Raw genomic sequence first — 57,671 nt, 5'->3', positions numbered from 1 at the left:
GCCAGGCGTCCTCTTTTCATAATAGGTTTATTCATTCATTGTTTATTATAATCAATAGCCGTCGTTCTGCTTGCAGGCAGTGTTGGCATCAATTTCGGTTTGGGGAATGGGAAACAATTTGTGTTTATCGGCAGCTGCAGTTATACCTCTTGCTTTGGCCAGTGAAATAAATTTATCGTGGCGCAACAGGTCTTCCCTTCTTTTGCCTTCGCTGTAAAACTCCCAGCCGCGTTCGCGTAAGATAAGATCGCGCAATACCTCTTTGCTGGTAGCAACAGCAAGTGTAAGGTTGGCAATACCCGCTCTTGTTCTAACCTGGTTTATAAGGTCAAGGGCCTGCTGGGCGGGGCCGTTTAATTCATTCAATGCCTCAGCCCTTGTCAGTAAGATATCGGCATAACGCAATACCGGTACATCATTACCGCTATGATTACCTACCGTATTGTTATCCCAATATTTCAAACTGCGTACATTATCGGCCGTTGCCAAAAGATTCACCGTTACGCCGCTTGTATTTACATAACTGCGTATAAGCAATACCGCTCTTTTATCATTGGTAACATCGAAGGTGTTGGTAAATGCAGAACGCATCCTGTACATGGTTGCAAAATTTGCCATGGTTGACGTCCACACATATTCCGGGATCTGCGCAGTTGATTTAAAATTCTGCGGTAATGCCCCGGCAGTATACCAGTTACCAAAGTTCACTTCATTGCGACAGGGTTGTACCAGGATCATTTCTTTATTGCCTTCATTTTCTACCCTGAACATGTTCTGGTACTGCGGATACAACTGGTAATAATTAAAATTCATTACCTGCTGGCAGGCATCGGCCGCCTTTTGCCATTGTTTTGTATTGAGATAATATTTTGCCAGCGTGCTCCACGCCACGCCTTTGTTCACCCTGCTAAATGCTTCTTCTTTTCCGGGATCGGGCAGGTCGGTAATTGAAGCCAGCAATTCCGATTCAATGAACGCCCGCATTTCTTCATCGGTTGCTCTTGCCAGTACAGGTTCCGAAGCACTGGTAGTGCGTAATGGAACGGGGCCAAACCATTTATACAGTAATTCATAGGCGAACGCTCTTAAAAACCTTGCTTCAGCTGCATACATATTCTTCTTTTCATCAGCGGCTTTAACGTTCGAAATATTTTCGAGTACAATATTGGCATCGCGAATGCTGCGATAATTGGGCGCCCATACATCTGCCTGCAGTGTACCCAGGGTGGCATCCCAGGTAAAATTGATCAATTGGGTAAGTGTAAGGAATTCCGTACCGCCGCTATTGAAGCCAATATCTGTGGTTACTTCAGAATTATTAATAAGGAAACGCGAGGGTGTAGGGTTCTGCATAAACGAATAAGACGAGAACAACACCGCCCTGATACCATTTTCAGTGGTCAATACATTACCAGGGGCCAGCTCGCCGGGTGGTGTTACTTCCAATGCCTTTTCACAGGCAGTTTGAAAGAACAACACACTTATAATAGATGCCAGTATAATATTTTTATTCATAAAGCCTTTTTTTAGAATTGAACATTTACACCAATCAAAAATGTGCGGGTCATTGGATAGGAACTGTAATCAATTTTCAGAATATCGTCGCCAATGGCGTTTACAGCAGGATCAACTCCTTTATACTTTGTTATGGTGAACAGGTTGTTACCGGTTACATAAGCTTGTAATGATCTTACCACTTTGGTATTCAGCTTGAAATTATACCCTAACCGAACTGATTGCATCCGTAAATAGGAAGCATCTTCCACTGTTCTTGAATTGATAGATTGCTGCCCCTGTGAAGTAGGATTTACAAACGAAGGATATTTGTTGGTAGGGTTATCGGGCGTCCAACGGTTCAGGTAAGGTTCAGCCAGTCTGTTACGTCTAAAGCTTACCGGAAAATAACTATCTATCATCATGTTGTTGATGATGCCGGCGCCCTGCGAACCTTCAATAAATACCGATAATGATAATTGTTTGTATTCAAAGTTGTTGGTAATACCGTAAGTAAAATCGGGTATTGATTTACCCAGCACAGTACGATCGCTGGCGTTAATGGTTTTATCGGCCGTCACGTCTTTAAACTTCAGATCGCCGGGTTTTACGCCTGCAGGCGCAGCCGAAAAATCATCACCGGTTTGCCATACACCTAACACTTCATAACCATAATATGAGCCTAATGATTCACCGGGTTTAATGATGCTGGCGCCGCTTATATTTCCGGCAGTTCCGGTAATGATCTGTTCAAGCGGCCCCAGGTTGGTCACCTGGTTCTTTATAGTAGAGAACACAACGCCCATATTCCAGTTAAAACCTTTATCGCTGCGGAAGATGTCACCGGCCAGTGTTACATCAATACCGGTGTTTTTCATTCCGCCAATATTCTGTGTTTTTGTACCAAACCCTGTACTTAATGGCACGGGCAGGTCGAGCAACAGATCGGAGGTACGACGATCGTAATATTCAATAGAACCCGTTAACCTTCTGTTGAAAAGCGCGAAGTCAACACCAACATCAGCTTGTTTCGCCGCTTCCCATTTCAGATCGGGATTGGCCACCCGTGAGGGCGCCAGTGAACTGTAACGGCTTCCGCCAAAAACGGCATCGCCACCGCCCGAGAAAGTTGTTATATACAAATAGTTGGCTATATTCTGGTTGCCAATAGCGCCATAGCTTGCACGCAACTTCAACTCGTCAATGAAATCAATATGATGCAGGAATTGTTCTTCCTGTAACTTCCAGGCCACCGCCACTGATGGGAAATATCCAAAGCGGTTATTAGGACCAAACCTCGATGACCCGTCGGCCCTGATACTGGCAGTAAGCAAATAACGATCGAGATAACTATAATTAACGCGGCCCAGGTAAGAGATGATCTTTGTTGAGGCCCGGCCACTTCCAATTTGGTTTAAGGTGCTTGTACCGGTACCAATAGCATTGTACGTAAGATCGGGCAGTGAATAACCACGACCATTACCGCCGAATGAGTTGGAACCAAAATGTTCATACGTGCTACCGGCCACCGCATTCACCCTATGGTTTTTGCCAAACTCTTTATTAAAATTCAACGTGGCCTCGCCCATGTAGTAATTTACATTACCGGTATTGATGGTAGCAATACCATTTACCGAACCACCGGCAATTGTTTTGGGATCTAACCAGGTATTTCGCTGTACGATGTTTACATCCCCGGCGCCTTTTACCTTCACCGACAATTCCGGGATAATAAAATATTCGCCATAGATAGTTCCAAAAGTTCTGAACCCATCGCTGTTAGCGTACTGGCCGTTTATCAATGCCAGCGGATGGTCCATAGTGGTCATGAATGGTGAACGGTAATAATTACCATTGGCATCGTATACCGGGTATGAAGGATCGTAGTTAATAGCGGCATATAAAGCACTTCCGTTCTCATTTATACCAAGACCAACCGAATTGTAATCGTCATGTATATACGAGGTATTTACATTAAAACCGAATGCATATTTTTTAGCCACGCTGTTGTCGAGGTTGAACCGGGCGGTATAGCGTTTAACACCTGAGTTCAACAACACCCCCTGCTGGTTAAAATAACCAAGTGATGCATAATAGCGGGTATTATCACGACCACCAGAGAACGACAGGTCATGGCTTTGTACATTGGCTTTTCTATACAATTCCTTTTGCCAGTTGGTATTTACAGGTTCGTTGGTCACTCGTTCAGTAGCCACGCCGCCACCAGCATCGATGATCGCATTCAACACTTCTTTATATTGTTCCCCATTAAGCAGCTCCAATGAATTGGCCACTTCCTGCGAGCCATAATAGGCATTGTAACCAATCTTCATTCTGCCCGATGTCCCTTTTTTTGTGGTAATGATCACCACACCGTTTGAACCGCGCGAACCATAAATGGCGGTAGCAGACGCATCTTTCAATATTTCTATTGATTCAATATCGGCCGGGTTCAAACTATTTAACGGATTGCGGGGATTGGGCGTGGCCACAAAACCAGCACCACTGCCACTTACAGGCGACAGGTTGTTCACCGGCATTCCATCTATTACATACAGGGGATCGTTACCTGCCGTAATAGAACTGGCGCCCCTGATCTTTACGCTCATGGCGCTGCCCGGTTCACCACTTTTTTGATACACCTGTACACCGGCTGCGCGGCCAATGAGACTTTGTTCAACGTTTACATTGGCGCCGGGGCTCAGGTCTTTTGCTTTTAATGAAACCACCGAACCGGTAACATCGGTTTTCTTTACCGTACCATAACCAACCACCACAACCTCACCCAACGAACCGTCGGCAGGCTCAAGCGTAACGTTTACATTAGCAAAATTTTTTACCGCCACTTCCTGTGTTTTAAAATTTACATAGGAAACCACCAGCACGTCATTATCATTATCTACTTTAATGGAGAACACACCACCGTTGTTGGTTGCAACGGCCGTATTGGTTTGTTTCACCATTACCGTTACATCGGCCAACGGTTCACCAGTTTTAGCTGCAGTAACTTTTCCGGTAACTACCCGGCTTTGTGCATGCGCCGACAGCACAGCAAAAAGCAACAGAATGGACAGCATAATTTTTTTAAAAGCAATCGCTTGCATTTCCTTCATACGAAGTTGTTTTGAGTTTAATTACAAATCAGGGACAAGTTGTATTAGTGGTATTGATATCGGCAAACTGCCCAAGGTATGAGTACCGTGGCTGCGCATCGGCCGATGCGAGCAGTTCTACCGTGCGAGGAGTAAACAGCGAATTCAGGATCCAGGGGTCTGTTGTTGCAGTAAAGTCGGTGTTCAAAGGATAACTTTGGCGCATAGCATAGGTTGCTAGCCAGAATTTGCTACTTGCCTTAAAAAGTTTGAAAGAGTTACACAGGTAGCTCTTCCTGTCTTCGAGAAAGGGCGTGTATTGATTAAATGCATTCCATTCTTCCACCTTGCGTGGATTTTTCAATGCATAGTCAATGTACTGCCATACTTTAGTGATGCCCGCCGGCGGCGGAAAAATATTATCTGTTGTGCTGGCATTACAGGCAGTTAAAAATTGCGATGTAAGATCATTACTCAAATTATCGCGCCACCATTTCATCAGGGAGTATTCAGTAATGATGATCTTTTGATTGTCCCTGATCTTATCATTTACAAAATTGAAAACAGTGGTGATCTCGGGATTATTATTATGATGTATATGCAGATCGATACCCGCCACCCAACTGGTTGCCTTGCACCAGGCCAGCAGGTTATTGATACCTGCATTTGTTTGGCGACCGCTTTGATACATATTATCGAACGAACCTACAAAAATGGGCCGTTGTATGTTGCGCGCGGTTAAATACTGGTTCACCCTGTTGGCCGCTGCTTTGTAAAAAGAGTTCAACGGTTCATCCCAGGTTGATGTTTCTGATTCAATAAAGGGTTCGTTACCTACGACAATTACGTCGGTTTTTGCAATTACGCGGTCGAGTACTTTATCAATAAAACTGATGTAATTATTCCAGGCGGTGCTGTTTACCGCCGGGTAAGCGCGGGCCATAAAATTGAATTTCAGGTTAAGCACCGTTTTATAACCCAGGTCTTTTACCGTAAGGTATTGGTTGATCTTTGCATTGGTGGTGAGGTCCTGATTGTCATAATGCATAAGCACATCTATAAAGCCCCGCACCCATTTGGTTTTGCTTGAGCTTAATTCACCGCGCCTGATCTCCTGAAAACTTTCGTTGTAGTTAACACCAATGTAGGCCTGGTTATCGGTAACCAGCACGCCCCCACCCGCGGCTTCGGGCGAAACAGTTTCATTGGTGGTGCCGTTTTCTGATTTTTTACAACTAATGATCAGGCCGGCTGTAAACAGACAAATTAGCATCAATCGTTTCCCGTAATGGAAACAATTGTAAATACGTTCGTGGCAGTTTTGTAGCATGGTAAGGTAATTTTTGCAATCGTTGGTTTGTCGTTCATCCTAAAATTACCTTTAGCACCTGCCCTTGTCTATAAATATTGTAGATAAAAATGAAAGAATTGTAGTTTTTAAGGCGAAAGACCTGTAAGGTTCGCCATCGGGGCTCGCACATGCACGAGGATGCCGCGATCCTGACAGGTCTTCTACATGGCCGACCTGTCAGATCATTCGATGCCGCGATCCTGTCAGGTCATTCGATGGCCGACCTGCCAGGTCCAATTCAACATAATAATAACGCAAGCTCAAATGATGGACCTTACAGGTCTTGTCTTTTTTCCCCATACTCCTTAGGCCCAACATTAAACTGCTGCTGAAAACATTTGGTAAAATATGAGGGTGAGCTAAAGCCCGACAAATACGCCACTTCGGCAACCGTATGCTGTTTGGTGGTAAGTAATTTGGCGGCGTGTTTTAACCTGATGAGCCTGATGAGTTCATTAGGGCCCATGCCCGAAAGCGATTTAAGTTTTTTGTGCAGGTTCGACCGGCTCATGGCCAGCTCCTTACTTAGTTCTTCTACCGACAATTGCGAATCGGTAATGCGCTGCTCTATAATGGCTATAATGCGCTCCATAAATTCTTTATCGCGGGTATTGGTGGTGAGCACTTCGGCATTCATGGCGGGTTGTTCTGAAAACTTCAGTCGTAACCGCTCCCGGGAATCGAGCAGGTTTTTTATTACCGCCATCACATGTTTCCATTTGAATGGTTTGGTGATGTAGGCATCGGCGCCGCTCTCCAACCCTTCCAGCTCAGCCTCGGCATTACTTTTGGCAGTAAGCAACATGAAAGGAATATGGCTGTAGTTCACATTGTTCTTTATTACCCTGCACAATTCAATACCATTCATTTCTGGCATCATTACATCAGAGACAATGAGGTCGATGGCCTTTTGCTCTATTAACTGTAATGCCTGTTTTCCGTCGGCTGCTTTTTCAACCGCAAAGCCATCGGCACGTAAACTTTTTGAAATGAAGTCAAGCAGCATGTCATCATCCTCAGCAACCAGCACGGTGAGCTTATCTGAAACATCATTGTCCTCAATGGCGACTTCCTCTTCTTTAATTTCCAGTGTTTCATAAGGAAGCTCCAGCGTAAAAATGGTTTTAACGCCTTCCTTACTTTCAACCAGTAATTGTCCGCCATGTTTTTCGGCCAGCGCCGCAGCCAGTGCCAATCCTATACCACTACCGCCGAGATTGTGATATTCATAATTACCAGAAGTAGTGGTAAAAAATTTCTTGAAAATATGTTTACTATCGGCCGATGAAATGCCAATACCATCGTCTTCAACACTTATTGAAAAACGGGTAATGCCATCATCGCCCTGCACCAGATCGTTGATGCTGATAGTAACTTTTGTACGGGTAAACTTAAAAGCGTTTATCAACAGGTTACTTAAGATCTTATTCAGCACTTCAGGATCGGCCTGTACCGACAGGCGGTTTATTCTGGTGCTCATACTAAACTCAACACCCTTTTGATAAGGTAAAGATGAAAAGCGTGAATAAACAGATTGCACCAGCGATACTACCTCTGTTTCTTCTTTTTTAATGGTATAGGCATCACTTTCAATACGGCGAAAATCGAGTAACTGATTTACCAGGCTCATTAACCGGTTGCTGTTCTCATCCATTAACTGCAGCTGTTCCTGTTCTTCGGGTTGCCATTTATTTAGCGACAATAATCTTTCGAGCGGCGCCATAATAAGTGATAACGGCGTTCTTATTTCATGCGCCATCACCGTAAAGAACTCAATTTTGCGGGCGTAAAACTCCTGCTCTTCTTTTACTTTCATTCTGTCGAGCCGCGCTTCGTTCTTTCGCCGGTGGTAGATCTCAAAATAATGATAGCCCCAGTAGCCCAATACACCAAGCAGCAATACATATATAATATACGCTACCATTGTTCGGTAAAACGGCGGACTGATAATAACCTTCACCGAAGCGGGCTCGCTGTTCCAGTTATTTTCATCAACCGTTGCTTTTACCAAAAAAGTATAAGTGCCGGGCGATAAGTTGGTATAGGTTGCTTTGCGTTCATCGCCTACGTAATTCCAGCCATGATCAAAACCTTCCATTTTATATGCATAACGCACCTTTTCGGGCGTATTGAAATTCATGCCGGCAAATTCAAAACTAAACACCGACTGATCGTACGATAATTTGATCTTCTTTGTATAATTCACCGATTGCTGCAGCGGACTTTCGGCTGTCACCGGCACTTCTTTATTAAATAACTGAAAGGCCGTAATGATCACTTTATTGTTAAAGGTTTCTTTGCCCGTTGCCAATGGGTTAAACATATTAAATCCTTTCACCCCACCCATCAACAAAGTACCATCAAGCGCCTTGTAACCGGCTTTGTAATTAAACTGGCGGCTTTGTAAATTGTCTTTATGCGTGTAATGTTGAACCAACCTGCCTGCCATTTGTACACTATAAATACCATCATTGGTACCAACCCATAAACGGCCTTCATCGTCTTCGAGTAAACTATATACTACATTGGCGTTTATTCCCTTTGCCTTATCATACACCGTTACCTGTTTCGTTTGGCGGTTCATTACATGGAGGCCACCGCCATCGGTACCAATCCACATATTGCCATTATTATCATCGTGCAGGCAGGTGAGCTTATTGGTGGTAAGACCGGAATTTTCTGTTGTTATGCTTTGCCATTCTTCGGTACGTTTATTATATGTATGCAGTCCGTTATTATAAGTGGCAAACCACATGTTCTTTGAGGCGTCTTCATAAATATCATATACAATGGTATTGTGAACGCCGGGGCGGGTGTAATTAATGAATTGATCGGAAGTTGCATCATAGCGGCATAGTCCGCGGTCGGTGCCTATCCAAATAGTACCTTCTTTATCTTCATACATGGAGAAAACATTGTCGCTATTGAGCGAATGCGCATTGTTCTCATCATGTTTATATTGTTTTACCCGGCCGCTTGCTCCATCATATACATTTATACCGCCGGCAAACAACCCTATCCACAACATTCCTTTTTTATCGCGCATCAGCACGTGAATGTTATGGTACGAAAGTTTTTGCTGTTTGGGCAGAAAGGGATATTGGCGGAAGGTCTTTTCTTTTGAATCAAAATAATTGAGCCCCCCGTCTTCGGTGCCTATCCAAAATTTACCGGGCGCATCTTCCAAAAAGCAACTTACCGCGCGGCCACTCAGGCTATTGACATTACGGGTGGGGTAATATAATTCAAAGGCAGAATTCTTTTCTTTGAAATAACTAACACCGCCAAAGAAAGTGCCTACCCAAACGGTCCCATTTCTATCGGGGTAAATGCTGTACACCGAATTATCGCTGATGCTTAGGAGATCGGCGGGATCGTTTGTACAGGAAAGCATTTTACCCGTTGTTTCATCCAGCACATTCAACCCTTTCTCTGTGCCTATATAGATCTTTCCCGGTTCGGCCTGACAAATACTTCTTACGATATTATCATTAATGGCGGGCTCACTGCTTTTATTATATGTTTTAAATTTACGGCTTGCCGGGTCCCACACGCAAACACCGCCGTTCATGGTGCCGGCCCATATTTTTCCCTGCTGATCTTTGTATAAAGCGATAATAAGATTACTGCTAACGCCTTCGGCTATACCATGATTGGTTACCTGCATGGTTTTGGGGTCCAGCTCATCGAGGCCATTGCCGTAAGTGCCTATCCACAGGTTGCCATTATTATCCAGCGCCAGTTTGGTTAAATAGTTTGATGATAAAGAATGCGCTTCGTTCTTTTTTTCGTAATGGGTTAGTTTTTTATCAGCAATAGAATACTTAAACAATCCATACAGGCGGGTAGTTATCCAAATGACGCCGGTTCTATCTTTTAAAATATCAAACACCACTTTTCCTTCCAGTGCAGGCAACGGTTCAAAACGTTCTGTTTCCAGATCTAAAATATACACACCATTTTCGGTGCCTACCCATAAATGGGTGCTGTTTACCTTTTCAATGGCATGTATAAAATTATTACCCAGCGAAGCGGGATTATCTTTTTTAAACTGGTACAATTTAAACTGGTAACCATCGAAGCGGCTTACACCGTTCTTGGTACCAAACCACATAAAGCCCTGATCATCCTGTTTGATAGCCCGTACCGTGTTCGACGACAAACCATCGGCCACCGTATAATTGCGGAAAAGAATTTGCTGGCTGTTGGTGCGCAGGCAAAACAGAACACAAAAGATAAAAGCAGTTAACGTTCTACACACGTGCATTCCTACGAGTTAAAAGATTATGATCAAATAATTTTGATCATTGAATCAATAAGCAAATGGGCAAACAGGAAACAGTTACATGTTACAAGATACAAGTTACAGGGGCTTTATTTTCAAACCTCAAAACAAGATTTCAGACCGCTTAAATTAAGGACCAAAAACATGGAACCTGTAACCTGAAACCTGTAACCGTTTTTATTGCGGCCCACTTCCCGGCCGTAAATGAATATACGGTTTCATACTATTATACCAGGCTTCCCAGGCAGTTTTCATTTCATTGAGTTTGGCAGGGTTGGTGGTTGCAAGGTCGGTATGTTCATCGGCATCTTTACTAAGGTCGTACAACTCCCACTCATTGGCATTGTGTTTCATTACAATTTTCCAATTGCCTTTTATATATGCTTTGCCCTTCACATGCTCAAAGAAAATTTCATTGCGGCCCTTTTTTGTTTTGGCCTGTATTACGGGCAATAAACTTTGTCCATCCAATGGAGTCAGGGCATTTCCTTTATAAGCAGCGGGATATTGCGATTTACTTACCGCAAGCAAAGTAGGCAGTATATCTGTTACATGCCCCATTGCCGGGTTAATACTTCCTTTTTTGGTTTTTAAACCAGCCGGCCAGTGAACGATCATGGGAGTATGAATACCGCCTTCAAAACTTTCCATTTTCCAAAAGCGATAAGGTGTGTTGGCCGCATTTGCCCAGTTGGCACCAATACCTGTATAAGAAATCTCAGAACCAATGTTGCCGGTAACAACATTCTTATCATATTGCAAATCGCGACCATCGCGGGTTTGCGAAGGGCGATCGTACCCGGGCACATTTACAATTTCAGGCGAAGCGCCATTATCGGCCAAAAAGATGATCAGCGTGTTTTGCAACGTGTTGGTTTCTTCCAGGGTTTTAATGATCTGCCCAACGCCAATATCAAGCCGTTCTATCATGGCGGCATGCGCGGCCATTTTCATTGACTGTTTTTCTTTTTCGGCAGCGCTTAATTTCGACCAGGCGCCGTTGCCACCCATTACATCCAACAACGGTGTTGTTGCAGAATCAATCAATCCCATTTTTACCATGCGACTATAGCGCTGTTTGCGCAATTCATCCCAACCCATATCGTATTTGCCTTTGTATTTGGCAATGTCCTCCCGTTTTGCATGCACCGGCCAATGCGGCGCGGCATGGGCCACATATAAAAAGTAAGGCTTTTTAGCCGCTGTAAATTCTTTAATGTATTTCACCGAAGTGTCGTTAATGGCGTCGGTGATATAATAATCTTTGGGCACTTGTTTTACGGGCGTTTCACCTTCAACCAGCGAAAAGGGATCGAAGTAGTCTACCACGCCCCAAATAATGCCATAGTGTTTTTGAAACCCGCGGTTGATGGGATAGCTTTCCACCGATGCAAAAGGGGCATCGGCAAAGCCCTGGTGGTTCAGCCATTTTAACTGTTCCTCTTTTGTGGACTGCTGAACATCATCGCTCAAATGCCATTTCCCTACCATTCCGGTTTGGTAACCATTTTCTTTCAACAACTCGGCAATGGTGGCGCCGTTGCGGGTGAGCGCATTACCGTTGGCAGCAAGGCCAACCTTATGGGCGTACTGCCCGGTGAGCAGGCTGGCCCGGGTTGGGCAGCAACGGGCATTGTTGTAAAAACTGCTCATTCGCAAACCGTTCTTTGCGAGGCGGTCGAGATTGGGTGTATTTATTTCGCCGCCATAACAGCCAATGTCGCTGTACCCCAGGTCGTCGGCCATTATTATAATAATATTGGGGCGGCTACCTTTTTCCTGCGCTATCAAACTGCTGTAACAACACCAAAAAATGATAAGTAAAATGTTCCTTTTCATATGTTTACAATCTTCTTACAAGTTGCTATAACTTAAGGGGAAGCACTATCAAATTTGTAGACTTTTATTGTAAAAATGTCTTTTTTACGCTGATAATAAATTTTTGCATGTTTCCAGCTAGCAAAAGGTCACCACTTCGGTGCGAGACCTTTTTAGTTTTTGGGAAATCATTGCTTAAGATCACCTCTTCATCACTTAAGATTGGGTAAAATCAATTCTTATTACCACAACATTGTTTACGATTACGGCAATATTGTTTCCTGCCAGGCTGATATCAATTAAGATTACCCCTGAAATCGAATTCGACCAGGCAAAAATCAATTTCTGTCAGCTGATATTACGTTCAATTTGGCCAATATTAAATGGCTAAACCAAATCTCTGGTTTGTGATGACCATCATCTGAATTTTTACGCGGTGAATCTGTTTGTGCTACCCTGATATTGCTTTTGATGAGGTTAGTATCAATTATTGCCACCCTGATATTGATTTCGATCACCCTGGTATTGCTTTTGGTCAGGGTAATATCGATTAAGATCAGGCTAATATCAATTTTTCTTCAAAATATCGATTAAGATCACGCTGATATCAATGCTTATTTGCCTGATATTAATTTTTAAACCCTGATATTTAATGGCTAAACAAAATATCACTCAATTCAGCGGTTCCGCATGTCAACTAAGAGGTAATATGAATTGATGTTTGCCTAAAAAGCCTTCACGTAAACAAAACACCTGCTTATCCTGTTAAAAATGATTATCTTAAGCTACCTGCGCATGGAAGATATTATAAAAAACATTAAACAGATGTCGGTACTTTCGGCAGAAAGTATAGCCTTCATGCTGCCTTTCTTTACAAAGCTTGAATACAGGAAGGGTGAAGAGATCATAAAGGAAGGCAAACCCTGCCAGTCGTTGTATATGATAGCACAGGGGTTTTGCCGGGCTTATAATGTGCAGAACGGTGAAGAAGTAAACCTCGAATTCTTTTTTGAGCACGAAACCGTTACCAATAAGAACAGTTACCTTTTTAATAAACCATCCGATTTTACGGTGGTGGCCTGCGAACCCATGGTGGTGTATAAAATAGACAAAGCAGATATTTTGTATGTTATTGGCCAACGCCCCGAAATTGAACTGGCCGGTAAAAAGAACCTCGAAATAATAGTCGCCAAACAGGAAAGGCAATTACAGCTTTTCCGTATACTCACCGCCAAAGGCCGTTACGAGTTCCTTGAAAAGAACAACCCCGAAATATTACAGCGCATCTCCATTTCGCAACTGGCCTCCTACCTGGGTGTTAAAAGAGAAACCCTCAGCCGCATCAGGAACAAAAGAATGCGCCCCGCTATTTTGTGATCTTTATCACGGGTGCAGGTAATTTTTACAGGCGTTATTTGTGCTTTAACAATAAGTGCAATATGACACCACATTCCGTTTATTTGATCTTTCTTATTCTTCATTTAACTGCATTCGCCTTATTTACAGGCACACTCATTGCCAATTTGATAAACAACAATCAGCTATGGCAATACAGCGAAAAAGACCTCACCATTACAAAAGCGCTTTTTCAAACAACAGACAGATACAACAAAATTATGGCCGCCTCCCTGGGCATTGCGTTGGTAATGGGTATTTTAATGATGACCCAAATGCATAAAGTATATGGCGCCCAAACGTGGATGCGGGTGAAGATCGCGTTGGTGCTTGTTATTGTGGTTATCAGAGTACTTTACTCCAGAAACGTTAACAAGTTTAAAAAACGGCTTGCAGGCGAAACAAGTATTTCAATGAGTGATGTAAAGAAAAAAGTATCCCTTTACCAATTGGTGCAAATAATTCTTGTGGCAGGAATAATTGTATTAAGCGTATGCAGGTTCAATTAATTATAATGCCAGGACAGATGAATTTTTACATTCATTGCCTGGCATTTTTTTCACGATTAAAACAGGTATCTTTTAGTACTCAGTAGTTGAAGTACTGTTGTTTGGTAATAAGAACTGATCTTTATAAGGCCCATCGGCCCATTTGTTATCGGCCCAGCTATTGCCATTTACTTTGTCTTTATAATTGGGCATACTCCAACTGTTATTACGGTAAACTGCGTTTGTATAATCTTTATCAAAGCCATCTGCCCATTTCCAGCGATTACCGGTAACAACTATATTATTGACCGCAACTCCCAACGGAGCATGTAACGCAATTCCATAGCTGTGTAGTACAAAATAATTGTCTTTTATTGTAATATGATCATAACCCTCATAGCCATTATTATTGGCACCATCTGAATACATGGCCACTAAACCAGAAAAACCGCCGGCCTGCGAGTAGGGCCCATTAAATTCCAAATGGTTTCTTGAGAAGTTAAGGTAGCTCTGTCCGCCCCAGGTTTGAATGGCATCAATATGATCGTCGGAACCTGCAGCTGCGGGATCGGGTGTTATCCAGTTTTCAGTAACGGTGATATTGTCTGAGTAAACATTCTCCAACCCAAAGTGAGGAAAATAACAACGGTAAACAATGCCTGCAGCTGGTTGGCAATTATCTTTATAACCAACTGTATTGAAATGGGTCAGCTCACAATAAAGTGCAGCACCACCACCGCCGTTACCGGTTGGATGGTTTAATAACATACCGCCTTTACAGCCCCGCAGTACCAGCCAGCCTGAGTTCACTGTTAACTGTGATGTTATATTAGCCCCTTGTAACACCACGGTGCCTTCAGGGAATGTAAATCCATCTATAACTTCACCACCTTTTGCCACTGTACGCGCCAGGCTGCCCCAGCCACTTAATGCAGTACCGGTAAATGTACCACCGGGTACGGTAGTAAACGTACTAATACCAATACCTGCGGGCCCTACTATTGAGGTAGTAAGCTGCATCCCATGGGTAATGGTAACAGGGTCAACTATGGCAGAATCTGTTTTTTTACCGGGAGAAGTATTGTCATCGGAACCTTTTTTACAGGCAATATAACCTGTGATAATGGTCATAATAGAAGCTACGGCAAAAGCTTGTGCACCTTTTGTTTTCATAAGTAAGATTTTGTTGAACCCATTAATTCAACAATTGTACCTAATGTAGAACAAAACGCGCCAATGTGAATAAGTAAGGAATATCAATCGATTGCATTACACGTTTCCGTTATATTACATTGAACCTGCAATAGAAGTAACTTCCTTTTCCCGGTGTGGAATCAACGCCAATTTCGCCATGCATAGCCCCGGCAAAATCCTTGCTGATGGCCAGTCCCAAACCGGTTCCTTTTTTCTCATGAATACCAGGCACGCGGTAAAAACGATCGAAGATCTTTTGTTGTAAGGAGCCGTCTATACCTATACCAAAATCCTGTACCCCTATTTCTATTTGACCATCGTTGGTCTGGTGTGCTTTTACAACAATTTGATCGTTCTGGGCTGAGTAACGAATAGCATTGGTGAGAAAGTTATTGATGATCCAGCCGGCTTTTTCGGTATCGGCCTGAAATGGAGGCAGGTCTTCTGTTATCTGTTGTTTTATTTGAATATTCTTTTCCCGCGCTGCATTTTGTACCGCCCCCAGGGCTTTTACCACAATATCTTTCACTGCTACGGCTTGCATATTCAATTGCATTTTACCGCTTTCAACCTGCGACAGATCTAACAACTCGCTTAGTATGCGCAGCAGCCGCTGGTTATCGTCTTTTAAACTTTGCACCAGTTCTTTTTGTTCGCCGGTTAATGTACCTACCCGCTCATCTTCCAACAACCGCAAACTAAAATCAGAAGAAGCCAGGGGCGTTTTCAGTTCGTGCGAAATAGTAGCAATGAAGTTAGTTTTGGCTACGTCCAGTTCTTTAAAAGGTGTAATATTTTTAAGAATGATCACATGGCCTATCAGGTCTTTTTCCTGTTGAATATCTATCTGTTCTTTTGTAAAGTAATTCTCTTTATCGTTCACTACTATTTTGAACGGCATGCCGTTCTCTTCGTTGGTAAGAAAACGGAACAGGTCGTTCCTTTGCTGTATATCGGTTTGCCGGTGCCCTACTACATCTTCCTCTTTTAAATTCAATAACTGCAAAGCCTGCTGGTTGGCAAACAACACAATGCCATTTTTATCAATTCCTATACTGGCGTCTTTCAGGGAGTTGATCACCGTTTCTGCGCGCTTTTTCTCAAACAGAATAGTAGCCAGGTTGCTGTGTTCATAGGCATTCAGTTGCTCGGCCATATTATTGAATGCGCTGGCCAGTTCGCCAAACTCATCATTACGTTGCATATGTATACGTTGGCTGTAATTCTTATTGGCTATTGCCTTTATACCCTCGGTAAACTTCGCAATTGGGTTGGCTATCAATCCGGGAAAGTTAACAATGAATGTAAACCCTATCAGCAAACAAAAGGAAATGATGGTAGTTATGATCATTTTGGCATTATCTACCGCTTTTTGTGAAACGGCGTTCTTTTCGTTTATGGCGTTGAGGTTGATCTGTATAATTCTACTGATGTTCTTTTGCAATGCCAGTTGTAAGGGTAAGGAATCGTCGTGTTGCAAAAAGGCGGTATAATCCTGCTGAAGGGCGGTGGTTACATCGCTTTCGCCTTTTTCAGTTACATTCTTTTGCTGCGCGGCCAGGTTCTCTTCAAAAACTTTGCGGGCTATGGTACGTTCTTTTTCCCAGGTATTCAGTGCATCGAGCATTTTTCGGCCATACTCAACACTTTTATTGTTATCCTTTAATACATCGCGCGATTCAAGACTGATCTTATTAAAATAATAAAAGCCCACGCCACCTACCAGCAGCAACAATGCAAACAGAAATCCAACGCCCAGGGCTACTTTTGTTTTTAGCTTTAATGCCATTACGATAATATAATAATATCAATATCTTTTTCAGACAGGGTTTTCAATAACTGATTGAACAGGTTCGTCTTCAAAATTACCTGAAATAAATTCAAATGCGGTTTACCAATACAAATAGTAGTGATCTTTTTATCGATGGCCACATTTATGATCTCATTGGCGATGCTTTTGCTTTTTACCTGTAAAACCTCGGCCCCCAGTTCGGTAGCCAGCTTTAAATTATTGATAAGGTGCCGTTGTGCTGCCAGGGGAATTTTATCAAGCTCTTCGCTGGGGGTTTGTACATATAGTACAAACCAGTCGGCATTGTAATACGATGCCAACCGGCCGGTTTTACGAATAATACGCTGCGCAGTCTCGTGTCTGCTTGAAATGCAGGCCAAAAAGATCTCGTGTTGCCATGCTTTGTTTTTGGTAACGGTGTAATCAACTTTTCTTTCAACCTGGCCGGCCACTTCTTTCAACGCCAGTTCACGTAACTGTAAGATCTTTTCGGGTTGAAAGAAGTTAGTAAGCGCCTGCTGTACATTATTATGATCGTATATTTTTCCCTCCTGTAAACGGGTGATGAGTTCCTGTGCAGTAAGGTCGATATTCACCACCTCATCGGCCAGTTGCAATAATTTATCGGGCACCCGTTCCTTTACCTCTACCCCGGTTATTTGCTTTACATCTTCGTTAATACTTTCAATGTGCTGAATATTTACGGCTGTGATCACATCTATGCCCGCGTCCAAAATATCTATTACATCCTGCCAGCGTTTCTCATTCTTACTACCGGGAATATTGGTGTGCGCCAGTTCATCAACGACCACTACTTCAGGGTGCAGCAGCAGTATGGCCTGTACATCCAGTTCATCTAACTGTTTGCCTTTATAAAATACCTGCCGCCGTGGTATCAGCGGCAGGCCTGCTATCAGTGCATGCGTTTCTTTACGGTTATGGGTCTCCACATACCCCACCTTTACATTCACGTTCTTGCGCAGCAGTTCATGCGCCTCTTGTAACATGCGGTAAGTTTTACCTACACCGGCGCTCATGCCTATATATATCTTTAGTTTCCCAACCGGCATTTGTGTTTTCTTGTAAATTTTCAGGATATAGTTGAGCGAAGTAGGACCTCCTACTTCTTACTTCAGAAACTAACAGCAGCAGAAAACGTAATTGCCGTGTTATCATCAACACTATTTTCATTCTTTACAAAGATCTTATCCCTACTCCTCAAGGTTCTCCCTTCCAGTCGAAGTACAATGTTAGAAACAGGCAGGTAATCAACGTTGGCAGAGAAGCCACTCGTTTTAAATCCATTTTTGGTACCTGTGTAAATAATAACACCATGTTCATCGCTGTAGTATTCACCGCGTACGGCAAATGCCCATTGCTCAACCGGCGCATAGCGCAGAATAACCACCGGAGTATACCAGGTATTTAGTTTACTTTCTCCTTTTGAAACCTGCTCCTGGCCAATATCAAAACCCAGGGTGGCTTCGAGTTTATCGCTCAGTTGCACCACGCTATATAAGTTATGAAAATATCGCCAAAGACGGGCACTATCGGCTTTATCGGTACCTAAAAAAGTGCTATAGTTCAACAATACTTTATCAGTGGGTTTAAACTGTACCTGTGTACCCCAGCTCATAAGCGAATTACGGCTTACCCGTTGAATACGTTGCCAGCCATTTAACGCCAGTGCGCTTAGTAACCATTTACCATTATCTGTAGTGTATGTAAGTTTAGCTCCGCTTTCGTAATAAGGCGAGTTTTCGGCCATCAAACTTCTGGTAACCGTACGGCAATCTTTGCTAATGGCGCTTTCAAAACCAATATGCGATGGCAAAATGCCTATATCGAACCAGAGATTTTTTTTAGCGTTTACTTTAACGCCAATATTTGCCTCGTATAAGTTTTTAAGTACACCAGGCTCTGCCGCATAATTTGCATTTACATAAGTACCGGCGCCTATTGCCAGGTTGGCCCTTACTCTTTCTGTTGTATAATTAGCTTTAACAAAAGCCAGGTTTACATTAAACTCATTGCTGCGGTTATGGCTGTAAATAAAACCAGGCCGGTTATTATCGGCTGGTTTATTTAGATCGTAGCTGTAATACGCCTCTGCATAGCCGCTGATAGTCACCGGCGACTTTGTTTCTTTTGTTGAATCCTGTCCAAGAACATTTACTGTATATAAAATACCAGTTACTAATAAAACTTTTTTCATCTTGTTGTTTATTTCAATTCATCTAATGCTACATTCAATTTCAATACATTTATCTTAGCAGGACCAAACAATGGTTTTTGAATATGCGCTTCAACCAGTGACTGTACTTTACTTGCAGGTAAATCGCGCACAGCAGCTATTCTTTTTACCTGTATAGCAGCCGATGCCGGTGAAATATCGGGGTCGAGGCCGCTGCCTGAAGCAGTTACCGTTTCAGCAGGAATGTCTTCTTTTTTTACACCAGGGTTATGTACTAAAAAACTATCAATTCTGTCCTGTACTGTTTTCAAATAATCAGGGTTAGATGGGCCTTTGTTAGAACCGGCAGAGCCGGCAGCATTGTAGTCTACCGCCGAAGGGCGGCCCCAGAAATATTTATCTTCCGTGAACTTTTGACCTACATTGGCATACCCCACCACTTTACCATTTACCTGTACGGTTTCACCTTTGCCACCGCCGGGCGCCATTTTACCTGCAAAAGCAATTAACAGCGGATATATACCTGCACAGAGAATAATAAGTACAAGTGTGAGCTTTATTGGGATCAAAAAACTTTTCATTGTTACAATTTTTAAAGAATTACATAAATACACCCAGCAACATATCTATCAACTTAATGCCTATGAAGGGTACAACTACTCCACCTACTCCATATATAAGCAGATTCCTTCTCAACAATGCGCTTGCTCCAATTGGTTTATATGCAACACCTTTCAGCGCCAGGGGTATCAACATAGGAATAATAATGGCATTGAAAATGATGGCCGACAAAATAGCCGACTCGGGACTTTTCAAACCCATAATATTTAAATGCTGCAAAGCAGGAATAGAAGCAATGAACAGCGCCGGCACAATAGCGAAATACTTGGCAACGTCATTGGCAATAGAGAAAGTGGTTAATGTACCCCGGGTGATCAGTAATTGTTTGCCTATCTCTACTACTTCAATCAGTTTGGTGGGGTCGTTGTCAAGGTCAACCATGTTACCCGCTTCTTTGGCAGCCTGGGTACCACTGTTCATGGCCACACCCACATCGGCCTGCGCTAATGCAGGCGCATCGTTTGTTCCATCACCCATCATAGCCACCAGTTTACCCGATGCCTGTTCTTTACGGATGTAGTTCATTTTATCTTCGGGTTTTGCCTCGGCAATAAAATCATCAACACCGGCTTTATTGGCTATGTATTTTGCCGTGAGCAGATTATCGCCCGTAACCATCACCGTTTTTACGCCCATTTTACGCAAACGTTCAAAACGTTCCTGTATACCAGGTTTAATAATATCCTGTAACTCTATCACTCCTTTTATTTGGTTGTTCACAGCCACTACCAGCGGCGTACCGCCATCGTTACTTATCTTCTTTACTCTTTCTTCCACTTCTAACGGCATACCTTTACCACTTTTCATGGCCAGGTTACGTATAGCATCAAATGCGCCTTTACGGATCTTGGTGCCATCGGGCATATCGACACCGCTGCTACGGGTTTCGGCGGTAAACTTTATAAAAGTGAGCGGAGCGGGATGCGCCGCCAGTTTCTGGTGACGGTACTGATCAATAGTAACGTTGGGGCTTGTCTGTTTGGCCGCCAGCTCTACGATCGATTTCCCTTCCGGTGTATCATCGGCCAGCGAACTGTACACCACCATATCTATAAACTCGGCATCACTTACATGTTGAGCGGGGTAAAAATGCGTTGCCTTTCTGTTACCAATAGTAATGGTACCTGTTTTATCGAGCAACAACACATCCACATCACCAGCCGTTTCAACAGCCCGGCCACTTTTTGAGATCACATTGGCACGCAACGCACGGTCCATACCTGCAATACCAATGGCACTTAATAAACCGCCGATTGTAGTAGGAATTAAACATACGAACAGCGAAATAAATGCCGCAATGGTAATAGGCGTATTAGCGTAATCGGCAAATGGTTTCAGCGTTACACACACAATAATAAATATGAGCGTGAATGCCGCCAGCAAAATGGTAAGCGCAATTTCATTGGGCGTTTTTTGCCGGCTGGCGCCTTCTACCAGTGCGATCATTTTATCTAAAAATGTTTCGCCGGGTTGTGTGGTAACCTGTACCACAATTCTATCGCTCAATACTTTGGTGCCACCGGTAACCGACGATTTATCGCCACCGGCCTCTCTGATAACCGGGGCCGATTCACCGGTAATAGCCGATTCGTCGATGGTGGCAATACCTTCAATGATCTCGCCATCCATAGGTATTACATCACCAGCTTCACATACAAACCGGTCGTTTAACCGCAGGTGAGAAGAGGGCACCACTTTTATTTCTTTTACAAAGATGTCGCCGGGTGATATCACTTGCTTTGCCGGTGTTTCTTCTCTTGTTTTGCGCAGGCTTTCGGCCTGGGCTTTACCTCTTGCTTCAGCCAGCGCTTCGGCAAAATTGGCAAACAACACTGTAATGAACAGGATGGCAAATACTACAATGTTATACCACAATGCGCCCTGCGTAGCATCATGTGTTATCATTTGCCAAATAACTACGGCCAGCATTACCACGGTACCGATCTCTACGGTGAACATCACCGGGTTCTTAACCATTAACCGGGGACTGAGTTTTATAAAGGACTGTTTGATGGCCGTATTCACCAATGCCGGATCAAACAATTTTATTTCACGATTTCTTGTTGACATGATCAGTTCTGAATTATTGTAATGAGAAATATTCTGCCAGGGGCCCAAGCGCTAATGCGGGGAAGAATGACAATGCGTTCACGATAACGATAACGGCAAAGGTCATAGCTCCGAACGTAAGTGAATCTGTACGCAAAGTACCCGGCGATTCGGGAATGAATTTTTTATTGGCCAGCAAACCTGCAATGGCAATGGGACCAATAATGGGTATAAACCTGGCCAGTATCAACACAATACCCGAGCTTACATTCCAGAAAATATTGTTATCGCCTAACCCTTCAAAACCACTTCCGTTATTGGCATTGGATGAAGTGAACTCATACAATATTTCTGAAAAGCCATGATAGGAAGGGTTATTCAACCAGGCCGACGGCTTTACCGCCCAGGCCACATCGGGATGATGCGTTACAAAATAGGCAGCCAGTGCGGCGCCGCCTTTTACAAGAACAGCCGACAGCAACCATACCAGCGAAGCGATCTTTATTTCTCTTGCTTCTACCTTATGCCCCATAAATTCGGGCGTACGGCCAACCATTAAGCCAGATATAAACACCGCTATAATTATATAGATGTAATAGTTCAAAATACCCACGCCGCAACCACCATAAAATGCATTGATCATCATGGCCAGTAATTGCATTAGTCCTGACAGGGGCATTGAACTATCGTGCATAGAGTTTACCGAACCGGTTGAAATAATAGTGGTAACAATACTCCAGTAACCCGATAAGGCTGGGCCAAAACGAACTTCCTTACCTTCCATAGCGCCCGTTGCCTGTGCAACGCCCAGCCTGGCAATGGCAGGGTTACCGTTTATTTCTGTAATTATGGTTGGAATAAGCAGGCACAGCATACCCACCGTCATTACCCCAAAAATTACATACGCAAACTTTTTACGGTTTAAGTAAAAGCCCATGGCGAAGATCATAGCAATGGGGATGATCACCTGCAAGACCAGTTGCAGCATAGCGGTAAAGTAGTTGGGGTTCTCCAACGGATGGGCCGAGTTGGCGCCAAACCAACCGCCACCATTAGTACCAAGGTGTTTGATGGCTATCATACCGGCTGCGGGTCCACGTGATACCTGCACGGTATCGCCCTGCAAGGTGGTAATGGTATCCTTGCCATCAAAGCTGGCAGGCGTGCCATTGAATGCAAACACTATAGCGCTCACAATACAAAGAGGCAACAAAATGCGGGTAATGGTTTTTACCAGCAGGTTCCAGAAGTTACCCAGACTACTTGTGGTTTTTTCTTTGAGGCCATTAAATAAGGCCGCCAATACAGCTATGCCGGTGGCAGCGCTTACAAATTGTAAAAACGTAAGCACAAACAACTGCGTGAAATAGGTTACACCCGTTTCGCCCGAATAGTGCTGCAGGTTACAGTTCACTAAAAAACTAATGGCCGTGTTAAACGCCAGGTCGGGTGTTTGGCCAGGGTTACCATCGGGGTTCAGGGGTAATTTGTGCTGGAAGAGCAAAAGAAAAAATGCATACACAAACCACAACAGGTTTATGCCCAGCATGGCTTTCAGGAACTGTTTCCAGTTCATGCTTTCTGTAGGGTTAATGCCACTGATTCGAAAGATCAGCCGTTCCAGCGGATCCATAAAGTCGGTGATGGTGCGTTCACCTTTGAATACTTTGGCAATGTATTTTCCTAAAGGATATGCCAGTAGTACGGTAATTAAAAATGTTACTATTACACCAAGAAGCTCTGTATTCATAATTTAACTATTGTGGATTTAGCAAACTGGTGAGTGGTGAGTGGCGAGTGGTGAGTGGACTCGCTAACTTTTTAAATGCTGAACAATAGCGCAGCTCGCAAATTTTCAGTTTTTTGAAAATTCGGAGACTCACTCACCATTGACCACTCACAATTCACCATCAGAATCTTTCGGGTTTAATCAATACATACAATAAGTATCCAAATACGAGTATTGACAAAAAGAATAATGCGTTGATCATAGGTTTATATTTTTTCAAAGAAGTCGATTGATTTATAAAACACGTAAAAACAAACAAGGCCTAGTAGTAAAAGAATGAGCGTTAGCATAACTGAAATTTTATGTTCCACTTGGAAAAGCCAACGAAGTGCCGGGTTTGGCATAAAATGAAGTAACAACAGCAAGCAATTAATTAACAGGCAGATACAAAAAATAGCGCAATCAGCGTTCATATACCCAAAACCAAAAACCCTTTCATTTTGAAAGGGTGGTTTATCAAATTGAAAGGGTTTTGTAACATTTACAGCCCGGCCAATACTAATTATAAGCCCGAAAAAGATAAATTCGCAGGGCAAGGTTTAAAACAATCAAAATGAGTTCATCAACGTCACCGGCTGTATTTCATAAGAAAATTACTGCTGCCGGTATTTTAATTGCAACCGGTATTGTGTTTGGCGATATCGGTACTTCGCCGCTTTATACTTTAAATGCGGTTTTTCATGACCGCGTAATTACCGAAGATGTGGCTTTAGGTGCTTTATCAGCCATTTTCTGGACCCTCTTCTTTCAAACAACATTGAAATATGTGATCATCACCCTGCAGGCCGACAACAAGGGTGAAGGTGGGATCTTCTCTTTATATGCCCTTATCCGTCGCTTTTGGGGTAAGTGGTTACTTATACCCGCTATGGCCGGCGGCGCTTTCTTAATGGCCGATGGTATTATTACTCCACCCATTTCGGTAGCGTCTGCTATTGAAGGGTTACAAAAAATAAAACCCGATATCAATACGGTGCCCATTGTCATCGTTATTCTTATTATCCTGTTCACCTTTCAACAATTTGGCACCGATAAAATAGGTAAGGTGTTTGGTCCCGTAATGGTGATCTGGTTTACATTTATTGGTGTGCTTGGTATTATGGCATTAAGCCATGCGCCGGGCGTATTCAAAGCGTTGAATCCTTATTATGCTTATGTAATGCTAAAAGATTCGCCGGGCGGTTTCTGGTTGCTGGGTAGCATCTTTTTGTGTACCACGGGTGCCGAAGCATTGTACAGCGATATGGGTCACTGCGGCCGCAACAACATTCGCATAAGCTGGATCTATATTAAGATCATGCTGATATTAAGTTATGCCGGACAAACAGCCTGGTTACTGCAACACGTAGGTCAAACACTGGATGGGGTTAGTCCGTTTTACCATATTGTGCCCGAAGTAATTTATATCCCTTCATTGATCATTGCCACCCTGGCCACCATTATTGCCAGCCAGGCGCTGATCAGCGGATGTTTTACACTGGTGAACGAAGCCATTCGATTGAACATCTGGCCGCGTCATCGGGTAATATTCCCGGGTCATATAAAAGGACAGATCTACATTCCTTTTATAAACTGGTTAATGATGGCCGGTTGTTTGGCCATGGTGTTGCACTTTGAGGAGAGCACCAAAATGGAAGCCGCCTTTGGTTTAAGTGTTACCCTTACCATGCTCATGAGTACTGTATTGATCAATTTCTATCTATACGTGCGAAGGGTTAAAGCGATCTGGGTGGTACTTATAACCGGGTTATTTTTGCTTATTGAGGTATCGTTCCTTACAGCCAATATGCAAAAGATAAAAGAGGGTGGTTGGATAACGCTGATCATTGGTGCCGTTCTATTCTCAATAATGTATGTATGGCGCAGGGGCCGCAACATTACCAACTGGTTGAAGAAGATGGTTTCAATTGAAGATTATATTGATAAATTAAAGCAGCTAAGCATCGACCAGAATATCACTAAATACGCCACCAACCTGGTTTACCTTACCAGCTCGGGTACGCCGCGTAAAGTAGAAAAAACGGCTATCGACTCTATATTGTCGAAATCACCAAAACGGGCCGATATATATTGGTTCGTACACGTGAACGTACTGGATGAACCCTATGCCATGAACTACCACGTTGATACCATCGTAAAAGACGACGTGTATTTCGTTGAGTTCAACCTGGGTTTCCGTATTGAGCCACGTATTGACTATTATTTCAGACAGGTGGCCGATGAGCTGGTAAAATCGGGAGAAGTAGATTTATCGAACCGGCACGAACAGAACTACCAGGATAGCAAGATCGGTGACTACCGGTTCCTGGTTATGGAAAGCTTTTTATCGTACGAGAACGATATGCCTTTCTGGAAGAATATTTTAATGAAAAGCTATTTTAACCTGAAATACCTGGGCGTTAAAGAATCGATCAACTTCGGTCTTGACCCTAGTAATATTACAGTAGAAAAATATCCGGTGGTGGTGAGTTCGTTTGTTCACCCGCCGTTGACGAGACAATAAGCGAAGTAAGAAGTAGGAATTAGGAAGTATGAAGAGTCTCATCTTTGTGCTTCCTAATTTTTTTCGTCCTCGTACTTCTTACCTCCTACTTCTTACTTCGCTTTCTTTCTAACTCACATTCTGCCTATTCAATTAAACAATCTTATATTCTTCCATCTTTCTATACAACGTCGTTAACCCAATACCCAACAACACCGCCGTCTTCGTTTTATTCCCACCAGTATGCCTTAGCACCTTCTGAATATGATCTTTTTCAACGCTGGCCAGTGTAAGGCTTGAAGAACCGGTAGATTGTTTCTGAATGTCAAATGGTAAATGTTCGGGCAGAATAGTATCCCCATCGGCCATAATGGTTGCCCGCTCCAGCACATTACGCAATTCGCGAATATTACCCTTCCAGGCATGTTGTTGTAATAATTGTATAGCGTCTTTATGTATATGTAATACAGGCAGGTTTTCTTTGGCCGCATAATAGGCCAGAAAGTGATTGGCCAATTCGGGTATATCCTCAGCATGTTCACGCAACGGCGGCAATGAAATGGAGAATACATTTAATCGGTAGTACAGGTCTTCGCGAAAGGTTCCATCGGCAATTGATTTCAGCAGATCGCGGTTGGTGGCGGCAATGATGCGTACATTGACCTTGGTTGTTTTTACATCGCCCAGCTTAATAAACTCGCCGTTTTCAATTACGCGTAGCAGTTTTGCCTGCAGGTCGATATTCATTTCGCCGATCTCATCGAGAAAAAGAGTGCCGCCATCGGCCAGTTCTATCAATCCTTTTTTATCTTTTGTAGCCCCGGTAAAAGCACCGGCTTTATGCCCAAACAGTTCTCCTTCGAGCAGGTCGCGCGCAAAGGCGCTACAGTTAATAGCCACTATTGCTTTATCGCTTCGTTTGCTATGGGCATGAATGGCATTGGCAAATACTTCTTTACCCGTACCGGTTTCACCCAACAACAATACATTGGCGCCGGCAGGGGCAATTTTCTGCGCCAGCTGCACCGCCTGTTTTATCAACGGACTTTGGCCAATAATTTCATCGAAGGTATAAGCGCCCTTCTCTTTTATTTTTACTGCCGACTTTTTTTGCGTCAGGGCTTTTTCGGCAGCCTGGTACAGCAATGGAACAATACGATCGTTATCGTTGCCTTTTGTTATATAATCAAAGGCGCCGTTCTTGATGGCCTGTACACCATCGGGTATATTACCAAATGCGGTTAGCAGAATGATCTCAACCAGCGGGTATTTGGCTTTTAATTCTTTTACAAAACTTACCCCGTCACCATCGGGCAGCTTTACATCGCATAAAACAATATCGGGTTCTTTTTGTGCGAGGGATGCCCAGGCTGCTTTTAGTGTTCCCGCCTGTTCAACAGTAAATCCTTCCAGTGAAATAATACGGCTTAACAATTTCCGTAACTGCTCTTCATCATCTATAAGTAAAATATTGCCTGGCATATGGAGGTTTAATACCCAAAGGTAGCTGTATGGCTAAAACGAAAAAAGTCCCCTGTTACCAGAGGACTCTTTCTATACCTATGAAGACTAAATTTCTTTTTTATATATGGCAAGGGTTATACCATGCTCAAAATGCCATAATTGCTCAAAAAATACACATAGTCACAAATTCACTTATAAAATGTTAATTTACAGCCAATTGAAATCAATAACGAGACATGAAAATATGTAAAATTGTGGATAACCGCCAGCGTAGGACTACGCAAATTTTGTTTCAAAACAGGAATTAACACATTTTTTTGGGAAATAAATTCATCATCTAAACCCAGGCCAGCACAGGTTTACCCTTATTCTTTTCTGTTATACCGCGCCTGCATTATACCAACCGCTTATCCTGCTATTTATGTAACGTGTTTGCCATACCACGTTTCTTACTATTTTTGACCATCAATAAATACCGATGACAATAACCCTGATCATTATTATTATTACCGTTCTTACGTCCATTGCAGCTTTCAGGAACGATAAGGTTTATAACGATTTCATTTTCTATCCGCCGGCCGTTACCTATGATAAACAATGGTACCGTTTTTTGACCTGCGGGCTTATTCACGCCGATATTGCCCACCTGGTGTTTAATATGTACGCTTTTTATATGTTTGGCGATAGCGTAGAGGGGAGCTTTGTGCAAATTTTTGAGCAAAAGGGTAAACTGCTTTACCTGCTATTATATATTACCTCGCTGGCGGCCTGTTTATTACCAACCTATGCTAAACACAAAAACGATAGCAATTACCGAAGCCTGGGCGCATCCGGCGCGGTTTCGGCAGTGATCTTTGCGTATATCTTATTTAATCCGTTACAGGGTATAGGTATTATATTCGTTCCGTTCATCAGAGTGCCGGCCTTTGTTTTTGGCTTCCTGTATATTGTTATTTCTTCCTGGCTCGATAAAAGAGGTGGGGGCAATATCAATCACTCGGCGCATATTTTTGGCGGCCTGTATGGTATCGCCTTTTTAATTGTGACCGGTTATTTGTTCTCCGACTATCAGGTATTACAACAATTCATTGAAAGGATAACAGATTATACAAGTCGTTTCTTCTAAATAAAGTAAAAGGTGGGTTAAGCCCACCTTTTACTTTATCAGTTGTATCTTCAAAATCTGTTTGGTAGCATCGGTAATTTTAAAGCGGTCGTCTATACGAAGTGCTACCACCCACACTATTTTTTTATTACTTTCCAGCACCCATACTTTCTCTTTATCGGTAAGCGATAGTTTTTGATCGATAAAGAACCGGGCCAGTTTCTTTTTCTTATTCAAACCCAACGGATAAAAATAATCGCCCTTTTTCCATTTGCGCAATAGCAGTGGGAATTGCAGCGCTTCCTTATCAATAAACGCAACGGCGGCATCATTAACCAGCTGCACATTCTTGTTTTTCAAGTGTTCAAAAACAAGTTCGCCATTTTCAAACACCACTTTATTTTCATCTTCATCGATGACCAGGTTCTGCGCCTGTTCCGATTGTGCAGGAGCTATAATAAGCCAGCGCCTGTTCTTTATAATACGATGGGTGGCTGATTGTACATAACGGCCCGATTCACTATCGAGCAATTTTATTACTTCATCTACCTGCGCCGATGAAAAGCCAAATGCCTTAATGATCTCATACACGATGGCACTTAAAGGTTGTGCTTTTTTCAGCTTAAGTACAGGAATATGCACCTCCTCCCCTTTTTGCTCCAACAGTTTTTTCTTATGCTGTTCCACAGCCTGATCATACAATGCTTCCATATCTGCAAACCGGCGTAAATTGTTCACCAGGTTATTTTCTGCTTCGGGATATATTTTTTGCACCAGTGGTATCAGCTGGTGGCGGAAATAATTTCGGGAATACTTGTCAGATACATTGGAACTATCTTCAACCCACTTAAGATCATTTTCGGCAGCAAACTGCTTTATTTCCTGCCTGCGGGCAAACAGTAATGGTCGTACTATATGTGCCTGTTTTGCCAACATACCCCGCAAACCATGAATACCGGTGCCTCTGAAGAAATGCATCAGCATGGTTTCTATATTGTCGTCTAAATGATGAGCGGTGAGCAAACAGGTTGGTGAGTGGTGAGGGGTGAGTGGTGAGTGGGTCGTCAGCAATTCTGCAAACCAATTATACCTTAACTCACGTGCAGCTTCCTGTATAGATAGCTTCCGTTTCTCTGCATATGCAGCCGTATCAAATTCTTTTATGTGAATAGGTGCATTGCAGGCTGCTGCCAGCTGTTGCACAAACGCGGCATCGCGTTCGCTTTCGGCGCCTCTTAATTTAAAATTACAATGCGCAATGATGAATGAATACCCAGCCTGTTTACATAATTCGCATAACACTACCGAATCAATACCACCACTTACTGCCAGCAACAATGTATCCTTCGATGAAAAAAGATAATTATCTGAAATGTATTGTTGAAATCGTTGAAGAAAATTCATTTATTATATATAAATCACAAATCGCAAGATCCAAAGAATAAATTCCAAATCTCAAGTTCCAAAGAAGAAATTCAAATCGCAAATTTCAAGAACCAAAAAATAAAACTCAACTCACAAATCGCAAATTCCAAGAATTCCTTTTGAAGTTTAGTGCTTGGAATTTTGTATTTTTTATTTGGTTCTTGAATCTTGGTTCTTGGAATTTGTTTTGGAACTTGGCTTTTGGGATTTTTTTAAAAGGTGAGTTCCTCATATGCACTTCTCAGTTCCCCATAAGCATGTTTTTCTCCTGCCTGTTTGGCTGCCTCCATTCCTTTTTCATACCATTCAATAGCCAGTTCTGTGTCGCCGGTACGCTCAAGTAATTTAGCCAAATGATAATAAGAACCAATATAACCAGGATCTTGTGTCAATATTTCCTCAAAAATTGACCGGGCAGTGTTATCGTCGCCCAATTTTATATATTCCAGTGCCAAAGCATGCCTTAAAAAACTATCACCGGGGCTGGCCTTCAAAAATTCCTTCAGTTGTGTAATACGGTCCATATTCCTCAATTAAAATATCCCTAAAATATCGAAATGTATCGCAATGGCATGTATATTTGTATATATGGTTGCATAAACAACCAATGAACTAATTAAATCTATTGCCAATGAAGATATTAGTCTGCATCAGCAAAACGCCGGATACTACGGCAAAAATAGCTTTCACCGATAATAATACGAAATTTGCACAGGACAACGTACAATGGATCATTAATCCATATGACGAGTGGTATGCGTTGGTTCGCGCCATAGAACTGAAAGAAAAAGACCCCGCTACAGTTTTACACCTCATAAATGTAGGTGGCGCCGATGCCGAACCTGTAATTCGCAAAGCCCTGGCCCTGGGTGGCGATGAAGCTATTAGGGTGAACACCACCAGCACCGATAGTTTTTACATTGCGTCGCAAATTGCCGAAGTGGCTAAACAAGGTAATTACGACCTTGTTTTTACCGGTAAAGAAACCATCGACTTTAATGGTTCGTCAATTGGCGGTATGGTCGCCGAACTGCTCGACATGCCTTATGTTTCTCTTGCTGTTAAATTTGAACTGAATGGCACTACTGCTACCATCACCCGCGAAATTGAAGGCGGTGAAGAAGTATGTGAAGTAAATTTACCCGTTGTAGTTAGTTGTCAGAAAGGAATGGCCGAGCAGCGTATTCCTAACATGAAGGGTATTATGGGCGCCCGCACAAAACCATTAAAAGTGTTGGAGCCGGCAGCAGCCGATACCCTTACAACCGTTGCCAGTTTTGAATTACCACCCGCCAAAGCAGGTGTTAAAATGGTGCCGGCCGATAACGCCGCCGAACTGGTGCGTTTACTGCACGAAGAAGCGAAGATAATCTAAGCGTAATGTGCTGATGTGCTAATTAGCTAATGTGCTAATGGCTATGTCGCACTCTTCTTCGAGGTCCCCTATTAACAAAAACTACAATTTACCAATGTGCTAGTTGCATTTTCTCATTAGCAAATTAGCACATTATCAAATTAGCTAATTATGGTTCTAGTTTTTATAGATCAATCAGAAGGTCAAATAAAAAAAGCTTCTTTTGAAGTATTAAGTTATGGCGCCAAAGTAGCAGAACAATTAGGCACAACTGCCGAAGGTGTGGTATTGGGCGCGGTTTCGGACAGCGAATTATCGGCATTGGGAAAATATGGGGTAAAAAAGATACACCATGTAGCCAATGATGCCCTTAACCACTTCGATGCTCAGGTTTTTACAAAAGTAATTGCCCAGGTTGCGCAAGCGGCCGGCTCAAAAGTTATAATATTTTCAAACAACGTTGATGGTAAAGCTATAGCACCCCGCCTGGCGGCCCGCCTAAAAGCAGGTTTTGTTCCCGGCGCCGTTGCATTGCCCGATACCACCAATGGGTTTACGGTAAAGAAAAACGTTTTTTCGGGGAAAGCTTTCGCCAATGTCAGCATTAGTTCCGATATAAAAGTTATTTCTCTTAACCCCAATTCGTACCAGGTTACGGAAGGCAGCGGCTCTGCCGAAGTTGTGCCATTTACTGCTACCGTAGATGCACCTAAGGTAAAGATCAAGTCGGTAAATAAAGCTTCGGGCGAAGTACCGTTAAGCGAAGCCGAAGTTGTGGTAAGCGGTGGCCGTGGTTTAAAAGGGCCCGATAACTGGGGATTAATTGAGAACCTGGCACATGCCCTGGGCGCCGCCACAGCCTGCAGCCGCCCGGTAGCCGACGAGCACTGGCGCCCGCACCACGAACATGTTGGACAAACTGGTCTTACTATTGCACCAAATTTATATATTGCAGTCGGCATCTCGGGCGCCATACAACACCTGGCCGGAGTGAACCGAAGTAAGGTGATTGTGGTTATTAATAAAGACCCCGAGGCCCCCTTCTTTAAAGCAGCCGACTATGGTATTGTGGGTGACGCGTTTGATGTATTGCCCAAAATAACGGAAGCGGTAAAAAAGCTGAAAGGAATGGCATAAATTAACCCGGTATATTCAATGAAATGAGACTAAATGATTAAGGCTCATTTTTTGAATAAAAACCCTTAGTTTCGTGCTTTCGTTATGAAGAAAATAGAGCTGGAAATAGTTGCCTTGTCACACAGTATTACCCAAACTCATTCATATGCTGTTGTGTTGGGAGAAGTAAACGGGTTGCGCAGGCTTCCGATCGTTATTGGTGGCTTTGAGGCGCAGGCTATAGCTGTGGCGCTTGAAAAAATGCACCCCAGCCGGCCGCTTACGCATGACCTGATGAAAAATTTCATGAATGCCTTTAACATTGACTTACAGGAGATCGTGATCTGCGATCTGCAGGAAGGCATTTTCTACTCGAAACTCGTTTGTGTTAGCGAACACGATACTGTTGAAATAGATTCAAGAACATCCGATGCGTTGGCCCTGGCTGTACGCTTCGGATGTCCTATTTATACCTACGATAATATTCTTGAAAGCGCCGGTATTTTGATGGAGGACCCATCGGGCAAGAAAAAACAGCCCCGCGAAGCCGTGGCCGCTGAATCTTCTGCCGGTACCGACGACTTAAAAACCCTGACGCTCGATGAACTGAACACCTTGTTGACTGAGGTGCTGGAATCGGAAGACTACATCAGGGCTATCGCCATTCGCGATGAAATAAATGCCCGCAAAAAAGGCCGGGGATAATTCAAAGCTCCAAGAACCAAGCACCAAGATCCAAATAAAAAATACAAAATGCCAAACTCCAAATTCCAACAGGAATTCCTGGCATTAGAAATTTGGGATTTATTTGGAACTTGAAATTTGCGATTTCTTTTTTGGTTCTTGTGATTTGTAATTTGAGATTTTTCTACAAAATGGTTGTTTTTCCCAACTGTAAAATAAACTTAGGCCTTCATGTTGTACACAAACGGGAGGATGGTTACCACGACCTGGAAACCATTTTCTATCCGTTGCCTTTGCGTGATGCACTGGAAGTGGTGAGGCGTGAAACGGCAGACGTGAAACGTGAAATTTCCGACAATGCAGCAGTCTCGCTGCAATTAAGCGGTTTGACTGTGCAAGGAAAAACGGAAGATAACCTTTGCATTAAAGCATACAACCTGCTTAAAAAAGATCATCCACAACTTGGTGACGTTGACATGTACCTGCACAAAGCCATTCCCATGGGTGCAGGATTGGGTGGCGGTTCGGCCGATGGCGCCTTCGCCTTACAATTATTCAACGATAAGTTTCAATTAAAACTTTCACGCGAACAACTGCTCGACTATTCACTGCAATTGGGCAGCGACTGCCCTTTCTTCATCATCAATAAACCATGCTTTGCAAAAGGCCGTGGCGAACTGTTACAAAGCATTCAACTCGATCTGTCGGCTTATTCATTTCTGGTAGTACATCCGGGCGTTCACATCAATACCGGCTGGGCTTTTTCACAACTCACTCCTGCCCCGGCGCCAAAACCATTGCAACACATCATTCAACAACCTGTTGATACTTGGCGTAATGAACTGAAAAATGATTTTGAAGCGCCTGTTTGCAAACATCATCCCGACATGCAAGCCATTAAAGACAGATTGTATAATGCCGGTGCATTATATGCGTCAATGACGGGCAGTGGGTCGTGCTTCTTTGGCATTTTTGCAAAGGACCAGCTTCCTGCATTGCAATGGCCTGCCGCTTATGCCGTTTTTAATCTGAAATGAGTTGTCTACCAACCAGGTAGTTTATCATTTTTACCCCTCGCGTAAATTGCTTATATTTGCAGCAAAGAGCGTTGTTATCAATTTCATAGCTAACATACCGCAGTTTCTTCACTACAATCTCGATTTTCTAAATCATCGAGGATAATCAGTGACGTCCCGGCTCAGTCGGGAGTTTAAAGGCATGTCCCTTACTTACTGGTCTCTTTCTTCATTTACAATATTTTTATTTCACCTGTTTATGGTTTCCACTTTATCTAACAAAACGAAGTATTATCTCGAGCTCGAAGAACAATTTGGTGCACACAATTATCATCCCCTGCCTGTAGTGTTGAACAAAGGCGAAGGCGTATATGTTTGGGATGTTGATGGCAAACGGTATTACGATTTCCTGAGTGGTTATTCTGCTGTTAACCAGGGGCACTGCCATCCAAAGATCATTGCAGCATTTATGTTGCAGGCGCAACAGCTAACGCTTACTTCTCGTGCATTTTACAACGATGCACTGGGCGAGTACGCGCAATTTATAACACAATATTTCGGGTTCGATAAAGTGTTGCCGATGAACACAGGTGTTGAAGCTGTTGAAACAGCCATCAAATTGTGCCGTCGCTGGGGTTATACCGTTAAAGGCATTCCTGAGAACAAAGCCACCATCGTAGTATGCGGTGAAAATTTTCATGGCCGCACAAGCACCGTGATCTCTTTCAGCACCGACCCTTCTTCACGTAGTAAGTTTGGTCCGTACATGCCGGGCTTTACCGTTATTCCTTATAACGATCTGCCTGCATTGGAAAAAGCATTACAAGACCCTAACGTGGCGGGCTTTCTTGTTGAACCTATACAGGGCGAAGCTGGAGTAGTTGTGCCCGAGGAAGGTTATTTGTCACGCGCAAAGCAATATTGCGAAGCAGCAAATGTGTTGTTCATTGCCGATGAAATTCAAACCGGTTTATGCCGTACCGGCAAAATGCTGGCTTGCGACCACGATAATATTCAACCTGATATTCTTATTTTAGGTAAAGCATTAAGCGGAGGCACATTACCCGTATCGGCAGTATTGGCAAACGATCAGATAATGCTTACCATAAAACCCGGCGAACATGGTTCTACCTATGGCGGCAATCCGCTGGCATGCCGGGTGGCTATTGAATCGCTTAAAGTGCTGCAGGAAGAGAATATGGCCGCCAATGCCAATGCCATGGGCGAGTTATTAAGAAAGGAATTAGCGGCGCTACAATCGCCTTATATCTCTGTTGTACGTGGTAAAGGATTATTGAATGCAATTGTTATTGAGCATGCAGATAAAGACGCGGCCTGGAATTTGTGCCTTACGTTAAAAGACAATGGGTTGCTTGCCAAACCAACACATGGCGATAAGATCAGGTTTGCACCGCCGCTGGTTATTAACCGGGAGCAAGTATTGGAGTGTGTGGAGATAATTAGAAGGAGTTTGGATAGTTTAAGTTAACGAGTTGACAGGCTAACAAGTTGACAAGGAAGTTGAAAAGTTGATATAGGTAATAGAATTGATTGAGGTCGGAAATCCCGAAATTCGAAAACCCTTTCACGTTTGCCGTTTCACGTTTGCCGACCTAAAAACTAACATTCTAATATGGACCATCAAGAGCAGCACCTGACAAGTTCAGACATGCTTACAGATATAGTAATTGGTATGAGCGATGGACTAACCGTTCCCTTTGCGCTGGCAGCCGGCCTAAGCGGCGCAGTTAGCTCAACCGGTATTATTGTAATTGCAGGCATTGCTGAAATTGCCGCCGGCTCCATTGCCATGGGACTGGGTGGTTACCTGGCCGGTAAAACCGAAATAGATCATTACAATAGCGAACTGAAAAGAGAATATGAAGAAGTAGAACTGGTGCCCGAAAAAGAAAAGGAAGAAGTGCGTGAGTTCTTTGGCAACCTGGGGCTTAGCGAAGAAGTACAACAACAAGCGGTAGAAGAAATAGCCAAAGACAAAAAGAAGTGGGTTGACTTTATGATGAAGTACGAACTTGGTCTTGACAAACCCGATCCCAAACGCGCAACCAAATCGGCATTGAATATCGGGCTGTCGTATGTGGTAGGCGGACTGGTTCCTTTAAGCCCATACTTCTTTACCGATACGCCTATAGTAGCATTGAAATACTCTGCAATAGTTACACTCATTTGCCTTTTTATATTCGGTTATTTCAAAAGCCGCATGACGGGTGTTCATCCGCTGAAAGGCGCATTAAAAGTGATGTTGATAGGTGCTGTAGCAGCCAGTGCAGCATATGGTGTGGCGAAAATATTTGAAGGATAGTTAATATGAATTTCCGTACCTTAAGGGTATGGAAAAGAAGGAACCACCAGAGCACGATAACAAAAAACGCTACTATTCCGTTGAGGAATATCTGGAATTTGAGCGTAAATCAAACGTGAAGCATGAATACTATAAAGGTGAAATATTCCCTCTGGGTGCCGGCTTAGAACATAACGTTATAAAAGAGCCAGCTGTGGACTATACCAAACAACGATATACAATTGAGGAATACCTTGAAATGGAACGTGCATCAGACGTGAAGCATGAATACTATCAGGGTGAGATATTTGCTATGGCAGGTGCAGGTCCTGAGCATAATTTAATTTTTTCAAATGTTTTTGGAGAACTATATGCATCATTGAAAGGTAAACCATGCCGCCCATATGGTAGTGACATGAGAATTCATATTCCTGAGAATACTTTATTTTGCTACCCTGATATATCTATCTTTTGTGGTGATCCTATTACTACAGACAAAGAAAAAGATACAGTCCTTCATCCTACTATCATTATTGAAATAATGTCAAAATCCACGAGGAACTATGACCTGGCAGCGAAATTTGATCTCTATCGGGATATACCTACTCTTAAAGAATATATATTGATAGATTCTGAAAGAATTGGCGTTACAACGTTTCGAATTGATGCCCATAACCGATGGGTACTGCAAGACTATAAAACACTTGAGGATATAGTTCTTATTCCCACTGTAGGTGTATCACTTTCCATGAAGGAAATATATAATGACGTTAAGTTTACCTGATCGATTCATTTATGCTTTTTCCTGTTTACTTTCCTCCTTCAACTTCATATCAGGGAACAAAGCCATTAACATCATCACAATCGCCGACAACAGCATAACCCATATACCTATCTTCTTATCGGGACAAGTACCGCGGTAACAGCCAGTGTAAACAATATAGCATCTCAATGCATATGCGAGCACAATAGCGCAGATAAATACATTCCAGCGTTTGGCCCAAATACGTTGAATGGCAAAAAATGTAATGGTTATCACACTCATTACGGCAAACACATTCCCCGGCTTTCCATAAGCCCTGTTCTCTGAAAAGAACCCTGTAAAGCTTTTGTCCAGGTCGGGATGATACGTCCAGGGTAAAAAGCCCGACAGAACAAGAATAATTGCCACCGCAATGCCAATCCATTGAGAGTACTTCATTGAGAAATATTTATTTACACGGCAAAGCGCCGTTTTTGGGACCGCAAACATACTAAATTCAGCTTATAACGTACTTATCATCTCCACATCCTCTTCAGCCACAGCCCTTGCCCGGGCCTGCTGGCAAATTATATTACGCCCTATGATAAAAACCGTAAAGGCGCCAATAGCGCAGCACGACATTACCCCGGCCATGGGCAGGGCCGTTTTATTTTGAAATACACTTACCAGGGCCGACGTACAAGCCCCAATACTCATTTGAATAGCACCCAGCAATGCAGAAGCGCTGCCTGCATTATGGCCAAACCGCGCTAACGAAAGCGCTGAGGCATTGGGAAAAGTAAAACCCTGGCAACATAAGAACAGGAAAATGAGAAAGATGGTAATGAACAGGTCATTCCATCCCAGGAACGTAACAATAAACAATAATAACCCAATAGTACTTTGGCAGGCCAATGCCACTTTAATGATCTGTTCGCTGGTATAGTTCTTCAACAATACACTATTGAGCTGGCTTGCGCCAATAAGCCCCATGGCAATCAAAGCGAAGATCCAGCCATATTGTTTTTCAGAAACATGAAAAACGCCCATAAACACAGAAGGCGAACCACCTATATACGCATACAAACCAGCTGCGGAAATGGCTGCCGTTAATGCATATGTATAAAACTGCGGATGCTTTATAACGCTTGCAAAGTTATTGATGATGGGCACCGGCTTTAATGAAAAGCTGGGATCGGGCTGTTTACTTTCGGGCAACAAAAAATAAATGCCTATAAGAATGATCACATTAATGATCATCAGCATTATAAACACCCAGCGCCAGCCCAGCAACGCAGTAACATAACCACCTGCCGTAGGTGCAATAATGGGCGATACCGCCACCACCAACATCAGCAATGAAAATACTTTGGCATTCTCCCTTACATCGAACATATCGCGCACCATGGCGCGGGCCGCCACCATACCCACACAACCACCCAGCGCCTGCAGCAGGCGAAGCGTTATCAATGCATTTACCGATGCGGCCAAAGCACAACCCAGTGAAGCCAGTAAATAAATGGAAAGACCAACATACAATGGTTTCTTTCTGCCATAACGCTCCAGCAGCGGACCGTATATTAACTGCCCGGCAGAGATCCCAATAAAAAAGCTCGACAACGAAAGCAACACCTTCGATTCGGTGGTGTTTAGCCCCCTGGCAATATCAGGAAATGCCGGCAGGTACATATCGATGGAAAAAGGCCCTATGGCCGACAAAAGGCCAAGAATGAGAATCAGGTAAAAGTTGCTTTTGGGTTTAGTATTATTCATTCGTACGCAAAGGTACCTCATTGCCGGCCAATAAAAAAGGTGAGTACCCCGCCAGTTGGCGGGAACTCACCATGAGCTGTGTGGTTCTGAGAAAACGTTCAATATCTTAATTCATGATCAACACCGATGGATCTGCCCCATTATTAAATGCCACTTTATTGGGGCTATTAGGCACATTGGCATTCTGCACCCTGATGTTCGCATTTTTATCGCCATTGATGCTGAACAACAAACCGGCATTGGGTGAATACCTGAATCCGTTTAAAGTAATATTGGAACCCGATTCAACATATACCACCGGGCTCTCTTTATCGCTTATAAGCGTAACATCTTTCATTCGAATATCATTGGCTTCAATGATCTCGGCCCCTTTATCGGTCTTTAGCACAATGTTGCTCAGCTCAATATCCTTCACCTTCATTTCGGGTAACCCGCGAATAAAAATGCCTCTTTTGGCGCCATTACATACAATATCGGAGATCTGGAAATTGCGGAACCTTGGCGTACCATCTGTAACCGGTGGCACTTCCACGGCCTCACCGGCTTTAGGCGGTTTGGTGAAATAATACATATCCCATAAAATGGCATCCCCTTCAATATCCTTCATGCGAATATTCTTCACAAAAATATTCTCTACTACCCCACCTCGGCCACGGGCTGTTTTAAAACGCAGCCCAATATCGGTACCCATAAAAGAACAATCGTATACAAATATATTGCGGGCGCCACCACTCATTTCGGAACCAATCACAAAACCACCATGGGCTTTGTAAACCACATTATTTCTTATGATCACATTTTCAGTTGGCCTGCCTCTTTTTCTACCTTCTTCATCTTTACCCGATTTTATACAAATACCATCATCACCAACATCGAACGTACAACCTTCTATCAGTACATTCTTACAACTCTCCACATCGAGCCCATCACCGTTTTGCGCATAGTCGGGGTTCTTTGCAAATACATTTCTAATGGTGAGATCTTCACAAAGAACAGGGTGTAAACACCAGGCGGGTGAATTCTGGAATGTCACGCCTTCGAGCAATACCTTTTTACAATTGGTGAACACAAGCAGGTTGGGACGTAAAAAATCCTTTATATCTTCAAAATCTTTTAATGTTTGTCCGGGCAATAAAGCGGTGCCTCTTTTTGTATCAAAAGCCAGTTTGGTTTTGGCAGAGGGGAACCAAATGCGGTCATCGGCGCTTACCAAACCACCCGATGCTTTTTTTGCCTTCCATTCTCTTTCGGTAAGCTTATCTTTACCTACCATACGCCATACATCGCCATTGCCATCGATGATACCGCGGCCGGTGATGGCTATATTTTCCAGGTTATTACCAAAGATGGGCGATTGGTTGCGTGCCGAAGTTCTTCCCTCATACGTTCCTTCCACCAATGGATATTGGTCAAAATCATTGGAGAATAAAAGAATGGCGTCGCGTTCTATATGCAGGTTTACATTGTTCTTCATTTCAACGGGTCCTGTAAGCCAAACGCCACCGGGCACCAGCACTACCCCGCCGCCTTTGGCACTACAGGTAGCTATGGCCTTATTAATGCTGACGGTGTTCAATGTAAGTCCATCAGCAATGGCCCCAAATTTTTCAATACTCATGGTATCGCGCCTGAATTTCGGCTCGGCTATCTTAGGCAGATTCTTCCAGGAATACGGAGACTTAGCGGTTTGCGCCTTTGCCGAATACATGCCTGCCATGGCAGCAAGCACAAAGACAATCAGGTTGTGTTTCTTCATCATTGTTGGAAATACAATTATTAGGTATATGACGTAATTGAACATTGATTGGTTGCAGAGCAATGATCAAACCTAATTGTAAGAAACCGGAAACAGGTTCAAAATTTAACGTGAATGGTTTAAATTTTGGTAAAGGTGGAGCCCTTACAGGGCTGCTCACCTCAAGCCTGATTTAAGGTGAGCCCCTTGCTGCATATTATTTATATACGCGGATAATGCTCAGACCGAACGACATATTTACCGTTTTTTGCAATAATAAATGCATAATTTCTGTGGGCCTGCCAGGCACCCGTATGCCACATGTATGGCTTGATAACGAAAAGAAATTGTCCACGCTTGACCTTATAAACGGTCAATTCCTGTTGATACAACAAAACCATGATCAGTCAAAGGAAACCAGGCTGGCTGGTATATGCAACAGACTTAATATTCCTTTACAGATAGTAACATTAAACAATTATCCCAATGCAATAGCAACTTGGAATAGCTATATGAAATATATTCATGATAAGGAGCTACTATTGGTTCGTCCCGATGGCTTTATAGCATGGCGGGGCGTGGAAAATGATCAAACCGATCTCGAAGCGATCATTAAAAACTGTTACACCTTAAAATAATACAAAGGAGAATTCGTGACAAACGCAATTTCCTATACAGCAAGGTACGCAGTAAATTTATAGTCTCAACTAACCATTAACTATAGTCTTCTATTAAGAAGGCGCCTTATCCGTTAAGGGTCGCTTAACCGCGATCCTTAATTTAGAAATACAGTAAACCCAAACAACCAACATTCTTCCATAAGATCAGGCCTTTTCCTCAATCTGATTTTTATGGCGCTACCAACGACCATTTAGGAGGTACTAACAACAGAAAGGGGGCCGTCAATTGTGCGGTCCCTCTTTCATTATAAGTATTAAATATGCGTAAGAGTTTCCTAAAAATCTTCCAAAAACTGTAGAAAATTTTCCACTAGACTGACCCTTTGGCTCAATGGCTTTATTTTTTTACAACATGTTTTACAGTACTAAATCTCGTTCTACATGTCACGACCAGTAAAAAAAAGCAATACGACCGCCTTGGAAAAAACCCCTACCGGCATCAATGGTTTTGATGAAATAACCAATGGCGGACTGCCCGCCGGCAGACCAACATTAGTATGTGGCGAGGCCGGTGCGGGCAAAACACTTTTCTCTATAGAATTTGTTGTTCGCGGCGCTCTGCAATTTAAAGAACCGGGCATTATTATGGTTTTTGAAGAAAAAGCCGAAGACCTTGAAATGAACGTGGCATCACTTGGTTTTAATTTGAAGAAGTTGCAAAAAGATGGGTTGTTATGGATAGACCATGTGCATGTTAACCGCAGTGAAATTGAGGAAACCGGCATGTATGACCTTGATGGATTGTTTATTCGCCTGGCGCATGCAATTGACAGCATAAATGCCAAACGAGTGATGTTAGATACTATTGAGAACCTGTTTGGCAGTTTTGAAAATGAAGGCATTTTGCGATCAGAATTGAGAAGGCTTTTCAGCTGGCTTAAAGACCGGGGTGTTACGGCCATCATTACAGCCGAAAAAGGCGTTGGTATGCTCACGAGGCATGGGCTGGAAGAATATGTATCAGATTGTGTGGTGCAGCTCGAACATCGTGTAGAAAATCAAATTTCAACCCGTTTGCTTCGGGTGGTTAAATATCGTGGTTCGTTACATGGCACCAATGAATATCCTTTCCTTATTGATGAAGATGGCATTTCGGTACTACCTGTAACTTCACTGCAATTGGAAAGAGAAGTATCATCGCAAAGGATTTCATGCGGTATAGAATCGCTGGATACCATGTTAGGTGGCAAAGGCTTTTTCAGGGGTAGTTCTATTCTTATTTCGGGAACGCCGGGCACCGGCAAAACAAGCATTGCCGCTTATTTTGCAGACGCCTCGTGCCGTCGTAAAGAACGTTGTTTGTATTATGCCTTTGAAGAATCGCCACCACAGATCATCAGGAACATGCAGTCCATTAATGTCGATCTCAAGAAACACATTGAAAGCGGCATGTTGCAATTGATCTCTACCAGGCCTACATTGTATGGGTTAGAATCGCACCTGGTAGCTATTCATAAAAAGGTTAAACAGTTTAAACCCCGTACGGTGATCCTTGACCCCATTACCAACCTGGTAAGTGTTGCCTCTGCAAGTGAAGTAAAATCTATGCTGATGCGGTTACTCGATTTTTTACAAGCAGAAGGCATTACCGTACTTTTTACAGCGCTCGTATTTGACAAAGAAAATGCACTGCAGGCCGATGAAGGCATTTCATCCCTGGTTGATGCGTGGATACAGGTACGAGACATTGAAGCGAACGGCGAACGCAACCGGGGCATTTACATTATGAAATCAAGAGGTATGAACCACAGCAAACAGGTACGGGAGTTTGTGATAACAAGTAAGGGATTGGAACTGGTTGATGTATACCTGGGGCCCGATGGCATACTGATTGGTTCGGCCCGGGTAGCGCAGGAACTTCAGGAATATACAGGTAAAGAATTGCGCAGTTATGCAGCCAGCCGTAAAGACCAGGCTATTCAACGCAAAAAATTAGTGCTGGAGGCGAAAATTGCGTCACTGAAAGAAGAGTTTGAATCGGTGCAGGAAGAATTGAACAAAACGTTTATAGAAGAACAACTGAAGAAAGAGATCATAGAGAAGAACCGGCAGGAATTAACAAAAAACCGAAACAGCCGAATTTCAGAAAATGGCAAAAACAGTAAAAAATAAGACAACGAAAGAGTTAAAATCAGTAATACGACCTAACAAGCCAAAAAATGATAAATGGCAGTTACGGTTGTATATTGCCGGCAATACGGCAAAATCTATAACAGCACTAACCAATTTAAAAAAATATTGCGAACAGCACCTGAGTAACCGGTACGAGATAGAAGTTATAGACTTGCTGGTAAACCCGCAACTGGCAGCCGGAGATCAGATACTGGCCATTCCTACCCTGGTAAGAAAAGTGCCCGTTCCGGTGCGAAAAATAATAGGTGATCTTTCGAATGAAGAAAAAGTTTTAGTAGGTCTCGACCTTAGACCCATAAAAAAATAACATGAAAAAAAATGGTTCCGAAAGCGACCTGAAAAGGATGTCGAAACCTCCGCCGGAATTTGATCTTCGCCTGTATATTACAGGCGCCACGCCGAATTCTGTAAAAGCAATAACCAACATCCGGAACATTTGTGAGTCGTACTTAAAAGATCGTTACGCATTACAGATCATTGACGTATACCAGAATGCTTCACTTGCCCAGCAGGAGCAAATTATCGCATTACCTTTGCTGATCAAAAAGCATCCCCTCCCTGAGCGAAAACTTATTGGTGACCTATCAGAAACAGAAAAAGTTTTAAACGCCCTTGGGGTGGAAATATAATGGACCGGAACATACAACTAAAGAATGACCTGATGCGGGAACTGGAAGAAACCCGCCGCCAGCTTTACGAGGCTAAAGAAACCATTGAAGCCATTCGTACCGGCCAGGTTGATGCACTGGTTGTTCAAAAAGGCGATACCCATCAGCTATATACGCTTAAAACAGCCGATCATACCTACCGGGTATTTATTGAAAAAATGACGGAGGGCGCTTTAACGCTCAACCAACAGGGAATTATCCTGTATGCCAACTCGCGTTTTGGCGAAATGATAGGCATGCCGGTTTCTGCCATCATTGGCCTTCCCTTTGAACAGTTCATTGCCAAAGACAATCTTTCTTTCTATAAAACACTCTTTACAACCTCCTGGGCAGGCGATTGTAAAGGTGAAGTAACACTTCATTACAATGAAAGCCACACGTCGGTTCAACTATCGCTAACCGTTCTTGAACTTGATGAAGGTTTGTCATTAAGTATCATCATCACCGATCTAACGCTGCAAAAAACAACCCAAAGAAAGCTCGAAGAGAACAACAGGCAACTGGAATTGCTGAACCATACACTCGAAAACAGCAATCACGATCTGCAACAATTTGCATCCGTAGCATCGCACGATCTGCAGGAACCACTTCGCAAGATCCAGATGTTCAGTAACCTGCTAAAAAAGAAGGTGACCGGCATTTTAGGTGAAGAAGATATTGCCTACCTCGAAAAAATTATTGGCTCTACGGAAAGAATGAAAACATTGATCGTAGATATATTAAATTATTCACGGCTATCTGCCGATAATGGTGAATTCATAACTGCCGATCTGAATGAAGTTCTTAAAGAACTGCTGGAAGATTTTGAATTGATGATCGCCGATAAACAAGGAAAGATCATTTATAAAGACCTGCCCACGCTGGAAGTGAACCGCGGACAAATGCGACAGGTGTTTCAAAATCTAATTTCCAATTCATTGAAATTTTCAAAAGAAGGCATAGCGCCAGTGATTAAAATAAAAGCGAAACTTATAAAGGAAAAAAGTATAACCGGCGAAGAAAACATCAATGGTGAATATTGTTTACTTACCTTTGAGGATAATGGAATAGGGTTCGATGAAAAATATGCCAACACTATTTTTTCACTTTTTCAACGCCTTCATCCAAAAGATTCATTTGAAGGAACAGGCATTGGATTATCTATTACAAAAAAAATTATTGAAAAACACCAGGGGCTTATACAAGCTAAAAGCACGCCCGGTATTGGTACAATGTTTATGATGGTATTACCGCTAAAACAAATGACGAATGGCCAGCTCTGATAATATTATAAAGAAGATCTTACTGGCTGAAGATGATCCCGATGACGTTAGCTTCTTTTTCCAGTATTTGGGCGAACGGCCCGACCTCATTTTGTTACCACCGGTAGAGAATGGAGAAGAAGTGTTTGACTATCTTGAAAAAGCTCACAACGGAAGTTTTCCCGACCTTATCATTCTTGATCAGAACATGCCTAAATGTAATGGGCTGCAAACCCTGGCTATACTAAAAAATAATACAGCATACGAAAACATCCCGGTTTTTCTGTATTCTACCTACACCGATGCCTACCTGGTAAAACAAAGCATACAATTAGGAGCCAGATCAGTATTAGAAAAACCGGTTTCAGTGGAAGGCTACCATAAAATGATCAATGATATACTGCGGTTGATATAATTTTCACACCATTTTTCGTTTGCAGCGATATTCTGCAAACGATTTACGTATCCATATCGTTTGCAGGAGCACCGTGCAAACGATAGCCGACCGTTATTTTTAATTTGCAGTACATTTTTCGTTTGCAGCAACCTCCTGCAAACGATTTAGAACCGGTTTTTTGTATTTGCAACCCAATTTTCGTTTGCAGCGATATTCTGCAAACGATTTACGTATCCATATCGTTTGCAGGAGCACCGTGCAAACGATAGCCGACCGTTATTTTTAATTTGCAGTACATTTTTCGTTTGCAGCAACCTCCTGCAAACGATTTAGAACCGGTTTTTTGTCTTGCAACCCAATTTTCGTTTGCAGCAATACTCTGCAAACGAATTCCGGGTTATATTTTACATTCCATAGCCCTTTTTTTTTACCTACAACGCAAACGTTTGTTCAACTTCCAGTACAATTAGTCAATTCATTGAGTGTTAATTACATTTGTTTCGCACAATTAATAAAAACGATGAACCATATTACAAAACAAGGCCTTGCCTTATTGTATTTATTAATAGCAACATCTGTAAGCAAGGCTTTAGCACAGGATACCACGCCAACCTTTGATAACTGCAAACAATGCATTTTACTGTGTGAGCAATCGGTACATCGCATTGCCATCCTTGATCTTGAAAAGAAAAAGATGGTTTGGGAATGGTTGCCAGGCCAGTCTGCCAACATCAAAAAAGAACATATAAGCTGGTTCACCAACCCCTCTGATGCAAAACCGGTATATGGCGGCAAAGCCATTTTGATGAATGCATCGGGCGGTGGCGTGGCGCTTATTAGGTTAGAAGATAAAAAAGTGCTGTTTTATGCGTTTGCCGGCGGCAACACCCATTCATCAGAATTACTGCCCGATGGCAACATTGTTGCCGCCTCCAGCACCGGCAATTTCATGACGGTTTTTCGTACCGATACCCTGCAATTTCCCGATAATGTATATAGCAAACAGTTCCCCCTGCCTTTTGGTCATAATGTAGTGTGGGATAAAAAGCAAAACCTGTTATGGTCGGCGGCAAAAGACCAGTTGAAAACGTTTACTTATAATTTTCACCGGCTGCTACCTGAAATTACGATCAAAGACTCTATTCAATTACCCGGTACAGATGCGCATGACCTGTTTCCTGTTTATGGGCAACCTGCATTATGGCTTACCAATACTACCGGTACTTATTATTATAACACCGAAAAGAACCAGGCAAGTAAAGTTCCACTTCCCTATCAACATGTAAAAAGCATGAGCTCGGGCCCCACACCACTCCCTACTATATTTATTCATCCCGATGGCACTAAAGGCAGTTGGTGGACAGACGAAATTTATTCAACAGATGGCAAAGTGATCTATAAAGAACGCGGATTTAAAATTTATAAAGCCCGCTGGTTTGTCGAAAACTCATTTAGTTATTAGTATTAAAGGTGGAGCCTCGCTCCACCTTTTTAAAAACCAACACACCAATACCAAACAAAACAACTCCGACGGTCAACATAGGAAGTATAAGCTCAAGCCAATTTATATTAACTGGTGCATTAAAATAAGCCGGCACATGCCTGGCCCAGTTCTCACTCTCAACTGCACTATCGCCAAATATTTTTGGGTAGAAATTTCGCCGCAGCCCTTCATGAAACCGGGCAGTACTATCTAAATACGCCAAATGTTGTTGAATACCGGTATGCGCAATATTGGTAAATTGTAATTGGGCATGCGTTGTTGGGAATAACAAACCAACAGCAGCGCTTACCTGGCTACGCTGTTTCAATTTCAAATGCATCGCTTTACTATCGGCTCCCGCTTCTTCATCGCCTAAATGTTGCATGGCATAAAACCAGATATAATTAAATGAAGGTTTATCCCATACATATTTTTTGTATTCAGGATAATATTGAAAAAAAGTTTGGACCGTGCTGTCTTTATTCCTGTCATATTTTGTGTGATACCCATCCCGTTGTTTTATTAATGTATTGTATGCTTCGGGCACGGCATACCTGGCCGTTACATAATTATTTATCATGCCCGGCGTAAGAAGGCAAAGCAACACCCAGGCGCTTAATAACAACAAGGCATTTACACTTGTACTTTTATGAAGGGATATAATTAAAAAGCTAACGCCAAACCATACTAATATATACAGAAAAGCCATAAGAGAAAATGCGGCAAACGCTGCATCCAATGGAATTCCAATTATACACTTTGCCAACCCAAGTAATGAAAACAACAAGGCAGACACCACAATAAACCTGATGCTGAGCTTTTGAAAGATGAACCGCAACGGTTGTGCCGACTGCAGCTTTACCAATGGCCAGGTGCCACCTTCTTTTTCGCTCGAAAGCACATTAAAATTAAATGCAATGATGAGCAAAGGGAATAAACAGATTATTACAAAGCTGAGATCGAAATTACCGGTCATGAGGTTATAGGGGTTATACAGGTCGGTATCGTACCGCTGCGCTTCCAGCGTGCGAATAGTGAGCGACTGTATATTGGTATTCACATCCTGCTGACCAATGGCCAATGCCGCAATGGGCGCCGGCTTATGTATATAAGCAAACTTTAAATAATACATCAACAATCCGAACTCATTCTTTATATACTTTACATTTCGTTCAATATGTTCCTTTTGCGACTGAGTTACCGATTGTATAGCGGCTTCCTGCTTTAACAGAAACTGCCGGCCAATAAAGATACTTATGCCCCCTGCTGTAAAGAAGAGCACCAATGCAACCCATACACTGCGACTTCTGATAAAATTATGAAATGCTAATTTGTACATAGGTTATATAACTTTAGCTTTTACTGCTATGTAATTAATAAGAAGAAACGACATCACCAGCCATACTGCCAACGCTACCAGCGCCACCCATTGCTGTTTTATGACCGCATTCACCGGCTGGTATTGGTATTTAAAATCGGGGAACGAGGTCCAGTGGCTTTTATCGATGCTATAAGGCTTATCGGTAATGCTTAGCTTTCTATTACTGATATATTTCATTTGCAACACATTCATGGTTTGCGCCAGATCATAACGATAGGCTTCTGCCTGTTGCTGAAAATGCCGGTAAGCGGCAAAATCGGTACCGCTGAACGCCATGGTAATGTTCTTAAAACCGATGAATGGATTGATAAATGCGGCATTGTAGCTTAGCCGGTTCTGTTTATCGTAAATAGTAAGCAACCGCTGTAAATGCGCATCATATACCTGGGCGCTCATGCGCTCGCCTTCCTGCATAATAAATCCGCTGTAATTAAATGACAACTGTTGAATAGAGTCAACCTTATTAGCGCGTAGTATTGAATCTTTCAGTTTTTTAAAATGAACATCATCGGGATTATGACTATCACCCTGCTTCAGAATATCTTCTTCTACCGCTGCCTGAAATTGAATTTTACCAGGTGCAGGATATAAATAATTTCCTATAGCCTGTAAGGTTTTGGGTAATACAATAGCAAGCATTAACCAAACGCCCAATAACGACAATAACGCACTTCTGCTGGTACGGCTTATTGCCGAAACACCAATAGCCACCACACTTATTATCCATAAAAAAACAATGGCGCTTAATCCGATGATGGTAAACCGAATGAACGATGCGGCGCCTGCATTGCCCTTAAGCGTGATCATAGTAACAGTAGTTGCCAGTACGGGCAGCAAAAAGATAATACCAACAGCAAACAACCCAAGGCTGTTTCCCCAAATGATCTGTTTAAATGCCGCGCCCTGGCTTACCAGTATTTTCAGGGTGGCGTTTTCCCGTTGCTGCGCTACTGCATTAAACCCGAGAAAGAAAAGTATCAGGGGTAAAATGGTTTGCAATAGCATGGCCTCGCTTATTTCACCAAAACGCAACAATCCGGTACTAAAGCTGGCCTCACTATAATTGGCTGTATTCTGTTTATGCGCTTCCAGGAAAACAGCATTACCGGTATAACTTTCCATACCATTATCGAACATGCTCAAGGGGTGTTTTATTCTAAATGCAAACGACCCAAAATGCGCCATGCGGTGCGGATGTTTATCTGGATTTGCTTCCCAGCTTTGCCGGGCTTTTGCCTGATATTTTTTACGGAGTTCGTTTTGTTTAGTATAGGTGGCATAACCGGTAGCCACAGCATACAATACCAATGCAAGCCATACCATATAAATGGGAAGAACCACTTTGCTCTTCCACACCGTCTTTAAAAAGTGACGCGCTATTAATTTTACATTGTTCATGAAATTATTTTTTCCTGCATTTAAAATCGATAAGTAACAGTAAGCATCAAATTGCGGGGAGCGCCGGGGAACAGGCGTAAATAATTCTGCGCCCCTATCCAGTATCTTTTATCAAGCACATTATTTACATTACAGGCCAGCTGAATATTTCTTTTACCGGGCGAATAATACAACGCCAGGTCCATAATAGTATAAGCAGGCGTTTTAAAATCGCGACTAAACCAGGGTATACGATCGCCGTTATATTGAAGCCCGGCGCCAATACCAATATCTTTCAGTTTTGTATTGAGCGGAAAGTTGAACCGCGTCCACACATTGGCGCTATTGTAAGGGGTATTTTGTTTTCTGGCGCCTTTTAACGCTTCTTCATTATCTTCTACGATCACGGCATCTATATAACTATATGAGGCGTTCACCTGCCAGTTGGGCAACAGGTAGCCGGCCATATCAATTTCAAATCCCCTGCTGCGTTCCGCCCCGCGAGTGGTGAGTGAATCGGGAAAAACAGGTAAGTTAGCATTCAACAATAAGTTCTTTTGATTGATCTCGTATACCGCTGCATTCACCTGCATTTTTCCTTTTAATACAAATGCCTTCACCCCCACTTCTTTCAAATCACTTATCAATGGTTTAAATTGTGCGGCCGATTTGGTTGTCCAGAAAAAGCTTCCCGTATTTGGCATTAATGTTACCGTATTGCTTTGCGGTTGAAATCCTTCGAGATAAGTGCCATAAACGTTTATGTTGCTGGCAACAGCATATGTAAGCCCTACCCTTGGTAACAATTTATTATTGGTGAACGAAAACTCATTGGACGCTTTGTAGTTGGTTATATCTTTAAACCATTCCTGCCGCACACTCAGTAACAGTATAAATTTATTCCAGCTCAGCTGCTCCTGCACATACACCGCATTGGTAGTGGTTAAAGCCGAAGGCACAGCCGTTCTAACATTCATTACATAATCGCTTACATTCCGAATGGTATAGGATGGATTTTCCAGATCGAAATGATTTACGTTTGGTTTGGGCAGGGTAAGGCCTTTATAAGAAACAGTCTGGTAGTTGGCTGAATTTGCCAATACAAACGAGCTGGTTATTGAACCATCTTTTAACAGGAAACCTCTTGCCGAATTTTGTCCGCCGCCTTTTTGCTTTTCCCAATGTTGCAGATCGTACCCTGCCAGCAACTGATGTTTGATTGCGCCGGTAGCAAAACGAAAATTGAAATAACCAGTTACGTTGTCTACATTCCAGTGCTGTTTGCGTTGCACAAATTGCATTCCCGCCAGAGTATTTACCGGCTGATTATTTATATCTACAGCAAAAGCATTGGTGGTACGATGTTCCTGCAGATCTTCCTGCCAGGTTTGTTTCATATAAGCCGCATTAAAACTTACAGTTTCAGAAAACCGATGCGATAAACTGCTTGTAACAATCAACTCTTTTGATTTAAAAAAGTCGTTACCTGCGCTTAAGTTCAGGGCAATGGGTGTACTGTTGAGATCGGTAACGCCGGCTTGTGCGCCAAAGATGGGTTGACCGCGATCGAGGTTGCCATTCAGGTAACTAATTATCATTTCTACATTGATGGCTGTATTGCTATCGGGGATATAAGAAAACGAAGGCGAAATAAGCATTGAATTGTTTCGCACCAGGTCGCGGTAACTTTTTGCTTCCTGGTAACCGCCATTAAGCCGGCAAAGCAATGTTTTTTCTTTATTTAACGGGCCTGTGAAATCTAATGTACCACGAACGGTACTAAAGCTGCCCGCACTTACACCAATCTCTTTTCTATCAACGGTCAGGGGCTTTTTGGTTACCAGGTTTATACTGCCGCCGGGATCAACGCTGGCAAACGTGGCGCTGGCCGGTCCCTTGATCACTTCTACCCTTTCAATATTTGTGGTAACGGGTTGCAAAAAGTAATACTGGCGGGTACGCATTCCGTTAATGATCTGTCCTTCTTCATTCTGACTAATTCCTCTGATGGAATACTGGTTATAATAACTGGAAGGGATAACGCCGGGAACGATCTTCACCGCATCTGCCAGCTGAAAGGCCTGCCGGTCGGTGATCAGTTCTTTTGTTACCGTTCCAATAGCCTGGGGCAGGTCTTTATTGAGTATGGCTGTTTTAGTGGCAGAAAAGGAGTAATCGCTATTGTACTTCTGCGTGCTACGACCAATTACTTCCACCGTTTGTAAATGTAAAGTGTCTTTATTTTTCTGACCGTACAGGCATACCGATGCCAGTAACAAAAGAAACACAAGTGCCTTTTGTTTCATTTCTTTAGGTGTTTATGTAAGTGTTTTGATTAAATAGTTTCCAGGTATAATTGTTGTAATTCGTTGGCGGTAATGGCGCTGGTGGCCACAGTATGTACTAATGAACCGCCCCGCATAATGCCAATGCGGGTGCCTGCATTCACTGCATTAAAAATGTCGTGTGTAGCCATGAAAATGGTTTTACCATCTGCAGCGAGTTCTTTACAAATATTAGTAAACTCGGCGGTGGCTTTTGGATCGAGGCCACTGGTTGGTTCATCCATTAAAATAAGATCGGCGTTCTTTGCAACCGCAATGGCTATACCTACCTTTTGGCGCATTCCTTTTGAATAGGTGTTCAACTGTTTTTTATGCGCTTCCGTTTGTAAACCGGCCTTGCTTAAAAAACCGGCCAACATTTCTTTTGAATAGGTAAACCCGGCCAGGCGGCTAAAAAAATCAAGGTTCTCCAGTGCGGTTAAATTTCCATAGAGCTGAACCACTTCGGGAATATAGGCAACAAACTTTTTGGTAGCGGTATTGCCTGGTTTTACTTCAACCCCGTTAATAGCGGCCCTTCCGCTGGTAGCGGCAGTGAAGCCAAGAAAAATATTGATAGTAGTGGTTTTGCCGGCACCGTTCTGACCGAGCAAACAAAAGACCTCGCCTTTATCAATTGACAAATTGAGGTTACGCAAGGCAGCCGTACCATTGTACTGCTTGCCAAGCTGCGTAGCTTGTAATACGAACATGGGTGTATGTGTTAATAGAAATGAAGGATGGCTGATGGTCAGTGGTGAGTGGTGAGTGGTGAGTGGTGAGTGGTGAGTGCATTTCAAGACTCACGATTAATAGCACACCAACTCAAGTGCGGCAGTCGCCGAACAATAGTGAAGCTCAAAAATATACGGCATGCAGAACACGCGTGAGCCCACTCACCACTCACCACTGACAACTCACGTAATATGATACTAACACACAGGCGGTCCTTTATTGGAAAGAAGCAACAAAGGTGACGTAACACAAGAAAGTAGATAAGCCCCCGGCTGGGTTAGTGCTATATAACTGCATGGTTCAAATGCAATTATTTCGATGTCACTATAAGCGGAATATTTATGAGAACAAACAGGGCAGTTGGCATCCTGTTGAGATCCGTCGTCCTGTAAAAGCAGATCAAGCTGACTGTTTTGACTGTGCGTTTGTTTGGCAGCGTAAATTGTATGATGATGCCAATACTGTACCGGCGTTGCTACAAACGCATATAACGCCAAAAGGAACGCTCCTAATAAGACCTTGTATGTTCTTAGTACAGCCAAATATTTTGCAATATTGTTGCAAAAGTAGCAGATTCCCCAATACGCAAAAAAAATAATTTCCAACAGCAAAATATTACATTATTCACCCAACCAACGCTTATATATAGTGGCAGTCTTTCGGGTGTACGTATTTGATGAGTTCTAAACAGAAATTAACCAGTGAACGTATAAGGGCATAAAAAAGGTGTGTAACCCGCCGGTTGGCGAATAACACACCTGATTGGTATAATTTGATATTACTGGTAATATTACATTCCCAGGCCGCCCAGCATACCGCCGGCAAGGCCTTTCATTTCCTCTTCAAATGCCTGCTCTGCACTTTTAAGCGCCCGGTTCAGGGCGGTTACCAACAGGTCTTCCAACTCTTCTTTTCTGTCGGCCGTCATCAATTGATTATCGATAAGAATGGTTTTTATTTCCCGGTTTCCGGTTACCGAAACCTTTACTGCGCCATTACCGGCTTCGCCGTCAATGATCACATCGTTCAACTTTTGTTTGCCTTCCTGCATTTTCTGCTGGGCTTCCTGTAGTTTACCAAATAGATCTCCGAACATAAGTATACGTTTAAGAAAGCAAAGGTAAATTATTCAAAATAAAAAGGAGACTCCTCTTTAATGAGGGGCCTCCTTTTATTTCAGGGCTACCTTTTCTTAATTACTGGGTATAACCATCGTTCTGATACATTCCTTCAGGATTCAGTTTATACTCACTCAATGGTATGGGGAAATAGTAATCCTTGGTAGTGCAATTGCTCAGGGGCGAATTATCAAAATCGGCCTGATTTTTTGCACGGATATAATTTACCAGTTCAGTTGCATTGAAGAACCTGGTAAGATCGTGCCAGCGATGGTGTTCAAATGCCAGCTCGATCCTTCTTTCATGTAAAATAGCCAGTTTAAGGGTTGGATATTTTGTCTTATAATTCGCATCTGTTGCCATCATGGTAGCATAATCGGGTCTTAATGCACGGGTGCGAACCATGTCGAGATATTTTGTAGCATTTACATTATCGTTAAAATACATGTACACTTCGGCCAGGTTTAAGATAATGTCGGCATAGCGCATCAGGATCCAGTCGTTACCAGCATAGCCATCTTTAGTAACGGCAGGCGCTACATCTCTGAATTTAGTAATGAAATACTTATTGGTAGCAGCAGCAAATTTTATAGAGAAATCCGTACGCACATCACCTGTTTCAAATTCATTCTGCAGGTCTTTTGTAAATAAGCCGCCTTCGCCCTGAGATACATACAACGGTGCATTGATAGTTTCGCCTTTTGCCTGGTTATTGCGGGCCAGTGCAGAAGAATAAGTGGCATCACCCTGTTTGTAAACGATCTGCAGAATGATCTCCTGGTTCTTCGATTTTTTACTTACGTCAAATACGTCGGCAAAGGGAATATCGCTCAGATTAGTGAACGTTTTCTGGTTATAACAAGCCAGCAGGTAAGTTTTGGCATTGTTCAGGTTATCGTTCCTGCCATCGCTTAACACGGTTGCCATAGTTAAATAAACCTGTCCTAATAAACCATTGGCAGCTTGTAACGATATCCGGCCTTTAGCCGCTTCCGGCTGTACCGCAGGCAAATTACTGCTCACCACATCTTTGAGGTCGATAACTATTTGTGCATATACCTTTTCTTTCTTCTCGCGGAAGGTCAATGCTTTAACCTGATCGTTTGTGTTCAGCCGCTCTGTTACCAATGGTACATCGCCAAATTCGCGTACCAGGTTAAAATACATTAAAGCACGAATGAATTTCAACTCGGCAATGTATTGTGTTTTAGTATCGTTACTGGCAAAAGTAACGTTCTCTATTTTTGATAAAATAAGATTGGCCCTTACAATAGGCGTCCATAAAGCCGTCCAGTGCGCCAGGAGGTAACTGTTACTGGGAACTATGGCAAAGGCTGAGAACTGGAAAGGCTCACCATTGTTGCTCTGGTTATCGGTGGTGTTCACATCATCGGCCCGGTCATCGGTCCACAGTGCGGCGCCTTCGCCAATACAATTGCCACTTCTCAATGATTGATAAACACCATATACACCAGCGGCGATATCTGATTCAGTTTTTAATCCATTATCAACCGACGCTGCATTTGGGTTGGTTTGCTCTACAAATGATTTGCTGCAACTGCTGATGACCGACAGTATCAGCGAACCTGCAATTATTAAAGCCACATTACGCATAAATATCTTTTATAGTTATAATTTTAGAATGTTACCGAAATACCGGTATTGAACGAACGCATCAGCGGGTATTTACCATAATCAACGCCGGGCGAAACGTTAGCGCCATTGTTATAATCCACTTCAGGGTTATAGCCCAGGTATTTGGTAACAGTGAACGCATTGTCGACAGAAGCATACCAGCGCAGGCCGCCAATGTTCAGTTTTTTCGTAATACCCAGCGCGCCCAGGTTTACACCAACAGTGATATTGGTACAACGGAAATAAGAACCGTCCTGTAAATAGTAATCGCTCAAACGGGTACTGTTGCTTTGCGAGCTGCCACGGCTTGATCTGTATTCATGACCATTACCAGGCTGCGCTTCGCTGCGGTAACGATCGTTCACTACTGTATACTGGTTACCCGAACCTTCCATATTCCTGTTATAGTAATCCTGACCATCAAGCACCTTATTACCTTGTGAACCGTTAAACGATGCGCTCAGCGAAATGAATTTATAGCTTGCACTCAGGTTAAAGCCATAAGTAAATTTTGGATAAGGCGAACCAATGATCTCTTTATCAGCATCAGTGATCAACCCATCGCCATTGTTATCCTTGAAATACAGGTCACCCGGATTCAGCGGTGTGGTAGAGAAAGTAGAAACCGGAAATGCTTTTACTTTATAGCCGGCAGGGAACTTATTACCATTGGCCTTATAAACTGCCCAGTCGGCATTTACATTATCCATATCGGCCTGGCGTACCATACCGGCTACTTTCACTCCATAGAAAGAACCAACAGGATCGCCTTCGCGGGTAACGTGTGTAATATAACTTCTTTCGGCACCTGCTACCTGAATTTCGCTGGTACCACCCAGGCTTTCCACCTTGTTCTTATTGGCTGTTATGTTACCGCTAATGCTAAGGTTAAAATCTTTTGTTTGTATCGCTTTATAATCCAACTGCAGATCGAAACCGGTATTGCTAAGCTTTGCATCACGCAAATTGGTAAGAATGGTAGTACCGCCTGAAATAGCAGAAGTAGGCGCATACATCAGCAGGTCGTAAGAATTGCTTATATAATAGTTGGCAATAACCGATAACCGGTTACGCAGCGTAGTTACATCTATACCGAAATTATATTGAGATGTTGACTCCCAGCCCAGCGTTTTATCGGCAACGCCGCCTGTCCAAACACCATTATACACCGTACTTCCTACAACCGCACCGCCCGAACCGGTCAGGTTTTGTTCATAGGCGTAGTTAGGAATATTGTTATTACCTGTTAAACCCCAGCTTGCACGCAGCCTTAATGAAGATTGGGCGCCAAGCCAGTTATCGTAAAACGATTCGTTTGAAACCGCCCAGCCGGCAGATACCGAACCAAATTTACCCCAGCGGTTCAACGGACCAAAACGCGAAGAAGCATCGGTACGGAATGAACCGGTTAAAGAATAACGGCTGTCATAGCTATATACCACACGACCTAAATAAGAGACCAGTGTGGTAGTTGATTTTGATGTAGCGCCGTTTGAGGTAAAAAGAGCGCCATCGCCCGGAGTAGAGCCGGCATTCGTAATTTCCTGCACCAGGTCATTATTGAAATTCTTTGCAGTTACCGTTACCGCATCGCTTGTATTTTGCTGCGCAGTATAACCAGCTAACGCATTAAAACTGTGTTTACCAAATTGTTTATTATAGGTTAATGTATACTCCGCCAGCCTGTCCTGAATATCCAAATTCTGCAAAGCAGCATTACCCGCAGTTGTTGCCTGGGT

At 42.9% G+C, this 57,671-nt stretch carries 45 protein-coding genes (2 of these 45 only partly in view); 18 read left to right on the top strand and 27 right to left on the bottom strand.

Annotated elements, in window-relative coordinates; translation table 11 throughout:
• From GGD38_RS29405 to GGD38_RS29380, 6 genes are all read right to left on the bottom strand, one after another.
• On the bottom strand, positions 1–20 hold the 5' end (the start) of the coding sequence (locus GGD38_RS29405; RefSeq protein ID WP_375302681.1) for a family 43 glycosylhydrolase. It extends 1,150 nt beyond the left edge of the window; the window shows 20 of its 1,170 coding nt (coding positions 1–20); the start codon lies at positions 18–20; its stop codon lies off the left edge, out of view.
• 31 nt (positions 21–51) lie between these two features.
• A complete protein-coding gene (locus tag GGD38_RS29400) occupies positions 52–1,515 on the bottom strand; it encodes a RagB/SusD family nutrient uptake outer membrane protein (RefSeq protein WP_375302682.1) in 1,464 nt (487 codons plus the stop codon).
• A gap of 11 nt (positions 1,516–1,526) precedes the next feature.
• Entirely contained in the window at positions 1,527–4,607 is a 3,081-nt protein-coding gene (locus tag GGD38_RS29395; RefSeq protein ID WP_375302683.1) for a SusC/RagA family TonB-linked outer membrane protein, read from the bottom strand.
• 28 nt (positions 4,608–4,635) lie between these two features.
• Positions 4,636–5,916 (bottom strand): hypothetical protein, encoded by a 1,281-nt coding sequence (locus GGD38_RS29390; RefSeq protein WP_375302684.1) that lies wholly within the window; start codon positions 5,914–5,916, stop codon positions 4,636–4,638.
• A 295-nt stretch (positions 5,917–6,211) separates the two neighbouring features.
• Positions 6,212–10,204, bottom strand: coding sequence for a two-component regulator propeller domain-containing protein (locus GGD38_RS29385; protein WP_375302685.1), 3,993 nt, complete (start codon positions 10,202–10,204; stop codon positions 6,212–6,214).
• 195 nt (positions 10,205–10,399) lie between these two features.
• Positions 10,400–12,061 (bottom strand): arylsulfatase, encoded by a 1,662-nt coding sequence (locus GGD38_RS29380; RefSeq protein ID WP_375302686.1) that lies wholly within the window; start codon positions 12,059–12,061, stop codon positions 10,400–10,402.
• Positions 12,062–12,811: 750 nt separating this feature from the next.
• Here GGD38_RS29380 and GGD38_RS29375 point away from each other — a divergent pair.
• Both GGD38_RS29375 and GGD38_RS29370 read left to right on the top strand, forming a co-directional pair.
• Entirely contained in the window at positions 12,812–13,417 is a 606-nt protein-coding gene (locus GGD38_RS29375; RefSeq protein WP_375302687.1) for a Crp/Fnr family transcriptional regulator, read from the top strand.
• Positions 13,418–13,479: 62 nt separating this feature from the next.
• A complete protein-coding gene (locus GGD38_RS29370) occupies positions 13,480–13,944 on the top strand; it encodes a hypothetical protein (protein ID WP_375302688.1) in 465 nt (154 codons plus the stop codon).
• Between the two features lie 72 nt (positions 13,945–14,016).
• On the opposite strand, the gene GGD38_RS29365 is transcribed toward GGD38_RS29370, so the two are convergent.
• From GGD38_RS29365 to kdpF, 8 genes are all read right to left on the bottom strand, one after another.
• Positions 14,017–15,096 (bottom strand): hypothetical protein, encoded by a 1,080-nt coding sequence (locus GGD38_RS29365; protein ID WP_375302689.1) that lies wholly within the window; start codon positions 15,094–15,096, stop codon positions 14,017–14,019.
• A 109-nt stretch (positions 15,097–15,205) separates the two neighbouring features.
• Positions 15,206–16,906, bottom strand: coding sequence for an ATP-binding protein (locus tag GGD38_RS29360; RefSeq protein ID WP_375302690.1), 1,701 nt, complete (start codon positions 16,904–16,906; stop codon positions 15,206–15,208).
• Complete coding sequence (locus tag GGD38_RS29355; protein ID WP_375302691.1) at positions 16,906–17,979, bottom strand: sensor protein KdpD; 1,074 nt, start codon at positions 17,977–17,979, stop codon at positions 16,906–16,908. Before GGD38_RS29355 ends, GGD38_RS29360 begins: the two co-directional genes overlap by 1 nt.
• 62 nt (positions 17,980–18,041) lie before the next feature.
• Positions 18,042–19,124 (bottom strand): porin, encoded by a 1,083-nt coding sequence (locus GGD38_RS29350; RefSeq protein ID WP_375302692.1) that lies wholly within the window; start codon positions 19,122–19,124, stop codon positions 18,042–18,044.
• 8 nt (positions 19,125–19,132) lie between these two features.
• Entirely contained in the window at positions 19,133–19,684 is a 552-nt protein-coding gene (locus tag GGD38_RS29345; RefSeq protein WP_375302693.1) for a K(+)-transporting ATPase subunit C, read from the bottom strand.
• A 19-nt stretch (positions 19,685–19,703) separates the two neighbouring features.
• On the bottom strand, positions 19,704–21,794 hold the full coding sequence (kdpB, locus tag GGD38_RS29340; RefSeq protein WP_375302694.1) for a potassium-transporting ATPase subunit KdpB: 2,091 nt from the start codon (positions 21,792–21,794) through the stop codon (positions 19,704–19,706).
• Positions 21,795–21,807: 13 nt separating this feature from the next.
• Positions 21,808–23,523: a potassium-transporting ATPase subunit KdpA gene (gene kdpA / locus GGD38_RS29335; protein ID WP_375302695.1), complete on the bottom strand. Its 1,716-nt coding sequence runs from the start codon at positions 23,521–23,523 to the stop codon at positions 21,808–21,810.
• 160 nt (positions 23,524–23,683) lie between these two features.
• Positions 23,684–23,764, bottom strand: a complete 81-nt coding sequence (gene kdpF, locus GGD38_RS29330) for a K(+)-transporting ATPase subunit F (protein ID WP_081163974.1) — start codon at positions 23,762–23,764, stop codon at positions 23,684–23,686.
• 351 nt (positions 23,765–24,115) lie between these two features.
• On the opposite strand from kdpF, the gene GGD38_RS29325 reads away from it, so the two are divergent.
• Positions 24,116–26,065, top strand: coding sequence for a KUP/HAK/KT family potassium transporter (locus GGD38_RS29325; RefSeq protein WP_375302696.1), 1,950 nt, complete (start codon positions 24,116–24,118; stop codon positions 26,063–26,065).
• A 132-nt stretch (positions 26,066–26,197) separates the two neighbouring features.
• On the opposite strand, the gene GGD38_RS29320 is transcribed toward GGD38_RS29325, so the two are convergent.
• On the bottom strand, positions 26,198–27,526 hold the full coding sequence (locus GGD38_RS29320) for a sigma-54-dependent transcriptional regulator (protein ID WP_375302697.1): 1,329 nt from the start codon (positions 27,524–27,526) through the stop codon (positions 26,198–26,200).
• Positions 27,527–27,986: 460 nt separating this feature from the next.
• Here GGD38_RS29320 and GGD38_RS29315 point away from each other — a divergent pair, with 460 nt between their 5' ends.
• Entirely contained in the window at positions 27,987–28,634 is a 648-nt protein-coding gene (locus GGD38_RS29315; protein WP_375302698.1) for a rhomboid family intramembrane serine protease, read from the top strand.
• A 30-nt stretch (positions 28,635–28,664) separates the two neighbouring features.
• Here GGD38_RS29315 and tilS read toward each other — a convergent pair whose 3' ends face one another.
• Together tilS and GGD38_RS29305 are read right to left on the bottom strand one after the other, a co-directional pair.
• Positions 28,665–30,017 carry a tRNA lysidine(34) synthetase TilS gene (gene tilS / locus GGD38_RS29310; protein WP_375302699.1) on the bottom strand — a complete coding sequence of 451 codons (1,353 nt, stop codon included), beginning with the start codon at positions 30,015–30,017 and terminating at the stop codon, positions 28,665–28,667.
• A gap of 233 nt (positions 30,018–30,250) precedes the next feature.
• Positions 30,251–30,562, bottom strand: coding sequence for a tetratricopeptide repeat protein (locus GGD38_RS29305; protein ID WP_375302700.1), 312 nt, complete (start codon positions 30,560–30,562; stop codon positions 30,251–30,253).
• A gap of 107 nt (positions 30,563–30,669) precedes the next feature.
• Between GGD38_RS29305 and GGD38_RS29300 the strand changes: the two genes are divergently transcribed.
• The 7 genes from GGD38_RS29300 (at position 30,670) to GGD38_RS29270 (ending at position 37,294) form a co-directional block, all read left to right on the top strand.
• Positions 30,670–31,413 carry an electron transfer flavoprotein subunit beta/FixA family protein gene (locus tag GGD38_RS29300; RefSeq protein ID WP_375302701.1) on the top strand — a complete coding sequence of 248 codons (744 nt, stop codon included), beginning with the start codon at positions 30,670–30,672 and terminating at the stop codon, positions 31,411–31,413.
• Positions 31,414–31,563: 150 nt separating this feature from the next.
• Positions 31,564–32,529 (top strand): electron transfer flavoprotein subunit alpha/FixB family protein, encoded by a 966-nt coding sequence (locus GGD38_RS29295; protein ID WP_375302702.1) that lies wholly within the window; start codon positions 31,564–31,566, stop codon positions 32,527–32,529.
• An 84-nt stretch (positions 32,530–32,613) separates the two neighbouring features.
• Complete coding sequence (locus tag GGD38_RS29290; protein WP_375302703.1) at positions 32,614–33,213, top strand: bifunctional nuclease family protein; 600 nt, start codon at positions 32,614–32,616, stop codon at positions 33,211–33,213.
• 170 nt (positions 33,214–33,383) lie between these two features.
• Positions 33,384–34,229 (top strand): 4-(cytidine 5'-diphospho)-2-C-methyl-D-erythritol kinase, encoded by an 846-nt coding sequence (ispE, locus tag GGD38_RS29285; RefSeq protein WP_375302704.1) that lies wholly within the window; start codon positions 33,384–33,386, stop codon positions 34,227–34,229.
• A 238-nt stretch (positions 34,230–34,467) separates the two neighbouring features.
• Complete coding sequence (gene rocD, locus GGD38_RS29280) at positions 34,468–35,697, top strand: ornithine--oxo-acid transaminase (RefSeq protein ID WP_375302705.1); 1,230 nt, start codon at positions 34,468–34,470, stop codon at positions 35,695–35,697.
• Between the two features lie 144 nt (positions 35,698–35,841).
• On the top strand, positions 35,842–36,531 hold the full coding sequence (locus GGD38_RS29275; RefSeq protein WP_375302706.1) for a VIT1/CCC1 transporter family protein: 690 nt from the start codon (positions 35,842–35,844) through the stop codon (positions 36,529–36,531).
• 28 nt (positions 36,532–36,559) lie between these two features.
• Complete coding sequence (locus tag GGD38_RS29270; protein ID WP_375302707.1) at positions 36,560–37,294, top strand: Uma2 family endonuclease; 735 nt, start codon at positions 36,560–36,562, stop codon at positions 37,292–37,294.
• Between the two features lie 9 nt (positions 37,295–37,303).
• Here GGD38_RS29270 and GGD38_RS29265 read toward each other — a convergent pair whose 3' ends face one another.
• From GGD38_RS29265 to GGD38_RS29255, 3 genes are all read right to left on the bottom strand, one after another.
• Positions 37,304–37,711, bottom strand: a complete 408-nt coding sequence (locus GGD38_RS29265; protein ID WP_375302708.1) for a hypothetical protein — start codon at positions 37,709–37,711, stop codon at positions 37,304–37,306.
• Between the two features lie 63 nt (positions 37,712–37,774).
• The gene (locus GGD38_RS29260) at positions 37,775–39,025 is read right to left on the bottom strand and encodes a multidrug effflux MFS transporter (protein WP_375302709.1); all 1,251 of its coding nucleotides are present in this window, start codon (positions 39,023–39,025) and stop codon (positions 37,775–37,777) included.
• Positions 39,026–39,131: 106 nt separating this feature from the next.
• Positions 39,132–40,784, bottom strand: a complete 1,653-nt coding sequence (locus tag GGD38_RS29255; RefSeq protein ID WP_375302710.1) for a glycoside hydrolase family 28 protein — start codon at positions 40,782–40,784, stop codon at positions 39,132–39,134.
• A 212-nt stretch (positions 40,785–40,996) separates the two neighbouring features.
• Between GGD38_RS29255 and GGD38_RS29250 the strand changes: the two genes are divergently transcribed.
• The 7 genes from GGD38_RS29250 to GGD38_RS29220 all read left to right on the top strand — a co-directional run bounded on the left by GGD38_RS29250 (position 40,997) and on the right by GGD38_RS29220 (position 47,341).
• A complete protein-coding gene (locus GGD38_RS29250) occupies positions 40,997–41,398 on the top strand; it encodes a hypothetical protein (RefSeq protein ID WP_375302711.1) in 402 nt (133 codons plus the stop codon).
• A gap of 423 nt (positions 41,399–41,821) precedes the next feature.
• Positions 41,822–43,552: a circadian clock protein KaiC gene (kaiC, locus tag GGD38_RS29245; RefSeq protein ID WP_375302712.1), complete on the top strand. Its 1,731-nt coding sequence runs from the start codon at positions 41,822–41,824 to the stop codon at positions 43,550–43,552.
• Entirely contained in the window at positions 43,530–43,880 is a 351-nt protein-coding gene (locus tag GGD38_RS29240; protein WP_375302713.1) for a circadian clock KaiB family protein, read from the top strand. Before kaiC ends, GGD38_RS29240 begins: the two co-directional genes overlap by 23 nt.
• Position 43,881: 1 nt before the next feature.
• Positions 43,882–44,202 (top strand): circadian clock KaiB family protein, encoded by a 321-nt coding sequence (locus tag GGD38_RS29235; RefSeq protein ID WP_375302714.1) that lies wholly within the window; start codon positions 43,882–43,884, stop codon positions 44,200–44,202.
• Positions 44,202–45,503 (top strand): ATP-binding protein, encoded by a 1,302-nt coding sequence (locus GGD38_RS29230; protein WP_375302715.1) that lies wholly within the window; start codon positions 44,202–44,204, stop codon positions 45,501–45,503. The genes GGD38_RS29235 and GGD38_RS29230 overlap by 1 nt, the downstream gene beginning before the upstream one ends.
• Positions 45,490–45,897, top strand: a complete 408-nt coding sequence (locus tag GGD38_RS29225; protein WP_375302716.1) for a response regulator — start codon at positions 45,490–45,492, stop codon at positions 45,895–45,897. The genes GGD38_RS29230 and GGD38_RS29225 overlap by 14 nt, the downstream gene beginning before the upstream one ends.
• A gap of 502 nt (positions 45,898–46,399) precedes the next feature.
• Positions 46,400–47,341, top strand: coding sequence for a DUF6528 family protein (locus GGD38_RS29220; protein WP_375302717.1), 942 nt, complete (start codon positions 46,400–46,402; stop codon positions 47,339–47,341).
• Here the strand turns inward: GGD38_RS29220 and GGD38_RS29215 are convergent.
• The 7 genes from GGD38_RS29215 to GGD38_RS29185 all read right to left on the bottom strand — a co-directional run.
• Positions 47,331–48,701, bottom strand: coding sequence for a DUF3526 domain-containing protein (locus GGD38_RS29215; RefSeq protein WP_375302718.1), 1,371 nt, complete (start codon positions 48,699–48,701; stop codon positions 47,331–47,333). The two genes, GGD38_RS29220 and GGD38_RS29215, sit on opposite strands and share 11 nt — an antisense overlap.
• A 3-nt stretch (positions 48,702–48,704) precedes the next feature.
• The gene (locus tag GGD38_RS29210; RefSeq protein WP_375302719.1) at positions 48,705–50,141 is read right to left on the bottom strand and encodes an ABC transporter permease; all 1,437 of its coding nucleotides are present in this window, start codon (positions 50,139–50,141) and stop codon (positions 48,705–48,707) included.
• Positions 50,142–50,161: 20 nt separating this feature from the next.
• On the bottom strand, positions 50,162–52,426 hold the full coding sequence (locus tag GGD38_RS29205; RefSeq protein WP_375302720.1) for a TonB-dependent siderophore receptor: 2,265 nt from the start codon (positions 52,424–52,426) through the stop codon (positions 50,162–50,164).
• A gap of 29 nt (positions 52,427–52,455) precedes the next feature.
• Positions 52,456–53,244 (bottom strand): ABC transporter ATP-binding protein, encoded by a 789-nt coding sequence (locus GGD38_RS29200; protein WP_375302721.1) that lies wholly within the window; start codon positions 53,242–53,244, stop codon positions 52,456–52,458.
• 725 nt (positions 53,245–53,969) lie between these two features.
• Positions 53,970–54,275 (bottom strand): YbaB/EbfC family nucleoid-associated protein, encoded by a 306-nt coding sequence (locus GGD38_RS29195; protein WP_375302722.1) that lies wholly within the window; start codon positions 54,273–54,275, stop codon positions 53,970–53,972.
• A 100-nt stretch (positions 54,276–54,375) separates the two neighbouring features.
• Positions 54,376–55,911, bottom strand: a complete 1,536-nt coding sequence (locus tag GGD38_RS29190) for a RagB/SusD family nutrient uptake outer membrane protein (RefSeq protein WP_375302723.1) — start codon at positions 55,909–55,911, stop codon at positions 54,376–54,378.
• 23 nt (positions 55,912–55,934) lie between these two features.
• Positions 55,935–57,671 carry the 3' portion of a SusC/RagA family TonB-linked outer membrane protein gene (locus tag GGD38_RS29185; protein WP_375302724.1) on the bottom strand. Its footprint extends 1,644 nt past the window's final position, so 1,737 of the gene's 3,381 nt are visible here — the last part of the coding sequence; its start codon lies off the right edge, out of view; the stop codon is at positions 55,935–55,937.

The sequence above is a fragment of the Niastella sp. OAS944 genome, assembly GCA_024809215.1.
GTDB lineage: Bacteria > Bacteroidota > Bacteroidia > Chitinophagales > Chitinophagaceae > Niastella.
This window is presented reverse-complemented; position numbering and strand designations above follow the sequence as displayed.

Coding starts and splice junctions, on each gene's coding strand:
- rocD (WP_375302705.1), top strand. CDS start 34,468: ATGGTTTCCACTTTATCTAACAAAACGAAGTATTATCTCGAGCTCGAA.
- GGD38_RS29365 (WP_375302689.1), bottom strand. CDS start 15,096: ATGAAAACAAAAGGTGCACAAGCTTTTGCCGTAGCTTCTATTATGACC.
- GGD38_RS29190 (WP_375302723.1), bottom strand. CDS start 55,911: ATGCGTAATGTGGCTTTAATAATTGCAGGTTCGCTGATACTGTCGGTC.
- GGD38_RS29225 (WP_375302716.1), top strand. CDS start 45,490: ATGGCCAGCTCTGATAATATTATAAAGAAGATCTTACTGGCTGAAGAT.
- kdpF (WP_081163974.1), bottom strand. CDS start 23,764: ATGATCAACGCATTATTCTTTTTGTCAATACTCGTATTTGGATACTTA.
- GGD38_RS29315 (WP_375302698.1), top strand. CDS start 27,987: ATGACAATAACCCTGATCATTATTATTATTACCGTTCTTACGTCCATT.
- GGD38_RS29260 (WP_375302709.1), bottom strand. CDS start 39,025: ATGAATAATACTAAACCCAAAAGCAACTTTTACCTGATTCTCATTCTT.
- GGD38_RS29195 (WP_375302722.1), bottom strand. CDS start 54,275: ATGTTCGGAGATCTATTTGGTAAACTACAGGAAGCCCAGCAGAAAATG.
- GGD38_RS29395 (WP_375302683.1), bottom strand. CDS start 4,607: ATGAAGGAAATGCAAGCGATTGCTTTTAAAAAAATTATGCTGTCCATT.
- GGD38_RS29210 (WP_375302719.1), bottom strand. CDS start 50,141: ATGAACAATGTAAAATTAATAGCGCGTCACTTTTTAAAGACGGTGTGG.
- GGD38_RS29370 (WP_375302688.1), top strand. CDS start 13,480: ATGACACCACATTCCGTTTATTTGATCTTTCTTATTCTTCATTTAACT.
- GGD38_RS29230 (WP_375302715.1), top strand. CDS start 44,202: ATGGACCGGAACATACAACTAAAGAATGACCTGATGCGGGAACTGGAA.
- kdpB (WP_375302694.1), bottom strand. CDS start 21,794: ATGTCAACAAGAAATCGTGAAATAAAATTGTTTGATCCGGCATTGGTG.
- GGD38_RS29290 (WP_375302703.1), top strand. CDS start 32,614: ATGAAGAAAATAGAGCTGGAAATAGTTGCCTTGTCACACAGTATTACC.
- GGD38_RS29300 (WP_375302701.1), top strand. CDS start 30,670: ATGAAGATATTAGTCTGCATCAGCAAAACGCCGGATACTACGGCAAAA.
- GGD38_RS29380 (WP_375302686.1), bottom strand. CDS start 12,061: ATGAAAAGGAACATTTTACTTATCATTTTTTGGTGTTGTTACAGCAGT.
- tilS (WP_375302699.1), bottom strand. CDS start 30,017: ATGAATTTTCTTCAACGATTTCAACAATACATTTCAGATAATTATCTT.
- ispE (WP_375302704.1), top strand. CDS start 33,384: ATGGTTGTTTTTCCCAACTGTAAAATAAACTTAGGCCTTCATGTTGTA.
- GGD38_RS29385 (WP_375302685.1), bottom strand. CDS start 10,204: ATGCACGTGTGTAGAACGTTAACTGCTTTTATCTTTTGTGTTCTGTTT.
- GGD38_RS29255 (WP_375302710.1), bottom strand. CDS start 40,784: ATGATGAAGAAACACAACCTGATTGTCTTTGTGCTTGCTGCCATGGCA.
- GGD38_RS29350 (WP_375302692.1), bottom strand. CDS start 19,124: ATGAAAAAAGTTTTATTAGTAACTGGTATTTTATATACAGTAAATGTT.
- GGD38_RS29270 (WP_375302707.1), top strand. CDS start 36,560: ATGGAAAAGAAGGAACCACCAGAGCACGATAACAAAAAACGCTACTAT.
- GGD38_RS29400 (WP_375302682.1), bottom strand. CDS start 1,515: ATGAATAAAAATATTATACTGGCATCTATTATAAGTGTGTTGTTCTTT.
- GGD38_RS29240 (WP_375302713.1), top strand. CDS start 43,530: ATGGCAAAAACAGTAAAAAATAAGACAACGAAAGAGTTAAAATCAGTA.
- GGD38_RS29320 (WP_375302697.1), bottom strand. CDS start 27,526: ATGCCAGGCAATATTTTACTTATAGATGATGAAGAGCAGTTACGGAAA.
- GGD38_RS29250 (WP_375302711.1), top strand. CDS start 40,997: ATGCTCAGACCGAACGACATATTTACCGTTTTTTGCAATAATAAATGC.
- GGD38_RS29295 (WP_375302702.1), top strand. CDS start 31,564: ATGGTTCTAGTTTTTATAGATCAATCAGAAGGTCAAATAAAAAAAGCT.
- GGD38_RS29235 (WP_375302714.1), top strand. CDS start 43,882: ATGAAAAAAAATGGTTCCGAAAGCGACCTGAAAAGGATGTCGAAACCT.
- GGD38_RS29390 (WP_375302684.1), bottom strand. CDS start 5,916: ATGCTACAAAACTGCCACGAACGTATTTACAATTGTTTCCATTACGGG.
- GGD38_RS29345 (WP_375302693.1), bottom strand. CDS start 19,684: ATGAAAAGTTTTTTGATCCCAATAAAGCTCACACTTGTACTTATTATT.
- GGD38_RS29325 (WP_375302696.1), top strand. CDS start 24,116: ATGAGTTCATCAACGTCACCGGCTGTATTTCATAAGAAAATTACTGCT.
- kaiC (WP_375302712.1), top strand. CDS start 41,822: ATGTCACGACCAGTAAAAAAAAGCAATACGACCGCCTTGGAAAAAACC.
- GGD38_RS29275 (WP_375302706.1), top strand. CDS start 35,842: ATGGACCATCAAGAGCAGCACCTGACAAGTTCAGACATGCTTACAGAT.
- GGD38_RS29375 (WP_375302687.1), top strand. CDS start 12,812: ATGATTATCTTAAGCTACCTGCGCATGGAAGATATTATAAAAAACATT.
- GGD38_RS29215 (WP_375302718.1), bottom strand. CDS start 48,701: ATGTACAAATTAGCATTTCATAATTTTATCAGAAGTCGCAGTGTATGG.
- GGD38_RS29305 (WP_375302700.1), bottom strand. CDS start 30,562: ATGGACCGTATTACACAACTGAAGGAATTTTTGAAGGCCAGCCCCGGT.
- GGD38_RS29265 (WP_375302708.1), bottom strand. CDS start 37,711: ATGAAGTACTCTCAATGGATTGGCATTGCGGTGGCAATTATTCTTGTT.
- kdpA (WP_375302695.1), bottom strand. CDS start 23,523: ATGAATACAGAGCTTCTTGGTGTAATAGTAACATTTTTAATTACCGTA.
- GGD38_RS29360 (WP_375302690.1), bottom strand. CDS start 16,906: ATGGCATTAAAGCTAAAAACAAAAGTAGCCCTGGGCGTTGGATTTCTG.
- GGD38_RS29220 (WP_375302717.1), top strand. CDS start 46,400: ATGAACCATATTACAAAACAAGGCCTTGCCTTATTGTATTTATTAATA.
- GGD38_RS29355 (WP_375302691.1), bottom strand. CDS start 17,979: ATGCCGGTTGGGAAACTAAAGATATATATAGGCATGAGCGCCGGTGTA.
- GGD38_RS29205 (WP_375302720.1), bottom strand. CDS start 52,426: ATGAAACAAAAGGCACTTGTGTTTCTTTTGTTACTGGCATCGGTATGC.